This is a genomic window from Luteolibacter rhizosphaerae, assembly GCF_025950095.1.
GTDB lineage: Bacteria > Verrucomicrobiota > Verrucomicrobiia > Verrucomicrobiales > Akkermansiaceae > Haloferula > Haloferula rhizosphaerae.
Window position 1 is genome coordinate 519,044 of record NZ_JAPDDR010000003.1, and the last position, 57,421, is coordinate 576,464.

Below are 57,421 nucleotides of genomic sequence, written 5' to 3' on the forward strand. Positions count from 1 at the left end.
TCGCAGCGGCTTCCGGGAAGTCGTGGTCTGTCACCTCGACCACGGTCTGCGGGGCAAGGCCTCCGCCGGCGATGCCCGCTTCGTCCAGAAGCTTTCGGCAGAGCTCGGCTATCCCTGCGAAGTAGGAAAGGCGGCGGTGAAAGCACTGGCAGCGGACAAGGGTCACTCGATCGAAACCTCGGCCCGCGAGGCACGGCATGCCTTCTTCGCGATCTGTTCGCGCAAGCACCGCTGCCCGCGCTTGCTGCTCGCCCACCACTACGATGATCAGGCGGAGACCCTGTTGTGGAATCTCCTCCGCGGCAGCCGCGGACTCTCCGGCATGAAGGAGGTCCAGACCCTGCCGATGGGCGGGCGGCCGATGGAGTGCATCCGACCTTTTCTCGGTCACCGCCGTTCGGAGCTGCGCACCTGGCTGGAGTCGAAGGGGTTGTCATGGCGGGAAGACGCGACCAATGCCGAGCCTTTCGCGGTTCGCAATCGCTTGCGGAACGAAGCACTTCCCTTGCTCGCCGAGATCGCGAAGCGCGATCCGGCCGAGTCATTCGTCCGGGCTTCCGGGGCGTCGGAAGACTTCCGGGTCATCGAGGCATGGGCCGTGAAGCAGGCGGATGCCATCGACCCGCAAGGCCGGCTGCATCTGCCCAAGCTGCTCACCCTGCCGCGCGCGCTCCAGGCAGCCTGCATCTACGCCTATCTTCGTACTTCCGGCGTTCCCGATCTGTCCCGGGATGCGGTGAACCGCTGCCTCGGTCTGCTCGATCCCTCCGCCGCACCGGCAGTCAATCTCCCCGGGAACTTCATCCTCCGCCGCCGCGCCGGTCGTCTTCTGCTCGCGCCGCTGAGGTAGTGACTCACTTCGGCTTGCCTGCCTCGACCTGCTTCGGCACCGGCTTCACATCGGTGGTCGCGGCGAATTCGGCGACCAGCTTCTCGATTTCGAGCCAAGCTTCCTGGTCGATCGATGCCATCTTGTCGTAGAGCGGCTTCGTCCTTTCGAGAAAGGCCACGGCCTCGTCATAGGCCGCTTGGCGATCGCTGCGCGGCCGCTCGCTGCCATTGGCAGGGGAGTTGCGCGTCCACGAAATCTGCATCCAGAAGCGCATCGCGGAGACCGATACCCGGGTCGCCTCGAGGGAGTCGCTCCACACCTGCGCATAGCTGGCCAGCGCCTCGTCGATCATCCCGCGCTCTTGCAACGAGCGGGCCAGCGCCAGCCGTACTTCGGGCGTCAGCCGCTGGAAGCCGGAATCGGGAGCGAGATAAGCTTGGGCGCTTTCTGCCGCCGCGGCGAAATCGCTGTCCTTCATCCGGCTCATGATCAGCCAATACAGCGCGTCTTCTTTCTCGCTCACTTCCTTGCTTCCCGCGACCACTTCTTGGAGATCCTTGATCGCCCCGGCCCGCTCTTCCTTGCTGCCTTCCGCCAGGATAGTGGCCCGCCCGAGTAGAGCCGGGAAGCGCAGCGCTTGATCGTTCCGCGCCAGGGCTTCTGAATAGTAGGGCAGTGCTTGGCGCGGTGCGGAGGTTTGTAGCCGCAGGAAATCGCCCGTGCGCAAGAGAACGCTCGCCGGTAGATCCTTCGCTTCGAACTCGCTCTTCAATTCCTGATAGAGCGACTTGAGCTGGGCTTCCGCATCCTGTCTCGCACCCGGGTCCGGGAGCTTCGCTTCAAGCTCCCCGATCAGCGCGATCTTCAGGACGGCTCGCGTGGCCTTGTCCTCCGGCTTGATCCCGGGAAGCGCGGCGAAGTCCTGCTTCAACCTTTCGGTTCCGTGCTCTTTCGCGCAGAGTCGTGCGTAGAGGCGGATCAATGCCTCGGAGGGAGCCTCATCGCCGAAGCATTCCTTCAAACGCTCCAGCGCTTCCTTGCCGCGCCCTGCCTGCAAATAGATCTCTGCTTGGGCCACCGCCATGCGGGCCTTCATCTTCGGGAGATCGGAGTAGCTTTTCCAGAAGCGCTCGCAGTAGGGCAGGGCATCCTTCCAGCGCGATGAGTCTTTGCTGCCGATCAAAGTGACCAGGTGCAGCAGGAGATTCGCGGCGGTTTCCTTCTGCTCCTGCTTCTCCGCTTGCTGCAACGCCTCCGCCAGCGACTTCTCCGCTTCCTCATCCTTGCCTTGGCGGAGCAGCAGCTCGCTCTTCAGCGATTGCGCGTTGGCCAGAGCTTCCGAACCGGGAAATTCCTTCTCCAAGCGGGCGAGCTTCTCCAGCGCCGCGCCATCCTGCTCCAGCGAAGCATGGCACTCGGCCCGGTCGAGCAAGGCCACGGGCAGATAAGGATTGGCCGCGGCATCGGGATGCTTCGCGATGAACTCGTCGAGCTGCTTCGCGGCCTCCTCCCACTGCTTCAGTTCCACCAGATTGCTCGCGCGCAGATACTGCGTCGTCTGCGCATAGGGGCTCGCGGGGTAAAGCGTCACATGCCGCTCCAGCAGCGGCCGTGCTTCCTCGAAGCGCCCGGTCTGCTCGTAGCTGCCCGCCAGCACCCGCAGGCAGAGATCGTGCTCCGCCGAACCTTCCGCCAGTGCCGGCAGCATTTCGGCCGCGATCTTGATGCAGGGCTCAAACTGCTTCTGCTCGTATAGAGTCACCAGCAGCATCCGCTTCACCGCCGGGGCCTGCGGAGAATCGGGATGGCCTAACAGAAATTTCCCGGCCTGCTTCTCGACCTCCTGCGTGTCGCCCAGAGCGGCACTGATCCTCACCAGATGGAAAAGGTGATCGGTCCGTCGCGGTGCCTTCGGGTAGCGCTCCACCAGTTCGGAGAAGGCCGCCTTGCTCGCCGCCAAGTTACCCTGCTTCTCTTGATAAGTGGCATTCGTCTCCAGCAGCAGCACGTCGTGCGAGACCCCGTCGCGCCGCGCTTGCTCCACCGCATCCAGCCGTGCTTGCAGCGCCGTCTTGTCGCTGGCTGTCTCCAGCTTGGTGCGGAGATCCTTCGCCATCGCCTCGCTGGTCGGGATCAGGTGGAAGATCGCCACCGCGGCGCCCTCCATCCCGGCCCCCAGCGCATCGGTCGCCAGCTTCACGAAGACATCCATGTACGCCGCCATCTCCGCCGGCGGAATCGCCAGCGCCTCGCGGTTCCGCTCAAAGAATCCCCGTAGGGTGGCACCGTCGTTCTTCGCGATCGCCGTCGCCACCAGACTCTGCAGCGCGGCCACGATCCCTGTGTCGGGCGTGGCGAAGCCGCCCTTGTTTCGCACCGCGGTTTCCAAGTTCTCCGTTCCCAGCACCAGTTCACCGAGCTGGAGGTGGCACAGCGCCACCTGAATGTAGTAGTTCGCCGGATCGAACTCGTCGGTCTGGCGATCCCGCTCGCTCAGGAACTTCTTGAAAAGCGGCAGGGCCTCCTGCGGTCGTCCTGCCGCCCGCGTGGCCTCGCCCCAGCGCACCAGCGCGGTCTTGTTGAAGCGGTTGCCCTTCGTCTTCGCCTTGTTCGGGAAGTCGCGGTAGCAGATCTCGAAGGACCGCGCCGCCGCCTCCCAGCGCTGCAGCCGCATCTCGCACATTCCCTTCCGATACCAGGTGACCCCGAAGGACGGACCGAACTTGGCCAAGGCATTCTCCCCGTGCACCTCGATGCACTGGTCATAGAGCGCCAGCGCCTCCTCCCAGCGGCCCGCTTCTGCCGCAGCCACTGCCTTGGTGTTCAACGAATCCGCGCTCTCCGTTTGCGCTGTGGCACTTGCCACGATGGCGAAGGGTACGAGGAGATGACGGAATTGCTGCATGCGGAACCAAGAAGGATCAAAGCCACCCGGATAGCGTCGCGCAAGGTGGGAGAGGTCAGAAAAAAGTCCGGCTTGACTTAGTGTAAGAACGACACTTACTTCTCCCCGAGCGATGGCCCATACCTACGAGTATCCCCGCCCCGCCCTCACCGTGGACTGCGTCGTCTTCGGCTTCGACGGGGCCGGGCTGCAGGTGCTCCTGATCCGCCGCGGTCTGGAGCCCTTCCTCGGCGCGTGGGCCCTACCCGGAGGCTTCGTCCACATGGAGGAAGACCTGGAAGCCGCGGCCCGCCGCGAGCTGGAGGAAGAGACCGGCCTGAAGGGCGTCTTCCTCGAGCAGCTCGAAACCTTCGGCGCCCCCGGGCGCGATCCCCGCGGGCGGGTCGTCAGCGTCGCCTACTTCGCCCTCGTCCGGCCGGACCGGAATCCCGCCCGGGGAGATACCGACGCCAGCGAGGCGGCATGGTTCCCCGCCGACAAGCTCCCCGAACTCGCCTTCGACCATTCGGTGATCCTCACCACCGCGCTCGAACGCCTGCGGGGAAAGATCCGCTACCAGCCCGTCGGCTTCGAGCTTCTGCCGGAGAGCTTCACGCTTACCCAGCTCCAGGCACTCTACGAAGCCATCCTCGGGCGGGGCTTGGACAAGCGGAACTTCCGCAAGAAATTGGGTGCATTCGACTTCGTCGTGGAAACCCAGGGCTTCGCGGGCGGTTCACACCGTCCTGCCCGGCTCCACCGCTTCGATCACGACAAGTACGAGGCACTCCGTAGCAAAGGATTTCTTTTCGAACTATGATCACGAACAGTCCGCTTCAGACCGATCTCTATCAGCTCACCATGGCAGCCGCCTACTGGCAGGCCGCTACCGCGGAGCAGGAGAGCGTGTTCCACCTCTTTTTCCGCCGCCTGCCCTTCAAGGGCGGTTACGCCATCGCCGCCGGCCTGGAGCCCGCGCTCGAATGGTTGGAGTCCTTCCGCTTCGGCACCGCGGAGCTCGATTACCTCGCGGGCCTCAAGACCAAGGCGGCCACGCCGCTCTTCAAGGAGGAGTTCCTAGGCTACCTCGGGGACTTGAGGCTGAAGTTGGATATCGATGCCGTGCCGGAGGGAGAGCTGGTCTTCGCCCATGAGCCGGTGCTGCGGGTGCAGGGGCCCATCCTCCACGCTCAACTCGCGGAGACGGCGTTGCTGAATATCCTGAACTTCCAGACCCTTGTCGCGACCAAGGCGGCCCGCGTCTGTCATGCGGCGGCGAGATCGCCGGTGGTGGAGTTCGGCTACCGCCGCGCGCAGGGTCCGGATGGCGGCTACTCGGCCAGCCGGGCGGCATGGATCGGCGGTTGCACGGGCACCTCGAATGTTCTCGCGGGCCAGCGCTTCGGCATCCCGGTGCTGGGCACGCACGCCCACTCGTGGGTCATGTCCTTCGATGACGAGCTGGAAGCCTTCGAACGCTATGCCGAGGCGATGCCGGACAACTCGACCCTGCTGGTGGATACCTACGACACGCTGAAGGGCGTGGACCACGCGATCACCGTTGCCCGCAAGCTGCGCGAGAAAGGCCACGAACTGAATGGCATCCGCCTCGATTCGGGCGACCTCGCCTGGCTCAGCCAGCAGGCGCGGGCGAAGCTGGATGCCGCGGGCTTCCCGGACGTGAAGGTCGTGGCAAGCAACGACTTGGATGAGCACATCATCGAGAGCCTGCGCCACCAAGGAGCCAGGATCGATACCTGGGGCGTCGGCACGAATCTCGTTACTGCGGCGGATCAACCCGCACTGGGCGGCGTCTACAAACTGGCCGCACTCCGGAAGGCCGACGGTAGCTGGCAGCCGCGGATCAAGCTCAGCGAACAGACCGCGAAGAGCTCAATCCCGGGTCGCCTGCAGGTCCGCCGCTTCGAGAGCGAGGGCATGCTGGTAGGGGATGCGATCTACGATGTGGATCGTAGTATCTCGGGCGAGGTGGAGATCGTCGATCCGTCCGATCCCATCCGCCGCAAGAAGATCGCCGCGGGCACGGTCTACAAGGACGTGCTCCAACCGGCAATGAAAGCAGGGGCACGCGTCTTTGCACCGGAGCCGCTGGCTGCCGCCCGCGAGCGTTGCCAGGCGGCGCTGGCGAAGCTGCACCCGGGGATTCTGCGTCTCGCGAATCCCCACTCCTACCCTGCGGGTCTTGAGCAGGGATTGTATCAAGAGCGGGAACGCCTACTGGCGAGCTTCCGCTGATGGAAAAAAGAAACAGTGAAAACGATAGAAGTAAGCAAGTTCCTGAGCCTCGTGCTACGCCACGAGCCGGGTAAGATCGGCATCACCCTCGATGAAAACGGGTGGACGGATTGCCGTGAACTGATCGATGCGGCAGGGCGCCGCGGGAAGAGGTTCAGTTACGAAACCCTGCTGGAAGTCGTCCGGACTTCCGACAAGCAGCGCTTCGCGCTGAGCGAAGACGGCAAGCGGATCCGCGCCAACCAAGGTCACTCGGTGAAGGTGGATCTGGCCCTGCCGGTCGGCACTCCGCCGGACCGGCTCTACCACGGCACCGTGCCGAAGTTCATCGAGTCGATCCGTGAAAGCGGACTGAACAAAGGCGCCAGACATCATGTCCATCTCAGCCCGGATCTGAAGACCGCGACCAAGGTGGGCCAACGCCGGGGAGAAGCCCTGATCCTCACCATCCGTGCTGCCGAGATGTCGGCGGCGGGCTACGGGTTCTATGTCTCGGAGAACGGGGTCTGGCTCACGGATGCCGTGCCGCCGCAATTCATCGAGTTCCCATGAAGCTGGCCGATTACAATGAAGTCGTGACGACCTGGCCGGCAGAGGGTCGTCATATCCTCGCTAGTCACGATGAGGATTCGGTGGTGGTCTATCAGGCCTATCGGCCTGCGATTGGTCGCTATGCGGCTGAGAACCAGCGTTTAGGCGGGGATTTCAGCTTCAGCCGCATGAGCTGGATCAAGCCGAACTTCCTGTGGATGATGTATCGCTCGGGCTGGGGGACGAAGGAGGGCCAGGAAATCACCTTAGCGGTGACGATCCCGCGCAGCTTCTTCGACGAGATGTTGGCCGCCGCAGTGGTCTCCAGTTTCGATTCGACACGTTATCGCGATACCGACCAGTGGAAGGCTGATCTGGAGAGATCCGAGGTCAGGCTACAGTGGGACCCGGACCATGCGCCGGATGGCACATCGCAGAAGCGCCGCGCGATCCAGCTCGGGCTGCGCGGTGAAATGCTTCGCCGTTATGCAGAGAGGGAACTGATTCGGATCGAAGACATCTCGGACTTTGTCGCCGCGCAGAGGACGCGCGTGAGCGCTGGTAATCACGGGCTGAGCATCCCCTTTGAGACGGTCTATCGTCCGGGCCGGGAGGATGCGGCTGCAAATGTAGGTCTCGATCTCTTCGATTACGGCTGCCCTCCCGTATCACTGACAATACCAATATAATGACGACGACACTCTATCGCCCGGTTGGGCCGGAGGAACTCAAGCTCATCGAGGACAGCGGTTGGCTTGCTTTTCCGCCGCGTCTGCCCGATCAGCCGATATTCTATCCCGTGACAAACGAGCCGTATGCGATCCAGATCGCACGGGACTGGAATGTCCCTGCTTCAGGGTCGGGATTCGTGACTCGCTTCGAAGTGGATTCGCGGTATCTGGAAAGATTCCCGATCCAGACCGTCGAGGGTAGGGAACATGCCGAGCTCTGGGTTCCGGCTGAAGAGCTGGAAGAGTTCAATCGCTACATCGTCGGCAAGATCGAGGTGACGCGGAAGTTCCCATGAGCAAGTTTGGATGAAATCGCAGGATTGATAGAAGGATCTCCAAAACCATGAACGTTCGTCTCGCTGCTGTTGCTTTGAATCAAACCCCGCTCGATTGGGCCGGGAATGCCTTGCGCATCCGCGCCGCCATCCGCGATGCCCGTGATGCGGGCGCGACGCTGGTCTGCCTGCCGGAACTTTGCCTCACAGGCTATGGCTGCGAGGATGCCTTCTTCGCCCCGTCCACGCATGAACGCGCATGGGAGATGCTGCAGAAGCTTCTCCCGGAAACGAAGGGTCTGGTGCTTGCGCTGGGTCTTCCCGTCTTCCATCAGCGCGCCCTGTTCAACTGCTCGGCGGTGGTGGCCGACGGAGAACTGTTAGGCTTGGCCGCGAAGAAGAATCTCGCCGGTGATGGCATTCACTACGAGCCACGCTGGTTCAAGCCTTGGCTAGGCGGAGTGCGGGATGACTACTTTACCGCGGATGGTAAAAGCGTGCCGATCGGGGATCTGGTCTTCGATGTCGGCGGGGTCCGCATGGGCTTCGAGATCTGTGAGGATGCCTGGGTGGCGGACCGGCCGGGAGCGAAGCTGGCGGCACGCGGGGTGGACCTGATCCTGAATCCCAGCGCCAGCCACTTCGCTTTCGGGAAGGCGGAGATCCGCCGTCGCTTCGTCGCGGAAGGATCGCGTGCCTTCGGGGCCGCCTACGTTTACTCGAACCTGCTTGGAAATGAAGCGGGTCGCGTCATCTACGACGGCCAGCTTCTGCTGGCGCATGACGGGCGGGTGATAGCGGAGAGCCCGCGTTTCGGCTTCAAGGACCACCGGGTGCTCGCAGCCGGCGTGGATCTATCGAGCGGCAGGCTGGCCTTGTCGCGGAGTGCCAGCCATCGGCCAGCCCTGCCGGCGGATGCCGATCCGGGACTGATCCGCACAGGCTTCGGATGGCCCAAGCTCAGCCCGGCGCTTGAGAAGCATGCTCTGCCGGATGAAGCGATGGACGGAAAGATGGAGGAGTTCACCCATGCCGTGGCGCTGGGCCTCTTCGACTACCTGCGGAAGAGCCATTCGAACGGCTATGTCATCTCGCTCAGCGGCGGCGCGGATTCGGCCGCTGCAGCTTGTCTGGTCCGGCTGATGCATGATCTCGCGAAGGCCGAACTCGGCGACGATTTTGGCGGCAAGCTCCGGGCCAAGAGTTTCGGCGGACTACTGCTCACGGCGTATCAGGGGACGGAGAATAGCGGCGAGGTGACACGCAACGCCGCGGCGGTATTGGCGGAAGCGCTGGGCGCCACACATCGCGAGTTGGATATCGCGGCGATCCACAAGGCCTACGTGGCGATGATCGAAGCGGCCTACGGGGAAGCATTGAGCTGGGAGCGGCATGACATCTCCCTGCAGAACATCCAAGCGCGCGTGCGCTCGCCCGGGATCTGGATGCTGGCGAACCTGCGCAATGCCCTGCTCCTCTCGACCAGCAACCGCAGCGAGGCGGCCGTGGGCTATGCGACGATGGATGGCGATACCTCGGGCGGCCTCGCGCCGATCTCGGGGATCGACAAGGCCTTCCTGCGCGAGTGGCTGCGTTGGCTGGAGACCACGGGCCCCTTGCTTGGCGATCGGAGGCTGCCGATCCCCGCCTTGTCGGTGGTGAACTCGCAGCAGCCGACCGCGGAACTGAGGCCGGGCGATCAAGCGCAGACGGATGAGAAGGACCTCATGCCCTATCCCGTGCTGGACTTCATCGAGCGCGCTTCGATCCGTGATCGTAAGAGCCCGGCCGCGGTGCTGGAGCTTCTGGCATTGGTCTTCCCCCAATATCCGGAGGACACGCGTAAGCAGTGGGTGAAGCGCTTCTTCACGCTCTGGAGCCGGAACCAGTGGAAGCGCGAGCGTTATGCACCCGGCTTCCATCTGGATGACGAGAACCTCGATCCGAAGACTTGGTGTCGCTGGCCGATCTTGAGCGGTGGCTTTCAGGAAGAACTTGCCGAGCTATGAAAGCAGTCCGGGGCGACATCACGAAGCTGGCGGTGGATGCCATCGTCAATGCGGCGAACAGCAGCTTGCTCGGCGGCGGTGGCGTGGACGGCGCCATTCACCGGGCGGCGGGGCCGGATCTATTCTTTGAATGTCGGCTTCTCGGCGGCTGCAAGACCGGCGAGGCAAAGATTACGAAGGGCTACAAGCTCCCGGCGAAGCACGTGATCCACACCGTAGGCCCCGTGTGGAATGGCGGGACGCGTGGCGAGGCCGAGAAGCTGGCCAACTGCTACCGTCACTCGCTGGACCTGGCCGTGGAGCATTCCCTGACCTCGATTGCCTTCCCGGCGATCAGCACAGGCATCTATGGATATCCGATCGAGGAGGCGGCTGCGATCGCGGTGCGAACCGTCGTGGACTATGTGAGAGAGTACCCGCTCGATGTGACCTTTTGCTGCTTCTCGGCAAAAGATTTGGAGATCTATCAGGCCGAGTTGGCCACAGAAGAATGAACGTAATCGGAGATACAGGCGCGCTTGATCGCGCGATGGGCTGCCTCGCCGGGCTCGCGGTAGGAGATGCCTTGGGCACGACTCTTGAATTCGAAAGTCCCGGTAGCTTCAAGCCAATCGATGACATCGTTGGTGGCGGCCCCTTCCATCTGAAACCGGGCCAGTGGACCGATGACACCTCGATGGCTCTCTGCCTTGCGGAGAGCTTGCTGGAGTGCGGCGGCTTCGATCTGCGCGACCAAGCCGACCAGTATGTCCGCTGGTGGCGAGAGGGTTATTTGAGCGCTACGGGTTTGTGCTTCGACATCGGGAACACGGTGAGCGCTGCCTTGGCCTCATTTCTGAGGACGGGGAAGCCGGACAGCGGCAGTGCCAGCCCCCACGCTGCAGGAAATGGCTCGATCATGCGCCTGGCACCGGTGCCGATCTACTACAAGGTGGCTGGCGACGCGGTGAAGCAATCGGTGGAGAGTTCGCGCAGCACTCACCAAGCGCCGGCTTGCTTGGATGCCTGCCGTTATCTGGGTGGCATTCTTTGGGCGTTGATCCACGGAGCGGGAAAAGACGAGGTGTTAGGACCTCTTTATAGCCCGCTCGGAACGCTGAGGCTGGATGATCCTGCCTTGCGTGCGGTGGCCCACGGATCTTTCAAAGAGAAGCAGCCGCCTGCGATCCGCGGGACGGGCTACGTGGTGCAATCGCTGGAAGCGGCTTTGTGGGCCTTCTATCACTCGGACAACTTCAAGGAGGGTGCCTTGTTGGCGGTGAATCTGGGCGATGACGCTGACACCACCGGCGCTATCTACGGTCAGATCGCAGGAGCCTATTACGGCTTGGAGGGAATTCCTGCCGCATGGCTTGAGACGCTCCACCAGCGCGAGCTGATCCTCGACTTTGGCAAACGACTTTACGAAGCAGCATGAACGAGAACGCACTCATCCTCGTGGATATCCAGAATGACTTCCTCCCCGGCGGTGCGCTGGCGGTGCCGGAAGGAGATCAGGTCATCCCGCGCGCCAATCGTCTGATGGATGATTTCGGGATCATCGTCGCTACCCAGGACTGGCACCCCTCCGATCACGGCAGCTTCGCGGCGAATCACCCGGGCAAGCAGCTCTTTGAGGTGACCGATCTCAATGGCCTGCCTCAGGTGCTGTGGCCGACCCACTGTGAACAAGGTACGAGCGGCGCGGAGTTTGCCCCTGGGCTCCATAGCGGACGCATCACCAAAGTCTTTCAGAAAGGCACAGATCCCGCCATCGACAGCTACAGCGGCCTTTTCGATAACGGCCACCGCAAGTCGACGGGCTTGGGCGAATGGTTGAGGGATCAGGGCGTGAAGCACGTGACTGTCTGCGGCCTGGCTACCGACTATTGCGTGAAGTTCACGGCGCTGGATGCCCTCGCGGAAGGCTTCGAGGTAACGCTCGATCTCGCAGCAAGCCGAGGCGTGAACCTGACACCCGGCGATGTCGACAAGGCGGTGGAGGAGATGCGATCGAAGGGAGTGAAGATCCGCGAAGCGAATTGAGCATGGAAAGCACCGGTCTCAGTCTGGAACAGGAGAAGAAAATTTCGCCGGACACGATCTTGGTTCCGGCCTTGTCGGCTCTTCTCCTGCTCTCCGCTTGGCTGAAGTGGCTGCCGCTCGATCTCACGGAGGCATGGGGTTTCGCCACCGGGGCCCTTTGCGTCTGGCTGGTCACCAAGGGAAACATTTGGAACTGGCCGATCGGGCTGGCGAACAACATCTTCTTCGCGATCCTGTTCTGGCGCGCGCGGCTGTATGCCGATTGTGGACTGCAGGGCGTTTACCTTGCCTTCGGGATCTGGGGTTGGTGGACATGGCTCCACGGCGGGCAGAACCGCTCGAAGCTGAAGGTCTCTCACGCATCGCGTGTCGAGTGGATCGCCATTGCGGTATTCCTCATCGCCGGGACCTGGGGCCTGCGCGAGTTGCTGATCAAGGTGAACGGGGCGGCACCGTTCTGGGATGCGCTCAGCACCGTGATCTGCTTGGCCGCCCAGTATTTGCTCTGCCGGAAGAAAATCGAGAACTGGTGGCTGTGGATCACCGCAGATCTCATCTATGTTCCCTTATATGCCTCCAAGGAACTGCCACTGACTGCCGCACTCTATGCGGGTTTCATCGTCCTGTGTATCCTCGGGCTGAAGCGATGGAGGAAGGAACTTCAAACCCAGCCGGCATGAGCGGCGAGCGCTTCGGTCTCGGCGTGGTGGTTGGGAAGTTCCTGCCACCGCATCGTGGCCACCGTTATCTGATCGAGACCGCACTCAGCCGCTGCGAGCGAGTGGTGGTGATCGTCTGCGGCAAGCCGGTGGATCCGATTCCTCCCGAACTGCGAGCCGGCTGGTTGCGCGAGATGGTGCCGCAGGCGGAAGTGATGCTGATCGACGACCGCTACGACGAGAACGACTCGCGCGTGTGGGCGGAGAACACCATCGGCTGGCTCGGCCGTGCGCCGGACGTCGTTTTCACTTCTGAAGACTACGGCGAGCGCTACGCCTCCTACATGGGAAGCAAGCATGTGATGGTGGATCAGGCCCGGATCGCTGTGCCCTGCAGTGGCACGGCGGTGCGAAGTGACCCTTTCGCCATGTGGGACTTCATGGATCCACCGCTTCGGGAGTGGTATGCCAAGCGGGTCGTGATCCTGGGTGCTGAGTCCACCGGCACCACGACCCTGTCGATGGACCTCGCCGCTACAATCGGCACGAGCTGGGTAGGGGAGTATGGCCGCGAGTACAGCGCGATCAAACAGGCTGGCGGCGAATCCGAATGGCGATCGGAAGAGTTCATGGACATTGTCCGTGAGCAAACCCGTCGTGAAGACGCGGCGGCGCGGGAGGCGAACCGCATCCTGATTTGCGACACGAATTCCTTCGCAACCGTGCAGTGGCACCGCCGCTATGTTGGCAGGCCATTTCCCGAGTTGGAGACCTTCGCGGCAAATTGCCGGGCGGACCTCTATTTTCTCACCGGAGATGAGATCCCTTTCGTGCAAGATGGGCTGCGCGATGGCGAGCATCTGCGGCATGAGATGCACCAGTGGTTCGAGGGATCTCTGAAGTCGCAGCCGGCTCCATGGTTCCTCCTACGCGGCAGCCGTGAGGAGCGGGTGAAGCAAGCACTTCAGATCATCCGTGATCTATGGGGACCCGGAGCCCTTGTCCCGAGAAACGGATCATGAAAGTCGCGGTGATCGGAGTAGGTGGCAGCGGTTCGGCTGCCCTGCGTTTCCTCGCACAGGCGGGACACGAGGTCGTAGGCTACGAGCAGTTCGCGATCGGCCATGATCGCGGTAGTTCCCATGGCCACAGCCGCATCATCCGGCGGACCTATCCGGACCCCTTCCATACCCGGATGATGGCACGCGCCTACGAACTCTGGGACGATCTGGAGAGGGAAGCGCAGGAAGAGCTCTTCGTGAAATGCGGCGGCATCACCTTCGGTCCGGAGTACGATGAGAAGATCATCGCCACCCGAGCTTCCTTGGAAGAGGCGAAGCTGGATTACGAGTTGCTCACTCGAGAGGAAGCTTCGCAGCGCTATCCGGCGATCGACATTGGTATCGGCAACGTGGCGGTCTTCCAGAAAGACTCCGGCTTCCTCCGGGCCGCCAATTGCGTGCAGGCTCAAGCGAGACTGGCGACGCAAAATGGAGCGCTGATCCACGAACACACCGCCGTCAGGTCAATCGAAGAGGGTGCTCAAGGGGTAACAATCTCGACCGATGCTAACACCCAACGATTCGACACCGTCGTCGTGACCGCCGGGCCTTGGCTCGGCAAATTTCTTGCGCCGCTGAAGCTTCCCCTACGCACTGCCCTGCGACAAGTCATCTACGCCGCGATCGGAAGCAACGAAAGACACTTCGCTCCGGACCGCATGCCGGTATGGATCGAAGAACCCAGCGAATACTATGGCTTCCCGAGCGACGGCGTTATCTCCGGCATGAAGTTCGCCTCGCACGACGCAGGCCGGGACTTCGATCCCGATCATGCGGGGCGCCCCGTAATGGACGAGTGGACCTCTCGCGCAATGGAACATGCCGTGAAACGTTTCCCTGATCTAACAGGCGAGATCGTCTCCGCTCAATCCTGCCTCTACACCATCACGCCTGACGAGCGTTTCATCGTGGATCGCGCGCCCGGCTCGCAGCGGATCGTGCTTTGTTCGGCCTGCAGCGGTCACGGCTTCAAGTTCACCGTCCTCTCCGGCTGGCTCGCAGGTAAGCTCGCGACTGTGAAGCAGCAGGCTCCGCCCTCGGAGTGGAGCATTTCGAGATTCCTCTGAATGGGCTCCCCGTGCAGGGTGGGAGGGATGAGGGCTCTCTTCGTTCACGCGCATTATGACGACTACGAGTTCACCGCTGCTGGAACCTTCGAGCGCTGGCGGAGAACCCTCCCGGGCTTCCGCGGCCGCGTGCTCGTCTGCACGGATGGGAGGGCCGGCCACCACTTCCGCACCCGCGAGGAAACCGGTGCCCTGAGGCTGGCCGAGCAGGAGGAATCCGCCCGCCTCGGCGGCTACGAGTTTGTCCCCCTCCGCCTGCACGATGGCAGCATCCCCCGTGAAGCCTGCCTGCAGCCATCCGTCGAGTTCCACGCCGCCCTGTGGAAAGCCATTCGCGATTTCGAGCCCGACTACCTCTTCTGCCCGCCCCTCGCCAGCGACCCCCTCGTCGGCATCCACAACGACCACCAGACCGTGGCGGAAGCAGTACGACGCGTGGCGTACATGATCAACGTTCCCCACGCCTTCACCCCGGAATATCCCGCGGACGAAACCACTTCCGAAACCTGCACAGTGCCTGTGATCCTGAACGTCCACGACTCCTACATGAGCGGCGCGAACGCCTGCGATCTAACCGTCGACGTGGAGGAAGTGTTCGACCTGATCGCCCGTCTCTCCTGGTGCCACCAATCCCAGATCTGCGAATGGCTACCCTGGGTCGGCAGACACAACCTTGCAGCACCCGCATGGCTCGGAGAATGGACCGCCGCCCTGCGCCAACGCTTCGAGCGGAAGAACCGGGAACTGAATCTCAAGCCCGGCCGCGCGGCGGAGGTCTTCCGCGTCACCGCATGGGGCAGGGTCCCGACCGTGGTAGAGCTCACCCGGGACTTCCCCGCCGGCACCGGGATCGGGCCCGAGCTCCCCGCCCGCCTGTCCAGATGGCGCGGAGAAGCTTGAGGTATCTGCCGCCCCTCACTTAGGCTCTGCGCATGGGCGAGGCCTTCATCCGGGTGCGCGGGCTTGAGCAAAAGTTCGGCTCGCAGCATGTGCTGCGTGGCGTCGACCTGGAGGTCATGCGTGGCGAGACACTCGTCCTCCTCGGCGGATCCGGCGGCGGCAAGTCCGTCCTGCTGAAGCACCTCCCCGGCCTCCTCCGGCCATGGAAAGGCAGCGTCGAGATCGACGGCGAAGAGATCTCCCACCTCGGCGAGCGCGAGCTGGCACCCATCCGCCGCAAGGTCGGCATCATGTTCCAGAACGGCGCGCTCTTCGACTCCATGAGCGTCGAGGAAAACGTCGCCTTCTCCCTCCGCGAGGCCGGGGTGAAGAACGACAAGGAGATCGCCCAGCGCGTCGGCGAGGCGCTGGACATCGTCCGTCTCCCGGGCCAGCAGAAGAAGATGCCCTCGGACCTCTCCGGCGGCATGCGCAAGCGCGTCGCTCTCGCCCGCGCCGTCGTCGGCCGCCCCGCCTGCGTCCTCTACGATGAGCCCCACGCCGGCCTCGACCCCATTACCGCCGACTCCATTGATCACCTGATCAAGGACCTCCAGCGCGATCTGGGCATGACCAATGTCGTTATCACCCACGAAATGCGCAGCGTCTTCCACATCGCGGACCGCGTGATTTTCCTCCAGGAGGGTCGCATCCACTGGACCGGCACGCCGGAGGAATTGCGCGTGACCCGTGACCCCGTCCTCCGCCCCTTCGTCGACGGCGATTCCGGCGAAGCGTGGAATTGATCGCCCTTGCTTCGCGGCCTCCGAGTGGCGAGACTACGCGCGCATGGGTGAATCCAAGCGGAAGACCGAACTTTGGGTCGGAGTGTTCGTGTTCATCGGCCTCGCGCTGCTGGGCGCGCTCACCGTGCAGTTCGGCCGCTTCAGCGATCGCATGCGCGGGAAGTACCAGCTCATGGTCGTATTCGATGACGCCTCCGGCCTGATCAAGGGCTCGGAGATCCGCATGGGCGGCGCCCGCATCGGGAAGGTGGCGGATCATCCGGAGTTGAACGAGAACGTGAAGGTCCAGGTCCTGATGAACATCGACGAGCCGATCCGCATCCCGGAGAACTCGATGATCCAGATCGCCTCCGCCACCCTGCTCGGGGACAAGATGATCGTCATCACGCCACCTGAAGGCGGCACCAGCACCGGCCGCTTCATCGAGCCCGGCTCCGTCCTGCGCGGCGGCGGGCCCTCCGGCTTGGACGCGATCCAGAACAACGCCGAAGCGGTCAGCCGCGATGCCCGCCGGCTCATGCAGGAGGCGGAGTCCACCTTTCTCAAGCTCGACTCGGCGGTGGATGACGTCCGCATCGTCACCGGTCGCTTGGCGGACACCTTGGAGAAGATCAATGAGTCGATTCTCTCGGAGGGCAACCTCAAGCGCATCGACGGCACCCTCGCGAATCTTGAGGCCACCACTGGCGAGTGGGCCAAGGCCAGCGCCACCCTCGAGCCCACCATCGTTGACGCGCGCGAAGCCATCGACGCGATCAAGAAGGCCGCGAACTCCGCGGACGGCACCTTCGTTAGGGCCGGCGAGCGCATCGATCAGCTCGAGCCTGCCCTGCGCGACGTCCCGAAGGCAGTCGCCTCCATCTCACGCGCCGCCGACAAGGCCGGTAATGCCTTGGATCGCGTCGAGAAAGGCGACGGCCTGTTAGGCACGCTGGCCTACGATCGCGACGTGTCCAACGACGCCCGCGCCTTCATCCGCAATCTCAAGCAGCAGGGCATTCTCCGCTACCGCGACAAGGAAACCCCGGAGGAAGACCCGCGGAACCGCTTCCGGGGGCGGAGAAGGTGAACGAACCCAATCCTTACGCTCCGCCCGCAGTCCACGTCGGGGACGAGCTTCCTCCCAGCACCGGTCCCCTGTGGCGCATCACTTCAGGGCGTTTGCAGGTGCGGAATATGGCCAGCTTGCCGGATGTCTGCGTCTGCGGAGACCCGCAAACGGAACTTGGAGTTCGCAGTTCGATCGTTCTGGAGTCGCTTCCGCTATGGGTGAAGCCTGTCCTCTTTCTGGGTATTGTGATTGCCACTCAGTTGACCAAGCTTGATTGGAGCATCGGCGTCGTGCTCATCATGCTGGCAATCTTCCTGCCCGGGCTCTTCGCGAAAAGAGTGAAGCTGATGATCTTCCGTTCGAGGCGCTCGGAACGGAGCGTGATGATCCGCAAGGCGCTTTCCGGAGTTATCTTCATCGCCGTGTTCTGGGCCTCGTTGAACTATGGCATCCAGTGGAAGTGGGATCTGTTCGGGCTCCATGGCCAGATCGACGTGGGAATGCTGGCTCTCGTCTGCCTCTTCATGGACATTATCCCGGGCCGGGGCCCTTCCCGGGTGATCACGCTAGGCGACGCTTGGTTCGAGGTGAAGGGAACCCACCCTGACGCTCTGGCGAAGCTGGAGGAGATTCAGGGAAGGGTGAAGCCATCCCATCCTCCCGCGTGACAGCTCTCAGCTCCGTGCTAGCGTCTCCTTCTCATGAAGCTCCTCGCCATCCCTCTCGCCCTGCTCCTCGCTTCCTGTTCCACCCAGAGCTGTTGGAAGGGCGGCGAACCCATGCGCGTTACCGAGATGCACGCCCAATGGGGTGCGGAAGTCGACATCAAGAAGTCCGCGAATCAGGTAAAGGTCTATCGCGGCCTCGCCCACCCGCTTGGCGATAAGGCGAAGTACGAGCGCCAGGTGAAGCAAGGCGGCTGGGTCGAGTTCCAAGGCTTCAAGTTCCACTCCCAGCCCGTCGAAGTTTCGGAAGGCACCGCCATGAAAGTGCTCGAGATCTACAATCGCTCCGCCTCGCATGAAGCGCAGGCGGTCAAGACCACCTGCGACGGCTTCCATCCGGACTACGCCCTCGTGTGGACGAAGGGCGGCCAGCAGCGCGTGCTACAGATCTGCTACGGCTGCCACGAGTGGAAATACTTCGGCCCCGGCGGCAAGGTCCACACCGACATCGGGGACAAGACCTACTTCAAGGACCTGCTGCCCCTCCTGCCGCGGGAGAGAAACCGCCGGTGAGAGTTAACGGCTCGTGCCGCGAATCCGCACATTCCGGAACTCGCCGAGATCGTCGAAGGACCCAAGCCCGATTTGTCCCCACTCCAGCGTCTTGTCCTGCGCGGTCAGGACCGGCTTGTCCATGTCATCGAACCACACGCCGATGTCCCCCGTGCCGGAGTTCCGGATGATCTTCACCCGGTGCCATTCCCCTTCCTTCCATGGCGTGCCCTCCGTGCGGAAGCTGGTGATCGGCTTCCGGTCCGCGTTGTCCACGAGGTGGATCTGGTGGTGCGGCTCATCCGCATTCTCGCCCAAGTGGGCGTAGTAGAAACGGGTTTCTTCAGCCCGCGCGAAAGCGATGCAGAGATCGTTGTTCCCCGCATCGAATTTCGTCAGCCGCACCTCGGCTGTCAGCGTGAAGTCCTTCCACTCCTTGCCCCCGCACCAAGCCAGGTTGAAGGGGCTGCGATACTTCGGCTTCGCCCCGGTCTGGGCGATCAATTGCAGTACGCGCTCCGTGCCCTCGCCTGCCCACTTCCATGTGGACTCGTTCGAGAAACTCCACTTCCCGGGATCGGCGAAGAGATCGAGCTCCATCGCCGTGGATCGGCTATTCCCGCTGCAGCAGGGCGGGACGCTGATGGCAGGAGGCTCCGCCGCAGTCAGCGGCAGCACGAAAAGCGCGAAGTAGGCGGCAAGCTTCAAAACGAAGCGCAATCTGGACCCGTCCATCGGGAAATCAAGCGGCCATCTCCGCCTTGCTGCATGGCCGGAAAACAGATTGCCGCTAGAGGTCTACAGTGCTTTCCTGAGACTCCATGAGTCACCCCGAGGCACCCGGCGGATCGAACTCCGACGAAGCATCCCGCATGGTTCTGGCGCTGAAGGCGTCGAACGAAGGGATCTGGGACTGGTGGGTAGGCAGAAGCGAGATCTACTACTCGCGCCGCATCCTTGAGTTTCTCGAATGCAGCAGTTCTTCGGCGCCCAATCTCTTCCTCGCACCGCATCCCACGATCCATGAGGACGACCGCGAGAGATTCGCCTTCGCGCTGCAGAATGTGCTGAATCCCTCCGGGCCCGAACTCTTCGCGATCGACTGCCGCATCAGGACGGGTGGGGACCGCTGGCGCTGGCTCCGGATCCGCGGCTCGGTGGTCCGGGACCGGGAGGGCAAGGCGCAACGGATCGCGGGCTCGATGATCGATATCTCCCTGCGCAAGCAGGCCGAGGCGCAGATCGAGGAAGAGCGGCACCTGCTTCGCATGCTGATCGATCACGTGCCGCTGCAGGTCTACTTTAAGGACAAGCATTCCCGCTTCGTGCTCGCGAACCGGCAGATGGCCGAGTGGATGGGGCTTAAGGAACCTTCCGAACTCAACGGCAAGCACGACCGCGATTTCTTCGAGACCGAGCATGGCGAGCAAGCCGCGCAGGACGAGCAGCGCATCATGGAAACGCTCGAGCCGGTGAATGAAAAGGTCGAGAAGGAGACTTGGCGTGGCGGCGATGACACCTGGGTGCTCACCTCGAAGTTTCCCTGGGTGGATAGCAATGGCGAGGTGCTCGGGACCTTCGGTGTCTCCAGCGATGTCACCGAGCTGGTCACCGCCAAACAGGAAGCCACCGATTTGGCCGCGGAGTTGCAGGTACGCAACGAAGCCTACGAGGAGGAGCTCCAGCTCGCGCGCGAGATCCAGCAGGCACTCGCCGGATCAAGTTTCCCGGAGGTGAGCGACGGAAAATCGGCGCTGAGCTTCGGTGCACGCTATCTGCCGATTTCCGGCATGGCGGGCGACTTCTTCGAAGTACTACGGATCTCGAATGACAAGGCGGGCCTCCTGATCTGCGATGTCATGGGTCACGGGGTCCGCTCGGCCCTCGTGGTCGCCATGCTTCGTGGTCTGTTAGAGAAACAGAGGCGCAGCGCGTTGGATCCCTCCGCCTTCCTCTCCGGTCTTAACAAGGGCTTGGCGGCAATCCTCGATCGGGCGGGAGCCACCATGTTCGCCACCGCCTTCTATGCCGTGGTGGACCTCAGCGCGGGCACCCTGCGCTACGCTTGCGCCGGTCATCCCGGAGCAGTCGCCACGGGTCCCGGCGGCGTGCGGCAGTTGGCCGCCACGCGAAAGGAGAAAGGTCCTGGTCTCGGCCTGCTGGAGAAAGCAGACTACCCTTCCGGCACTGTCTCCCTGTCCGAAGTGAACCGCCTGCTGCTCTTCACCGACGGCATCCTGGAAGCCGAGAACGACGAGGGCGAACCCTTCCTCGAAAAGCGCCTGATGGAAACCGCAGAGGAGTGCCGCAGCGAATCCTTGGAGCAAATGCTCGATCTCGTTCTCGCGCGAGTGCTCCAGTATTCGGACGGCCATCATTTCGATGATGATGTGTGCCTCCTGGGCATGGAGCTGGTGCCGATGGAAGCTGCGCGACCGGGCTAACCGCGAAACCCTCACTGCCAGGCATCCCACAGCAGCTTCACCGTCATCGCGAAGACCACGGTCAAAAACACCGGCCGGATAAATCCCGCTCCCTTGCGGATCACCATGCCCGCCCCCATCCGCGCGCCCAGGAGTTGCCCGATGATCATCGCCCCCGCGGCGATGAAATGCACCGACCCGTTCGGCAGGAAGATCACCAGCGAGCCTAGGTTGCTCGCCAGGTTCACCGCCTTCGTATAGCCGGTGGCGCCCTTCAGCTCCAAGCCTAGCAGGGCCACCACGGCCAGTGTCCAGAAGGACCCCGTCCCGGGACCGAAAAAGCCGTCGTAGAACCCGATCGCGACCCCGAAGATGATCGCGAAGACCACCGGCTTCATGCGCTGCTCTCCCGTCTTCACGCCGAATTTCCGGTTCAGCGCGGTATAGACCGCCACCGCAGCCAGCAGCCAGGGGATGAGTTGCTTGAGCAGGTCCTTGCTCAGGATGCTGACCGCATAGGCCCCGCCCATGCTCGCCAGAAAGCTGATGACCACCGCGAGTTTCAGCCCCGGAGTCTTCATCAGCCCGGCCCGTGCATAGCGCCAGACCGCCATCGTCGTGCCGAAGGAAGCTTGGAGTTTGTTCGTGCCCAGGGCCACTTGCGGCGGCATCCCTGTGGCTAGCAGCGCGGGTACCGTGATCAGCCCGCCGCCACCCGCCACCGCGTCGATGAAGCCGCCGGCGAAGCCAGCCAAACCCAGCAGGAGGTAGATGTAGGGCTCCATGGCGATCAGGACTTCACGGCCACCAAGCCATACATCAGCGGGATCTTCGGCATGCCTTCGGGCATCGTCCAACGCCGCCCCGGCAGCTCGGCCATCCTGCGGTAGGGCTTCCAGCCATTGGAGAAGAGATGCTCGCGGAAGATGCGAAGTTCTAGACCGGCATCAAGCACCGCACCGATGATTCCGGAGACGGAATAAGGAAACTCGGCGCAGGGATTCGGGTTCACGAAAGGCTCGCTTACGTTCTCAGCACCCGACACGGCCAGCGCGCCCCCGGAGTCTCCGACATAGTCCGAGATGCCTGTATCCCAGTGCAGGGGTTCGGGCATCTGGTAGTCGTACTTCGGCACGCCTTCCTCATCGAAGATCATCGCCACGGGATGAAACTCCATGCACACGAAACGCCCGCCGGGCTTCAGCACCGCCGCGACATCCCGCATCCAGTGCGCCAGATCGGAGAGCCAGCACAGTGCACCGTAGGAACAGAAAACCACATCGAACTGGCGACCGGCCGCAATCGCCGCCTCCAGCCAAGGATAGACATCCGAACGCTCGAAACTGCCGACTATCCCCGAGTCACTCGAAAGCTTCCGGGCGAAATCGATCGCCTCGTCGCTGATATCCACCCCCGTAACCTTCGCCCCCAGCTTTGCGATCGAGAGCGTATCTTGACCTGAGTTGCAGAGCAGGTGCAGCACTTCTTTTCCCCGGATCTCGCCGAGCAGCTCAATCTCCTCCGGGAACAATGTGCTCCCGCCCGAGCGCAGGAAGCCCGCCTGATCCTGCTTGTGCGAATTGTGGCGGACCGTCGCGGCATTCCACGAAATGCGGTTCAGTTCATGAAGGTCGCCGCGGATCATGGGCACAGGGGAGGGGGAACGAGGGGGCAGGTCAATCGCGGATCTTCCCCGCGAGCGCGGAGCTTTACTCCGCCGGAGAAAACCTCACGAACAACTTCTGCCCGCCGCCTCCCGGCAATCCACCGATCGGAATGCTCATGCTCGTGCTTGTCGCCGGCCAGCTCGCCGCCTTCCAGGTTCCCAAGCTCGTCCACGATTGAAGGTCCACCGATCCCTCGAGCTTGTAGTAGCGCCCCGGCACCGTCTTCACGCTCGCCGTCACGCTGTTCGCATGGCGCGTCACTCCCAGCCCCATCAGCAGGCTCGCCGGATTGGTCGGATCGGTTCCCGCCGCATGCTCCTCCGCATTGCTCATCCCGTCGCCGTCGCTATCGGCGCTGCCATTCAGCGCCCCCAAGTTCGGAGCGTAGGCTAGTTCCCAACTGTCCGGCAGCCCGTCCGCATCCTCGTCCTCTTTCCCGCCGAAGCCGAGCGAGATCGAGAAGTAGTAGCTTCGTGCCAGATTAGTATGCTGATACCCCTTCGGCACCGGCGCTTGGCCGGCCGCCAGGATGCTGCCGACGTTGGTGACATCGTAGCTGTAGTAGATCTGGTCGCCGCCGTCCGTGTAGGAGATCACGCCCGGTCCCGTGCCGCCCGTGCCATCCGGGAAGGAATCGGTGAAACCTGCCGCCAGCTTCTCGCCGGGAGCAAGCGTCACCCGCGCCCCGGGTGCGAAGGGGAAGCTGTTCGCGCCGAGTACATAGCTGGTCCGCGTGCTGCCCACCGCCAGCACGGTGAAATCGTTGTCCGAATTCACCTTCACCAGGAAGGGGGTCACAGGGTCCCCCGTGCGCGCGGCATGGAAGCGGAAGTCACCCACCGTCACCGTCATCGTGGCAGCGGTCGTGTTGGTGAAGGTGTCCGTTTCGTTGATCACCAGGTTCGAGTTCGCGCCATCGGCCGCAGCTCCCGGGGCGGCCGCCGGGCCATTGCCCACCTCATAGCCGGTGATGATGTAGCTGATCGCGAACTGGTATCTCCGGAATAGCGTGGTGTAGAGCTCGGTGCCGTGATCCGGCATCTGCCCGAGGCTCACCGAACCGCCGTCCGCATCCGTTTCTCCACCGCCATACCAGATCTCGTCGCCGTCGAAGTCCCAGTCGATGATGCCGGCCACGCTTCCGCCGGAGCCATCCGGATTCGCATCCATGAAGCCGATCGCGATCGTCTGCCCGGGTGCCAGCGTAACGTTGGAGACTCCATCGGAGAATGGCAGGTCGTTCGAACCGATCGCATACTGGGTCCGCGGCGTCCCGATCGCCACCACGCTGAAGTTGTTGTCGCCATTCACCTTCACCACGAAGGGCGTCAGCGGATCGCCGGTCCGTCCCGCGTTGAAGCGGAAGCGGTCGATGCTCACCGTGATCGTGGTGCCCGTGGTGTTGGTGTAGGTGGCATCTTCATTCACCACGATGTTCGAGTGCCACAGATCCGGACCGTGCGCATCGGGCGGGGTGGGGCCGGGAATGCCGATCTCGCCGCCGTCGTAGAAGCCCTGCGTCTTCGTGCAGGAGTCTGCATCCATCCCCAGGATCCAGTCCGCGAGATGCGAGACACCCGTCGTGTCCACGATGCCCTTCGCCAGCGGCGGCATCGAGCAACACTCGTCGATGGTGTTCATCCGCAGCAGCATTACCGAGTTCTCGAAGCTGCCGGGCTTCACCACCGCCGGTGCCGGCGCACCCAGCCCGTCGATCACCGGACCACAGATGATCGATTGGCTATCGAGCGGGGTCGTCAGGCGGGCGTCGAAGAAGGCTCGCGAACTGCCGCCAGGTTGGTGGCAGTGCGAGCAGTTGCTATCGAGATAGGATCGTGCCCATGCCTCGTCGGAAACCGTGGGGCTATTCGCATCCGCTGAAGTGAGGACACCGGCCAAGCTCTCCTCCGTGATCACTTGCGGTAGGAAGCCCGCGACACTCAGGGACTCAATCTGGTTCGCCGTTCCGCCGCCGGGGTAGCTGTAGTTGCGGTTGAGCTGTCGCGTGCGGAATCCCAGCACCGGGCCCGCCACTCCCGTATGGCACAGGTTGCATTGCTGCCGGCTGGGGTAGAGATATTCGAAGGATTGCCCGTCCACCGTCAGCACCTCCTCTCCGCCGTCTTCTAACAAATCCGCCTCGCTCCCGTCGGGCCGCCACTTGTAGGTCACGCCTCCCCAGCCGTCCGTCCCGTGCACCAGCAGCCGCGTTTCCAACGGCGCGTCGTTGTCCGGCCGCGCGAAGTGTTTCACGAAGACGGAGCCCACCGGCAGTTGCCAAGCTCCATTCTCGCTGAAGCTGATTTGTTCCAGCGGCGTGTTCGCAACCCCGTCGTTCGGGATCATCACCCAACGCTTCTTGTGCATTCCCGCACTCCACAGCGGCATGTTCACGTCGAAAGGGATCAGGCTCGCCGCCGGTGTCAGCGTCGCCAGGTTCGTGAAGAGCCCCGTTTGCGATAGCAGCTGCGGATACTGCCACGTCCCTCCGCCCGGCGGTCCCGCCGGCTTGATTCGCGAGATCTGCGCCGTGCCCGGATTTGCCCCGGCCAATTGCAGCAACAGCGGCTCGCCCTGCGTATCCTCGCCGAAGGAACTGATCCCGTTGAAGAGATACCCGGCTCGCCCCTGCGCGAATTGCTGCACGGAGACCGTCTGCTTCGTCACCGGATCATACTCCAGCGCGTAGAGCAGCTGCGTTCCGTTGTCGCCGAAGAGATACTTCCCCGCCAGTTGCGGCAGCGCCGTGCCGCGATACACGTGCCCGCCGATGATGCAGGAGCCTACCGCGTGCGAGTAATCGAAGACCGGCCCGCGCGAGGTCCCGATCAGCGGGCTTGGCGCGGCCCGGAAGGCTTCCGCGATTCCCTCCTTGTAGTTCCACTCGAAGTTGAGCCCCGGCTCGTCGATCACGCTCACCTCTTCGCGGTTGTTCGCGCCCACGTCGCCAATCCAGAACAAGCCCGTCGCCGCGTCGAATGTCATTCGGTGAGGCTCGCGCAGGCCGATCGCGTAGAATTCTTCCAGAATCCCTCCGTTTACATCCTGCCACGGATTGTCACTAGGAATGTAGTAGTTCTGGGTGAAGGATCCCGGCCCCAGCGGCTGCCGGCGGATCGGGTGGCTGATCGCGCCGCCCTGCATGTCCACGTCCATCCGCCACACCCCGGAGCGCGGCCGGTCGTCGATCTTCTGCGTGTGCGGAGTGGAGTCGCCGCTCTCTGTTCCTTCGTCGCCGAAAGCCAGATACAGGAATCCATCCGCGCCGAAACACATCCCGCCGCCCTCGTGGCCTTTGGCGGTGTCGTATTGGTGGATCAGCAGCTGCTCGCTTGCCGGGGTGAAGGCCGTGCCGTTCCAGGTGTAGCGCGCCAGCCGGTCGTAGAATGGCGGATCCGCGTTCGGGGCGTCGTTCGCGTTATGGGTGTAGTAGACGTAGAGATGGTCCTTTCCCTGTCCCTTGCCGAATTGCGGGTGGAACACCGCGGACAGGATTCCCCCGTGCTTCGTGTTGTTGTCCTGATTCTCCCAATTCAGGTGCCACACCCGGTCGCGGATATCCAGCACCTCCTGCTTGGTGGTCGTCGTGTCGCTATCCGCGATTTTGTAAACGCGACCGTCCATCTCCACCACCATCAGTTGGCCTGCCTGCATCGGCCATGGCTTGGCTTCGATCGGCGCATCCCAAGCGAGGGCAGGGAAGGCCTTCACCACCTCCACGCCCGTCGGTACGATCGATAGCGTCGGCAGCGCTCCGTTGGCGAATGGTGCCACGGCCTTCGGCCCGCCGAAGCCGCTGATCCCTTCCGCATTCGCCCGCAGCGAGATCTGGGTCGGGCTCGGGAAATCGGAGGGAATGGTCGCCGCCGGATTCTCTCCCGCGCACCACTTCAGAGCCCGCACCAGAATCTCTTGGAAGGCCGCGCAGCGCATCCCTTCCGGTGCTGTCTGCCCCTCCCACACGTGGCCATAGCTGGAGGCATACACCCGACCGGCTCCGTAGGTTGTCGTCCATTCCACCGGAAACTGGAGCTGCGTAAGCGGATCCTTCGCGTAGGACAGTACCGTCAGATTGTTCGCCGGGCCGCGCGGGTAGCGCCAGACCTCCAGGTCGGTCGCCATCCAGGAACTCGGCAGACCCGCATGGATCGGGTGATTGCCCAGCCGCTTCACCTCCACGTTTACCCGGTCGCCATGACTCGTGCCCTCACCCAAGCCCGGGAGCAGTAGCTGCAGTGCATCGCCCAAGCCGATCAAGGGAGCCTTCCCGACACCCACCGGATTCCAGCGCAGTCCCAGCATCTCATCGTAGGCGGTCCATCCCGCAAAGGAGTCGCAGGCCTCGTGGAAGGCCACGAAGCCGCCGCCGCCGTTCACATAGTTTTGGAACGCCGTCTCAACCGCCGCCGGCCAGCGCGGCTGCCCGAGGGCGCCATTGCTATAACCGGACAGCACCACGTCATAGTTCGCGAAGTTAGGCGACCAAGTCGACCAAGCCGGATCCGAGGCCGCACCCGGCGTGACCGAAACCTCGACATCGAAACTCCCGTCCCGGGAAATGATCGCCGTCAGGATATCCTTCCGGTGGTTCCAGTCGTGATTGCTGGCACCTTCGATGATCAGCACTTTCATCCGCTCGGCATGAGCGGTACAGAGGCAGGCCAGAGCGGCCAGCCCGGCGAGGAGGGGGCGGGGAAGTTTCATGGAAGGACCGGTGGGGGGCCGGCCGCGCTCCTCATGAATCGAGAGCGCGGAAACAGATAAGCGCGAAGCAAAGCAAAGATGCCCGCCCGCGCCTAGCGCTTTGAATTACGCATCTGCGTAATATCACGCAGAGTGTTAACTCCGCTCGATCCCGCTGTGCAACACGAACCACGCCGGATTCAGGTGTGCCAGAGGCTCGCGGAGCTTGTCGATCTCCTCCGCCGAACCATGGAATTCCAGACGGGTCATGTCGCTGAACTGCAACATCTTCTCGATCACATGGCCCACGTTCTGCAGGTGCGCCAAGGTGCCCTCCGCACCCACATATCCCTCGCGGCAAAACACTTCATCTCCGTTGATCGTGAACTCGTAGAAGAGACACAGCGACTCGGAGCGAGTCGTCGCGACGAATTCCTTCAAGACCTCCTCAACATCCGGCCATTTACCGGCGTGGACCTTGAAATACGGATGCAGGGTAACAAGATTGGCAGGCAGACTCATGCTGCCGCATTCAAGCGGACCACATGCCGATGGGCAGGAAAAAATGCGGAGAGCCCCCCGCCGCAGCCCGGGCCTCTCCGCATCGGAAAAATCTCTCCCGGTCTACTTGCTGCCGTAGCCGCCGGGATTCTTGAAGCCATCCCCGTAGCCCCAGATGTAGTCGTTGCGATGGGCGCTCGGCAGCGTCCGGTCCGTGTTGATGTGCGGGTTATACGGCCTGCCGCTGTAGCGGTCGCCGCTGCCATCGGTGTGGCCGCGATAGTAGGCGTCTCGAGGCGAATACCCCGCGGCCTGATAGCCGACGGCGTTATGACTGCATGCAGGCGCGGATAGCGCCACGATCACGCCCAGTGGGACAAGGGTGGACAATTTCATAGCACTCTCTCCCTAACACGTTTTTCCAGCCCGTCCAATGACATTTCAAACACCCATTCAACGCCGCAGGCTCGCCCCGCGCGGACGTAATGGCGCCAGAGCCCCTAGGATCAGCCCCCCGGCGAAGCCACCGATATGGGCCCCATACGCCGTCGCGGATTCCACCTGACCCATCACCGAATAGACGTCGATCAACACCCCTGCCACACCCACCGCTGCGAGACGGGCCGGGCTGATTGGTCGCGAGATTGGCCAGATATGCGGATCCGGCAGATGCCACCGCATCGCCATCGAGAGATAGAACCCCTCGAAGCCCATCAGCGCCCCGGATGCCCCGAGCATGGGGATCGGCTTGTCCGGCGCCAGCGCCACATGAAAGGCCGCTGCGGTGAATGCCGTGACGAAAAAGATCCCGAACATCCAACGCTGTCCGATCAAGTCCGCCACCAGCGCCGCGAAGATCCACAGGAAGAGCATGTTATAGATCACATGATCCGGGCTCCCGTGCAGGAACGCGTAGCTGATCATCGTCCCGAAAGCCTTCGCATCCTCCGCCCCGAAGCTCCCGGCTACCAAGTGCTGCCATGCCCCCGTCACCTCGGTCGGCATGCACATGAAAGGCACATACCACTCCCTCCCTTCCAGAGCTTGGAACACGTAGATCCCGAAAATCACCGCGATCAACCCCAGCAGCGGCCCCTGCGCCTCGAACAATCCCCGCGTGGCATCATAACGCACTCCTCTCATCCTGCGGCACCATGGCGGCAGTCGGGCGCGGATGGCAAGCGGGGCCTCAGCACTCCACCACGTTCACCGCCAGACCCCCGCGCGACGTCTCCTTGTACTTCGACTTCATGTCCCGCCCCGTGTCCCGCATCGTCTTGATCACTTTGTCCAGCGACACGAAGTGCGAGCCGTCACCCGCCATCGCCAGTCGCGCTGCATTGATCGCCTTCACGGAAGCCATCGCATTCCGCTCGATGCACGGGATCTGCACCAGCCCGCCGACCGGATCGCAGGTCAGCCCCAAGTTGTGTTCCATCCCGATCTCCGCCGCATTCTCGACCTGCTTCGGCGTCCCGCCCAGATACTCCACCAGCCCCGCCGCCGCCATCGAGCAAGCCACACCCACTTCCCCCTGACAACCGGCCTCCGCCCCGGAGATCGAGGCATTCCGCTTGTAGAGCATCCCGATCGCCGCCGCTGTCAGCAGGAAGCGGTGCACGCCATCGGGGTGCGGCGAGTGCCGGAAACGATACGCATAGTGCAGAACGGCCGGGATGATCCCCGCGGCCCCGTTCGTCGGCGCCGTCACCACCCGCCCGCCCGCCGCATTCTCTTCGTTCACGGCCAGCGCGTAGAGATTGACCCAATCGAGGATTGTCAGCGGATCGGTCAGCGAAGCTTCAGGATGACTGCACAGGCTCTCGAAAATAGCCTTCGCGCGGCGCTTTACTTTCAGCCCCCCGGGCAGCGTGCCTTCCTGCGAGCACCCGCGCTTCACGCACAGCTGCATCGCCTGCCACACGGCATTCAACCGCGCGCGCGTCTCCGCCTCCGGCCGGAAGGCCGCCTCGTTCTCTAACAATAGCGTCGCGATCGAGCACGCCTTGTTCTCGCAGTGCGCCATTAGCTCCGCCGCATTCGTGAAAGGATGCGCCACCGAAATCTCCGTAGCCACCGGTGCCTGCATCTCCGCCTCGCTCGCGATGAATCCACCGCCCAGCGAGTAGATCACCGCATCCGCCAGCGGGCTCCCCGCCGCATCCAGCGCCGTGAAATGCATGCCGTTCGGGTGCAGCGGCAGCGGCTTCAGCCGCTTGAAGTCCAGATCGGCCCGCTCGTCGAATTCGATCTCCTCCCCCCACGGCAGCAGCAGTCTCCCCGCGCGGATTCCCGCCAGCTTCGCCGGGATGCTGTCGATCTCCACCGTCTCCGGCTCCTCGCCTAGGAAGCCCAGCAGGATGGCCGAGTCCGTCCCGTGCCCCTTGCCCGTCGCCGCCAGCGATCCATACAGGTCGCAGCGCACCCGGCTCACCCGCTCGGCCAATCCCTGCTCCACCAGTCCGCGGACGAAGCGGCTGGCCGCCCGCATCGGACCCACCGTGTGGGATGAGGAGGGGCCTACGCCGATCGTGAAAAGGTCTAGTGCGGAAAGGGTCATGACCGCCGCGTATCCTTTCCGGAAGCGGTTTCCGGCGCAAGAACGCGGGGAAAAATTGACCGAATCCGCATAAGCCCCCGCCTCTTCGTGTCAAAGCCCGCACGCCCGGCCATTGACTCCGCCCGCCCGCAAGCGCATGACGGCCCGGCCCGCATGCTGAAGGACTTCTCCATTTCCGCACTCGTCGCGGGTTTCGTCTCCGTGCTGGTCGGCTTTTCCAGCTCCGTCGCCATCATCTTCCAGGCCACGCAGAATCTCCACGCCACCCCCGAGCAGACCGCCTCGTGGATCTGGGCCATCGGCATCGGCATGGGGATTCCCTCCATCCTCTTCTCCATCGCCACGCGGAAGCCCATCCTCATCGCCTGGTCCACCCCCGGCGTCGTCGTCATCGGCGCTGCCGCCGCGGCCGGGCACCTCACCATGCCGCAGGCCATCGGCTGCTTTCTCTTCAGCGCCGTGCTCATCATTGTCACCGGCTTCAGCGGCGGCTTTGAGAAGGTGATGAACTGCCTGCCCCTACCGCTCGCTTCCGCGCTGCTCGCCGGCGTGCTCTCCCGCTTCGCACTCGATGCCTTCGTCGCCGTGCCGCGGAATCCCGCCCTCGTCCTGCCCATGGTCGGCGCTTACGTCCTCGGTCGCCGCTTCTGGCCCCGGGCAAATGTCCCTGTCATCCTCCTGCTCGGCATCGCCATCGTCGCGATCCAGGGGCTGTTCCATATGGAGCGCGTCCCGTGGGGCATCACCCTGCCGGTCTGGATCGCGCCGGAGTTCTCCGCCGCCGCCCTCATCGGCGTTGGCATCCCCTTGTTCATCGTCACCATGGCCTCGCAGAATCTGCCGGGCATCGCCGCCATCCGCGTCGGCGGCTACGAGGCCCCGGTGTCGAAGATCATCGGCTGGACCGGCGTCTCCACCTTCCTCCTCGCCCCCTTCGGGGCCTTCGGCATCAATCTTGCCGCCATCACCGCCGCCTTCGTCGTCGGCCCGGAGGCCCATCCGGATCCCGCCCGCCGCTACTGGGCCCCAGTCTGTGCCGGTCTCTTTTACCTCCTCATCGGCGTCTTCGGCGCCACGGTCGCGGGACTCTTCTCGGCCTTCCCCCGGGAGCTCGTGCTCGCCGTAGGCGGCCTCGCCCTGCTCGCCACCATCGGGAATGCTTTGGCCGCCGCTCTCGGGGAGGACCGCTATCGGGAGGCCTCGGCCCTCACCTTCTTCGTCACCCTTTCCGGCATCACCCTGCTAGGCATCGGCTCCGCCTTCTGGGGCATCGTCGCCGGGGCCATCGTGCTGCTCCTGCACCGCCGTCCGGCACACGCGGTTTGACAGCGCCCCTCGGCTCGCTTTGCTGGCCATGATGAAATCCCTGATCCTTTCCCTCCTCGCCATCGCCTCAGCCTCCGCCGCCATCGTGGAAAAGCCCGTCGAATACAAACAAGGCGACCTCACCCTCGAAGGCTTCCACGTCTACGACGACAAAGTCGAGGGCAAGCGCCCCGCCGTCCTGGTCATTCACCAGTGGACCGGCCTCTCCGACTACGAGAAGATGCGCAGCCGCAAGCTCGCGGAACTCGGCTACAACGTTTTCGCCGCCGATATCTACGGCAAGGGTATCCGCCCCGTTCCGCCCGAAGCGTCGAAGGAAGCGGGCAAATACAAAGGCGACCGCGACCTCTACCGCGCTCGCCTGAATGCCGCGCTCGACGTGCTCAAGGCCGATGAACACACCGATACCTCCCGCATCGCCGCCATCGGCTACTGCTTCGGTGGTGGCGGTGTCCTCGAGCTCGCCCGCAGCGGCGCGGACATTGCCGGGGTCGTCTCCTTCCACGGCGCCATCGATGCCGCCCCCGGCAAGGAAGCTCCCGCCGGTGGCGTGAAGGCGAAGGTCCTCGTCCTCCACGGTGCCATCGATCCCCATGTCCCCAGCGAGCACGTCCTCGCCTTCGGCAAGGAAATGGAGAACGCCGGTGCCGACTGGCAATTCGTCGCCTATGGCGACGCCGTTCACTCCTTCACCCAAGAGAAAGCCGGCAACGATCCCTCCAAAGGCTCTGCCTACAACGAGAAAGCCGACAAGCGCTCATGGGAAGCCATGAAGACCTTCTTCGCCGAGATCTTCGCCAAGTAATCCCCGCGCACTCCTTTCGAGGGCAGGATGCTTATCCCGCATCCTGCCTCCTCATCCTCCCCGTCATCCGCCCAGACCCGTGGAGCCCATCAGGACCGGCTCCACCTCCTGTCCTCAATCTTTTCGCGCCTTTTGCGCCTCTTCGCGGCTAAAAGACCCTAGGCTCCTCCATCCCCACTCCTCCACCTTGCTCGGCCGCGCCCGCTCCAGCGTCATATTCGGCTTACCGTCATCACCGATCAGCATATTCCCCTCGTCCGCCAGGATCAGCACCGTCCCCCAATCGAACCTCACCCGGTTCGGCCCATGCGCTGCCCAGCCCGATCCCTCCCACTTCTTATCGAGCGTGAAGACATGCACCACCTTGTTGTTCTCCACCCTTCGCCAGAGCGTCCCCGCCAAGTCGGTCTCGAGGTTGGCCACCACCCCCACGCCTAACAGCAGCCGCTTCTTCTCCGCCACGATCTGCTTGGCCAGCTCGGGATTGTCCGTCGTCCCGGGGATCGAGTTCAGCGCCGCCGTGTAAACCGAGTTCGGCCGCCGCGCCGCGGCGATCGCCCCTTCGTGGATCTTGTTCAGCTCCTTGATCAGCGTGCGCTGCGGCCCTTGCGCCTTCTTCGGCAGGTTACCGTTCTCCTTGGTCGCGGGTGTGATCCCCGCCGCTCCCTTGCGCTCGGCCACGATCGCGGCGGCGCTGTTCGCATCCCCCTTGGCGATCAGGTCGGCCTCCACCCGGTCGAGTTGCACCAGATAGGCATCACGCGCCAGTCTCTCTGCCGACTCCGCCTTAACTAGAATCTTGTCGATCTCCGCGCGATGCCGTGCCGCATGCGGCGCGATCAGCGGATCAAGCTCCTTTGATTCAAGCACCTTTAGGGGCAGGAGGATCGCAAAATCAGCGGGAGGGAGCGGAGGGCCGCGTGCATCGGGTCAGGCTTCCCGAGTCATGTCATCCGTCAAGATGAAAGGACTCCACGCTTATTCGTCCAGCTTTGCTTCGATAACTTTCTTCTGCTCCTCCGCCGTGAGTTCGCCGGTCCAGAGATAGGTCCCGCCGAAGTAGGCCCGCATCCCGTGGAAGGGAGAGGTGTTCTCCCCTTCCACCATGATCTTGCCCGGCTTGTCGTAGCCCTCGCGGAAGGTCAGCCAGGTCGGGCGCTCCTCGCCGTCCGCCTTCGTCTCGTAAAATCCCATCATCCCGTTGCGCCGGAATTCCCCGCCGATCCCGCCGACATGGAAGGTCGGCCCGCGCACCACATGCAGGGCGAACCATGCCTTGCCGTCCTTCTCGACGATCTCCAGCTCGCCATTGTAGCCGTCGGAGTAGCGTCCGCCCCAGCCCTCCTTTCGCTCGTCCAGCTTCAGCCATGCCTTCAGCCAGTCGATCCGTCCCTCGGTGAGCCCCGCCGCCAGCTCCCAGCGATCCACTGCGGTTTCAGGCTGGCCCTCCTTCTCCTGCCATTCGGCCATGAATTCACGGTGCTCCACCCACTCGCGTTGATCCTTCTGCAGCTCGGCGAATCGTTCCGCCGGCAGCTTTGTCTTCAGCTGCGCATACACCTCGTTCAGTGCCTTGTCCTGCTTGGCATACTCGGCCTTGGCCGCCTCCAGTTCATTGCCGCAGGCGATGCCGAGGATGAGAAAGAATCCGATGATCGCGAATTTCATGGCGGCACTCTTGTATCTGCCGCGTGATCCGGCAATCCGGATGCGTATTCCGGTTTGTGCATTCCGCGAAGTCCATGTAGCGGAAGAGGCTTTCCGGGGGATGAAGGATTCACTTTGCTTCCCCACTCGCTTAACTGTCTGAACCCCATGTCCCAACCCGTCTCCACGCTGCTCGCGTGTACGCTCTTGCTCGCGCCCGGCTTCCTGCTCGCGCAGGGCAAAGGCCCCGCCGCCGCGGTGGCAGCGGAAACTTACGCGGTGAAGACGACCCCCATGGCTTCTACGGTCACCACCGTCGGCACCTTGCGCGCGAATGAATCGGTGGACATTGTCCCCGAACTCACCAAGCGACTCGTCAAGGTCGAGGTGCAAGAGGGCGCTCAAGTGTCCAAGGACGAGGTGCTCTTCATCCTCGATGATGCCGATCTGACCGCGGAAATCTCCGAGATCGATGCACGGCTCAAACTCGCCGAGGCGAATGAAACCCGCACCGGATCCCTCCTGCCGGAGCGCGCGATCAGCAAGCAGGCCTACGATCTGGCGAAGGCGGAGCTCGATATCTTCAAGGCCCAGAAGGTCACCCGCGAAGTGGAGTTGGCCAAGACCCGCATCCGCGCCCCCTTCGCCGGGAAGACCGGCGTGCGGCGCGTGAGTGAGGGCGCCTTGGTGACACCCACTACCGTGCTCATGAGCCTGCAGGACCTCTCTCGGATCAAGGTCGACTTCCCCTTGCCTGAGCGCTACGCCGCAGAGGTGAAGCCGGGTCAGAAGTTCAGCTTCACCGTCGCCGGGAATGCCACCCGGTTTGAGGGGAAGGTGCAGGTCATCGAACCCGCCGTGGAGGCCGCCACCCGCAGCCTTCACGTACGCGGCGTCTGCGAGCAGCCGAAGGGCCTGCTTCCCGGCGGCTTCGCGGACGTAACCTTGGACCTCGATACCGTGGAGAACGGCTTCGCCATCCCCAGCCAGGCGGTTGTTCCCTCCGCGAAAGGGCAGGGGGTTTACGTCCTGAAGGACGGCAAGGCGGAGTTCCGCGATGTCGAGATCGGTCTCCGCACCGCCGGTCAGGTCCAAGTCCTGCACGGACTGGCCGAAGGAGACCAGGTGCTTACCACCAATCTCCTCCGCCTCCGCCCCGGCGTCGAAGTCACCCCCCTTACCCCCTGACTCTTCTAAGCATTCTGGTTTAGAGAATTAGTGCTTAGTAACTAGTCATTTCGATATTCTGTGAGTCTAGCGGAAACCAGCATCAAGCGCCCCGTCCTTGCGACGGTCATGTCGCTTGCGATCATTCTCTTCGGCATCACCGGCTTCTACTTCCTCGGAGTCCGTGAGTACCCCGCGGTCGATCCGCCGATCGTCACGGTGCAAACCCAGTATCCCGGCGCGAATCCTCAGGTGATCGCCTCGCAGATCACCGAGCCGCTGGAGCAGGTGATCAATGGCATCGCGGGCATCCGCACCATGACCTCGGAGTCGCGGGAAGAGCGCTCGCAGATCACCGTGGAATTCACGCTCGATACCGACCTCGACACGGCGGCGAACGACGTCCGCGACCGGGTTTCGCGCGCGATCCGGAATCTGCCTGTGGATTCCAATCCGCCCGTGGTCGAGAAGGCGGATGCGGACTCGCAGCCCATCCTCTTCCTCTCGATGTACAGCGATCAGCGCAGCATCCTCGAGGTGAGCGATCTGGCGGACCGCTTGGTCCGCGAGCGCATGGAGACGATCCCGGGCGTTTCTTCCGTGCGAATCTTCGGTGAGAAGCGTTACGCCATGCGCCTCTGGATGGACCCCGTGAAACTCGCGGTCCACGGCCTCACACCCATCGATGTCCAGAACGCGCTCGATGGTCAGAATGTCGATCTTCCCAGCGGCCGACTCGAAGGCACCTCCACCGAACTCTCCCTGCGCGTGCTCGGCCGCCTGAACACGCCAGAGGATTTCGAGAATCTCATCATCAAGCAGGAAGCCGGCCGCCAGATCCACTTCCGCGATATTGGCTATGCCGAGCTCGGCGCGGAGAATCAGCGCACCGGCACCAAGCGCGAGCTCGTGTACTCGATCGGTGTGGCGATCATCCCGCAGCCGAACACGAATGCCATCGCCATCGCGGACGAGTTCTACAAGCGGCTGGAGCAGGTGAAGAAGGAGATCCCCTCCGACGTGACCATGGAAGTCGGCTATGACTTCACCCGCTTCGTTCGTCGCTCGGTGGCGGAGGTGGAGGAAACCCTGCTGATCGCCTTCGGCCTGGTGGCCCTCATCATCTTCCTTTTCCTGCGCGATTGGCGCTCCACGATCATTCCGGTCATCGCGATCCCGGTCAGCATCATCGCCGGCTTCTTCATCATGTATGTGGCGGGCTTCTCGATCAACGTGCTCACGCTCGTTGCCATCGTGCTCGCCATCGGTCTGGTCTGTGACGACGCCATCGTCGTTCTGGAGAATATCTACACCAAGATCGAGGAAGGCATGTCGCCCATGCAGGCCGCCATCACGGGCTCGAAGGAGATCTACTTCGCGGTGATCTCGACCACCGTGGCTCTTGCCGCGGTCTTCCTGCCCATCATCTTCCTCTCCGGGTTGACCGGTCGCTTGTTCCGCGAGTTCGGCATCACCTTGGCGGGTTGCGTGCTGGTCTCCGCCTTCGTTGCGCTCACCCTTTCGCCGATGATGTGCCGCTTCCTCTTGAAGGGGCATGGCGAGAAGAAGAACTGGTTCTATCGCGTCACCGAACCTTTCTTCGACCTGATGACCCGCACCTATCGCGGGACCTTGGGCGGCTTCCTGAAGGTGCGCTGGCTGGCCTTCCTCATCCTCGCGGGGAACGCCTTCCTGATCGCCTGGCTTGGCAAGGCGGTGCCACGCGAACTCGCGCCCTTGGAGGATCGCGAGAACATCCGCATCAACGTGACCGCTCCGGAAGGTTCCAGCTTCGAGTTCACCGAGAGCTGGATGGATAAGATCGACACCTACGTGCACGACGAGATCCCGGAAACCTTCCGGACTTTCACCATCATGGGCGGCTTCGGCCGCACCGAGGCGAATGTGGCCTCGCAGAATATCTACCTCACGCCGCCGGAGGAGCGCGGTCGCAGTCAGGCGGAAGTCCACAAGCAGATCATGGAAGACATGAACGCCTTCACCGGCGTCCGCGCCTTCGCTACCCAGCCGCCGACCATCGGGGATCGCCGCGGCGGCCAGCCGCTCGCCTACGTGCTGCAGGCGAACAATCTGGAAACGCTCATCGAGGTGCTGCCCAAATTCATGGAGGCAGCGAACAAGAGCCCGGTCCTGCGCCAGATCGATGCCGACCTGAAAGTGAATCGACCGGAAGGCATCATCTCGATCAATCGCAACAAGGCGGCGGAGATGGGCGTGTCCGTGGAGCAGATCGCCCGTACCGTGGAGTTCGCGTACTCCGGTCGACGCTTCGCCTACTTCTTGAAGGACGGGAAGCAATATCAGGTCATCGGACAGATGCAGCGCCAGGACCGCAATGAGCCCGGCGATCTGAAAAAACTCTTCGTTCCCACCAAGAGCGGCGGGATGGTCTCGCTGGATAATCTCGTCAGCTTCGACGAGTCCGCCAGCCCGGCGGCGATCTTCCGCTTCAACCGCGCCGTCTCCGCCACGATCCAAGGCTCACCCGCTCCGGGGAAGACCTTGGGCGATGGCATTGCCGAACTCGACCGCATCGCGGACGAAGTGCTGCCGGATGGCGTCCGCACCGCCTTGGCCGGCCAGTCGCGCGACTTTGCGGAAAGCTCCTCCAGCCTGCTCTTCGCCTTCCTCCTCGCGCTGGTGATCATCTACCTCGTGCTCGCCGCGCAGTTCGAAAGCTTCATCGATCCTTTCATCATTATCCTCACCGTGCCGCTCTCGCTGGCCGGTGCCTTGCTCACCCTGCACCTTACCGGGCAGACCCTGAATGTCTTCAGCCAGATCGGCATCATTATGCTCGTTGGTCTCGTGACCAAGAATGGCATCCTCATCGTCGAGTTCGCCAACCAGCGCAAGGAACAGGGCCTGCCCAAGCTGCAAGCCGCACTCGAGGCCTCGGTCGCGCGTCTCCGCCCGATCCTCATGACCAGCCTCGCGACGATCCTCGGAATCCTGCCGATCGCCCTCTCGCTCGGAGCCTCTGCCGGTTCGCGGCAGTCCCTCGGTATCGCCGTCGTCGGCGGCCTCCTCTTCTCCGGCTTCCTCACCCTCTTCGTCGTCCCCGCCGTCTACGCTGTCTTCTCTCGCGAACACAAGCCCGCCGCCAGCGAAGACCCGGATCCCCAACTCGGTTGAGTGAACCATCCCTCATTCCCATCGGATCCATCTCGAACCCAATCCCCTCCATCTTCGGTTGAACGGCGGTCCAGCAGCTCCACTACCACGGCCATAGTAGCAAAATCGCCACGCCTCCCGCTGCTGCCGCGCCGAACCCGGCCGAAGTCCACTTCACGAACCGGCCCGCCCCCAGCACCACGGCCATCCCCGCCTTGAACACCGTGTTGGCCAGCCCCCCGATCAAGATCACCCGCCAGCCGGTTCGCGGTTCCACCTCGCCGGACGCCACCAACCCGGAGGTCGAGAGCGTGATCGCATCCACATCGGTCAGCCCGGAGATCGCCGCCACCACATACAGGCCGGAGTCGCCGAAGTGCTCCTTCCCCAGCGCGACCGCATACAGCACTCCTACGTAGAGCAGGCCGAACATCACCGCCCCCTTGAGCTCGGAGGGCGCTTCTTCCTCCCCCGGCTTCTCTCCCGCCCGCTTCGCCAGCCAGAGCACCACCCCGGCCACGACCGCCGTCCAAGCCAGCATCAGTCCCAGCGGTGGCAGCATCGCTCCCATGTGCGCGGGCGCGGTCAACATCACTTCCACCATCACCCGCGCGAAGACCACGCAGGATGCTGTTAGGATAATCGCCGCCAGCACCGTGCCCGCCGATCCTTCCGCCCGGCTGCGTCGCGACACGCTCGCGGTCACCGCCGTGCTCGAAACCATCCCGCCCAGAATCCCGGAGATCGCCGCGCTCTTCGCACCCCCGATGAACTTGCCGACCAGATAAGCCACCAAGCTCATGCCGACGATCAGCACTACCATCAGCCAGACCTTGAAGGGATTGAGCACCTCCAGCGGCCCCATCTTCTCGTTCGGCAGCAGCGGCAGGATCACCAGCCCGATCAGCACCAGTCGCGCGATCTCCTTGAGTTCCTTCGCATCCACCTTCCGCACCGCTCCGTGCAGCGGATCCTTGTAGTGCAGCAGCACCATCACCGTCCCCGCACAGGCCACGGCCGGCGCGAGCTGCCCCGTTCCGGCCAAACAGCCGATCGCGAAAATCGCCAGCATCGCGAACTCCGTGGTGAGCCCGATGTCCGGCTCGTTCTGCCGCATGGCCGCGAGATTCGCCATGATCGCCATCGCCGTGCAGGCGATTAGCCCGCCCGCGATGATCCAACCGCCAAAGGCTACGCTCATCGCCCCGGCCAAGCCGCCGAAAAGCCCGATTAACCCGAAGGTCCGCAGCCCCGCCATCGGGTTCTTCTTCCACTCCCGCTCCAGCCCCACCAGCAGCCCAAGCCCCAGCGCCGTGCCTAGCGATTGTAGCAGGATCAGGGTCTGGGGGTAGTGCGCTTCGTTCATGCCAGGAGACGGATTGTCTACCCTAGCTGCGGATGCGCTCTCTAGCAAGTTGCCGCCTACTACTTCGGAATGATCGATTTCAACAGCTCCACTTCCTCCGTCGCTTGGCGCTTCAGTTCGGGATCGCGATCGAGATCCACGAAGTAGAGCCCGAAGTCCGTATTCGGATCGAAGGCATGACCCCACTCCCGGTTCGAGGTGATCGACCAGTAGTTGTAGGCCTTCACCGGGACTCCCTTGGCAATCGCCCGTTCGACCTGCGCGAGGTGCGCCTTGATGTACTGACCCCGCGTCATCGCGTCCGCGGAGGGCACGCAGCCGTTCTCCACGATCAGGATCTCCTGTTCCGGAAACCAGCGGTGGAAACGCTGCAGCGCATGGAAGAGTCCCTGCGGCCACACCGGTGCGCGCAGGAACCGGCCGTGTGCCGCTTCTTCTAACAGCCGGAAGCGGTGCAGCCGCCAGGTCGGCAGACCCCAGTAGTAGTCCAGCCCCACGAAGTCCTGCGCGCCCACCGCTTCCTCGGGGCAAAGCTCTTCCGGCAGCCGTCCTGAAGTCCCCAGATACCACCAGTTCGCGTTCGCGATGATGCTGGTGGTGCCCCAGAAGCGCCACGCCCAGTTCAGCCAGCTCGATTTCGATTCCAGCACCTCGAGCCGTTCGCAAGGCTCCAGCGGCACCAGGTCGAGCTTCGCCTCGTCGCCTAACACTTCCTTCGCGATCAGGCGTGCCAGCCTCACCTCCAGACCCTCCTCCTCGCATGAGGATGACACCCCGGGCGCATCCGTGCGCACCCCGATCCGGATCTTCCCGCGCCGTTTGATCCGCCGCATCCCCCGCGTGCCCGACATGCTCTCCGGCAGGCTGTCACCACCCGCAAAAAGCTCGTGCAAGGACAGCGGCCGGTGGATCTCTTTCGCCACCACCTCGGGCCGCGATACCCAAGGAACCTCGCAGATCCCTGCCAGCTCGTGCTGGAAAGCCGCCACCGCTTTGTTGACGCTCTCGACCAATCGCGCATGCCCGTGCGGGGCTACCACCACATAGTGCTCGTCGCTCAGGCCGGTCGCCAGAAAACGGAAGCGCTCGCCCCCTTTCAGCTCGGAGGGCAGCAGGAAAAACGCATCGCCATACACCGCCGCCACCTTCCCCTCCGCCAGTGCCCGGCGCGCCTCGTCGTAGTTAGGGAAAATCTTCTTCCGCGCTCCTTCCGGCAGATCCCGCCGCCACGAATCCGGCTGGTTGCCCACTCCGATCACTCCCACGTCTTTGCTCACCAAGGAAGCGATGCCTTCCCCCTGATACCCCTCCAATACCAGCACCGCCTTCCCGGTGCGCAGGTAGGGGTCGCTGAATTCATAACGCGTCTGGTCGCCCTCCGTCACCCCGCCGATCACGATATCCACCTCGCCCCGCTCGCTCACCAGCGCTCCGCTCGTCGTGAATTTGAAGACCGCTTCCTGTAGGCCCCGGTGACATGCACCCCAGTCCATCAGCATCTGCAGCCAAGTCGGGAATCCCGTCACCAGCGGGTTCACCCCTACCTTCGCATCCGCTCTCCGCGCCCGGATCGCCATCCGCGCCCACGCATGCGCCCGGAACAGATTCGGGATCAATTTTCCCACCGCCTCGGCCTCGGCCTCCACCACCGTCCCGCGCGGCAGTCCCGGCGGCATGTAGTATCGATTCTGCCACCACGGCATGATGTAACCGAAGGTCAACTGGCTCGGCTCGTTGAAGCTGATCCACCAGTCCACCAGATCGCCGAGCGATTCCGCAACCCGCGCTGCGTAGCGCGCGAAGAGGTCCGGAAACTCCTCCCCAATCATTCCGCCGTGATCCCGCTCCAGCCACACCGGCCATACGAAATGGTGCAGGGTGACCATCACCTTCATTCCATGGCTGCGGATGCACTCCGCCACCCGCCGATAATGCGCCAGTGCTTGGGGATCGAAGACCCCCACGGAGCTTTCCACGCGGGCCCATGCGATGGAGAAGCGGAACAGCTTGCAGCCCATCCCCGCCGCCGCGGCGATGTCTTCCTCGTAGCGATTCCAGAAATCCGTCCCGCGGCCGCGCGGTGTCAGTCCTTGGCAGCGCTCCCAGAGATCCCACACATCCTCATGCTCGGGATCATGCGCCTCCACCTGATGGTCGGCATTCGCCGTACCGAAGAGGAAACCGGGTGGGAAAGGCATGCGCCGCGACCATGATGCGATCCGCCCCCGAGGCAAAGCCCGCGTTTCAACGCGACATCCTCGTCACCAAGGCAGCTTCACCGGTTTCACATCGGCCGCCACGATCTCCTCAGGCGGTAGCAAGGTTCGCGTCGCGACATCGAATCGATAGGCTTTCCCGCTCACGGGATCCGGGCTGAGTCTCGAGATCGATTGCGACGTCAGCGTCTCGCCATTCTGCTCGAGGATCAGCAGGTCCAGCGCGGCTTGATGAATTGCCACCACGGAGGCAGCTCGCAAGTAGCCTTTGTGCCAAGCCGGTGTGCCGATGTAAAAGGCTTCGGCGATCTCCAAGCTCTTCCCGCTGAATTCATCCATGCCGTCTTGGAGCGAGTGGCAGCCATTGCTCGCGAAATCCTGCCAGTTTGTTCCCGGCAGCTCGGCCACCAGTTTGTCGAAGTTGGCCGCGTGAAAACGTGCAACCTTTTCCCCATCGGCTGGCTTCTGTCTCAAGATGGCGGGGTAGAGGAAGTATTCGGACATGATATTCCACTCACCCTTCATCGCCTCCGCGAAGTCCGCGGGAGTGTAAGCTTGGGTCGCGAAGTTCTCCTTCCAGCGCGCAAGGTCCACCCCGGGCCCTAGACTGGGAAGAAGGTGCTCGAAGCTGGAGTTCATCCGGTTCAAGTCGGTCAGGATGGCGACGGTCTCGGAGAGCAGGGTCCTCTCTTCGATTCCGCGGAAATGGGCACTCATGTTTCCGGTTGCCGTGATCAGTCGGAGCGCTTCGGCCTCGTCTCCTTCTTCTGCCGCGATCCGACCTTTCAGCAACAGGAGGTCGAACAATTCCTTAGCCGGGCGCGCGGAAACGAAGCCGTTGTAGTCCTCCGGCATGCCGGTGCTGGATCGTTCAGGCATCGCGGCGATCTTCTCCGCGAGTGCCAGCAGTTCCCCACTCTCCGCCAGACCGGCCTTGGCCTTCTCGAGATCCCAAGGCTCCTTCCCTTCGATCAAGGCTCGCAGGGAATCGCTGATCTTCGGTCGGCTCTCCTCCGGCATCTTCCCGAGTTGATGGAGAAGGAGAAAAGCATTCGCCTCATCCGGCACCGGCTTCTTCTCGATCCGCAGCCCGGGGAACTCGCCGAGCATCTTCTCCTTCATTGCGGCACATCCTTCCCGGAAGGCCTTCCGGGCGGCCGGCGTGTCCTCTGCGGCAGGCTCGCGCGGCGTCCTCTTCGCCAGCGCGAGAAAGTCTCCTTGGGCCCGCTCGCTCAGGGGTTCATGGTTTGCCTTGTTCCATGCCCAAGCTCCGGTCCCGCCGATGGCGAGGAGCGGGACGAGGCAGAAAATCAGTCCGCGGGAAGGCCGGTAGTTCATCGGGTGGGAAGCTCGCATATCTGGAATTTCAGATAATTCAAATCAAATGGGCCTTCCCCCCCGCCTGCTGCCCCACCGCGGGCTTGCCATCCCCGGGGCGCTCCCCTTCACTCCCGGCCCGCACTGGCCATGGCCCTTATCGTCCAAAAATACGGCGGCACTTCCGTCGGCTCCATCGATCGCATGCGCAACGTCGCCGCACGCGTGAAACGCACCCGTGACGAGGGCAACCAGGTCGTCGCCGTGGTGTCCGCCATGTCCGGCATTACCGATGGCCTGATCAAGATGGCCAAGGAGTTCAACGAGACTCCCGCCGAGCGCGAGATGGACGTGCTGCTGGCCACCGGCGAGCAGCAATCGATCGCCCTCGTGACGATGGCGCTCCACGAAGCCGGAGTGGAAGCAGTCTCCGTCACCGGTCGCCAAGCTGGCATCTATACCACCGGCTCGCACACCCGCGGCCGCATCCAGGACATCACGCCGGATTTCATGCGCCGTTCGCTGGACGAGGGGAAGACCCTCGTCGTGGCCGGTTTCCAGGGTGTCACGCCGGAGGGCATGATCCACACGCTCGGCCGCGGTGGTTCGGACCTCACCGCCATCGCCGTCGCCGCAGCGCTGAAGGCGGATGTCTGCCAGATCCTCACGGATGTGGATGGCGTTTACACCTGCGATCCGCGGATCGTGAAGAACGCCCGCAAGCTGCCGGAGATCTCCTATGACGAAATGCTTGAAATGGCCTCGTCCGGATCGAAGGTGATGCAGTCCCGCTCGGTCGAGTTCGCCAAGAAGTACGGCGTCGTCTTTGAAGTCCGCTCCTCTCTCAATGATAACCCGGGCACCTTGGTGCGCGAAGAACATCCTGCCATGGAAAACGTCGTCATCCGCGGAGTCTCGATCGAGCGCTCCCAAGCCCGCGTCACCATCACCGGTATCCCGGATGTCCCCGGCATGTCCGGCAAGATCCTCGGTGCCCTCGGCGAGGCGGAGATCAATCTCGACATGATCGTGTCGAACATCGCTCACGACGATCGCGCCCGCCACTCGTTCACGATGCACTCGAACGACCTCGGCAAGGCCCAGGCCGCGCTCAAGCTCGTGCTCGCGGAGATCAGCCCGGATGCGAAGATCGAGACCGAGGCAGGCATCGCGAAACTTTCTGCCGTGGGCATCGGCATGCGCTCCCACTCGGGTGTCGCCGCCACCATGTTCAAGGCGCTCGGTGAAGCCGGCATCAACATCGGCATGATCTCCACCTCCGAGATCAAGATCGCCGTGACGGTGGAAGAGACCCGGATCGAGGACGCTGCCCGTGCCGTCCACGATGCCTTCCAGCTCGATAAGGAGCCGGTGAAGTGAGGCCTTGACTCCACGAGCCCTGCCGGGCGGCATGGGCTCGCGTGGAGAATCCTTATCAAGTTCCGAAGTCCGCCCCGCCGCCCTTGCCCCTGCCCACCACGCAGGGTCTTCTGCCGGTGAGGTTTCTGGCACTCGCGGCGCTTTGGATGTTCGTGGGCTCCACCGCCCTAGCGGTGGCCGATCATCTCCTCAGGGCATTCATGATGCCTCAGGCGTTGAGTTTGCACGACACTTACTATCTTGAAGGCCCGCCCCTCCTTGAGGGGGCAATGATCCTTTTGGGGCTTGGTAGTGTGATCCCTTACCTGATCTGGAAATACCGTGCGGCGTGGAATGCCGCCCGCATGTCGCCAGCCGGGATGACCGTTTCACCGGCCATGGCGGTCGGCTCCTACTTCATCCCGGTGGTAAACTTCTTCCTCCCTTGCAAGGCGATGGCGCAGATCACCCGCGTGTCCACCGGTAGCGGAGGCGTAGCCCTATGGTGGGCCACACAGCTGGGAGGAACACTTTTCGGATTGGTCATCGGTGTGATTCAGGGAGCCAACTCACCTGCGGCGCCGGGTCTGCTGGATCATCTCTATATTTCCCTAAGTGTGTTTTCGGTCTTTGCAGCTTGGAGGCTGATCATGGACATTACGCGGGCTCAAACCGCAGCAAGGCAGGGAGTTGATTGAGGCCTGCGCCCTTCAGATCTCGCGGGAGTCCAAGAGCTTCTTCAGCACGTCCGCGAAGCGATTGTAGAAGAAGCCAAGCACCACCAGCGCCACGCCGAGCGAAAGGAAGGCGGTCACGCGGAAGAAGGTTGCGAAGTCCCATACGTCCACCACGAAGAGCTTGAGCACCGCGAAGCCTAACAGGGCGAAGCCGACGTGACGCAGAGCCGCCACCTTCTGCCAGAGTCCGGCGGACACCATCGTGAATCCGAGGACGGTCCATGCAATGGCCACCGGCTTCCACCCAAGGTGCCAGACCATGGTTTGCGTGCACCAAGCCGCCAGCAACGCGGCACCGGCCATGATCACCAGCGGGCGGATGTTGCGCCAATCCGGCTGCGGGAGCCTCGCCACGAAGGGGATGGTCAGCAAGGTGATCGCCACCATCCAGCCCTCTGCGGAAGGAGGTGTGTCCATGGCATGCCATGGTGCGGTCGCCATCCTTGCGGCCAGCCAAGCCATGGCCACGCCAACCAAGGCCCAAGCTTCCGGAAGCCTGCCGCGTCCCAGAGATCCGGGGGCCAGCAGGAGGAGAAGGGAGCTCGCCGCGATCACATCGGCCCATGCATCCGGAGCCAGGCTCACCCATGCCGCGATCCAAGAGAGCACGGCGAGAGTGCGCGCGGCCGCGGCGGCCAGATCACTGATGTCATATCGTTGAGGGCGGTAGGCGATCCACGTGATCCCGCCTGCGATCAAAAGAGGGAGGAACTCCGCCGGCCACGGGATAGGAGACGAGCTGACTTGGAGGAATACGATCTCCCCGAGGAAGAACACGGAGGCCGCGATCAAGAGCGGACTAACAAGAAGGAAGCGGCCACCCGCGGCCAAGGCGATCGCGATCAGACCGGACACCAGCATGCGCCCGCCGGTAGTTAGATCCAGCGGGATGACCAGCGTGTGAAGTGCGACGACGATGATCGAGGCGGTGACAATGGCGGAGAAGTCGGCGATAGGGAACTTATCGTCTTCCCTCCGTGCCGGTGCCCGGTGGACCCAGAGCCAGTGGCCCGCGACGCCCATGAGCAAGGCCGTCGCGGGCCACCATCCGGCGAGCATCGTCTTCTCGCGGATCCAGGAAAAGGGATGGGCCTGCACGATCAACAGCAGGGCGGCAGCGTGGAAGACCAGCGACCATGTTCCGAGTTCCCGCAGCCGGCCTTGTCGATCGAGAAGCAGCGCTGCCGCGCTCATCGCGGTGCCGATGCCGAGCACGCAGAGATAGCGGGTGCCGTCTTCCAAGTACAGGCACCAGCCCAGCAGGAGAGCCAAGCTTCCCGCGGCAAGAGAGAGCGAGGTTGCGGCCCTTGCAGGTTGGCCCGCCTCCCATGCCGGTCCGTGGCGTTGCCACCCCAGATAGAGCGGAGCCACGGAACTCATGATCAGAAACGCGGCGAGCGCCCGGTTCCAATCCGCGATCTCCCGGCCGAGTCCCGACCATAGGATCAGATAAAGTGCTCCCGCGAGCGCGGCGAGGGACGATGCGACGAGCTCGACTCGGCCACCGTAGCGGGCATAGGCGATTGCGGTCAGCAGCGCTTGGACCGCGAGGCCGATCGCAAGCGTGTCTCCCTCCAACTTGAGAACCATCGCCAGAGTCAGGGCTACCAGACCTTGGGCGAGCTGCGACTCACCGCTCGCTCGGTCGCTACGGCGGGCAAGGACCCCCATCGTCGCGAGCAGGAATCCGAAGACCGCCGGCACCATCCAGTAGTCGGCACTTCCTTTTTGCTCGATCCAGACCGCGCTGAAGAGGGCGAAGAAAGCACCGTTGTTGATCGTCAGGAACCAGCCGCGAGCTTGTGCCGATAGGCCCGGGAAATACCGGGTGATGCCGGTGATTCCAGGCAGGGCGAACACTGCCCAAACCGGCGGCAGAAAGTAGAGAGCCGCTGCATCATGCTGCGGGCCGCCCGCTGCCCCCGCCGTCTGCCACCAGAGGAAGGAGAGGTAGGTTCCCGCCATCGCCACGATTCCGGGCGCGCCCCATTCGCGGCGGGTCATCAGGCCAATACCCGCGATGGCGAGTACGAGGTTGGATGCCGTCGAGAGCCATCCCAAAGGTTGCAGCACGGTCGCATAAGAGGCGAAGAGCAGGCCCATCACCGCCACCGCGCGGGAATCGCGGCGCAAGGCGATCGCGACGATCCCGCCTGCCACGGCCAGCAGCATGGCTCCGGCGATCACGGGCGAATCCACCACCTGCAGGCGTGCTACATGGTGGGAGGCGAAGGTGCACCAGTAGAAGAAAGCGAGTCCTCCCGCGAGCAGCACCTCGCCGAAGCGCCTCAAGTTCTCGCGTTTCGCGTAGTGAACTCCTGCACCGGAGAGGGCTAGCGATCCGAGATAGAGAGCCGCGAGACGGATGCCCGGCGGCAAGTCGCGGATCCAATTCTGATAGGCGAAGTTGCCAAGCAGCACGAAGCCGGTGAGGAGCAGGGCGATACCGATCCGTACCAACCAAACCCGACCGAAGCGTAGCTCCAGCGGCGCGCGTTCGGCGGGCTTCCGCTCCGCAGCGGGGGCGGGGTACGGCGGCGGACTCGCGGGTTGCACCGTTTCCATGGGACGGTATGCCGGCTTGGCGATCGTCACGGGCACCGGCGCGACCTCCTCCGCCACGACAGAAGCGGATTCAAGCGCGGGGGAAAGAAGCGATTCCAGCTCGGAGAGACGCAACCTCAGCGTGGCCAGCTCGGCGGCATGATGCTGCTCGAGCGAGGCGAGCCGCTGCCTCATGAGATGCAGCTCGGCCCAAGCCTTGGCATTGGTCTCTTCGTTCACAGCGATAGCATACCCGGCCCCGGGTGAACTCATTCCATCGATTCACCTGCTGCGATCATCGAGGAAAGCGATGATCGGCGGGTCGATCACTTCTTCTTTTTCGGCAGCGCGCTGATCCAGCGCTCCACGTCCGTGATCACCTGCTCCTTCTTCTTATCGTACATCAGCAGATGGTAGGAGTCCGGATAGAGTTTCATCTGCCGGGTCTTCTTGTCCGGGATATTGCCGAAGAAGTCCTTCACATCCTCCGTGCGGCTGAAGAAGTCCTTGTCACCGTGGAGGACCAAGGTGGGCACGGCAAAGGTCTTGGCGCAGTCCGGCATGCCGTCGATCAGCTCGCCGAGCGTCACCAGCAGGCGCAGCGTGTGCTTGTCGATGTGCCAGGAGTTCGTCTCCGCCTGTTCCGAGTGGATTGTGTCGTGGGTCATCTGGACCTCTTGGCCGCCGGCCAGAGTCTCGAGGGAAAGCCGGGCCATCGGAGCCACATTGGCCATCTGGCGGACCAGATCCTTTTTCCACTGCGGGAAGTCGTCCCGGAACTTCACGACCGGAGAGGACAGCACCAGCGCATCGCAGGGCGGCCGCTTTCCTTCGGCGGCGTTCAGGCGGTAGGTGTGGGAAGCGATCAGGGCGCCCATGCTCTCGCCGAACCAGATAACCTTCGCCTTCGGGTGCTTCTCGCGCACCATCTCGGTGAAGCGGGTCAGATCCTTGTACCACTCCTGAGGGTCATCGATATCACCGCGGCGCTCTTTCAGCGGGTCCTTGCCTTGGCCTCGGACCTCGTAGGCGTAGACAGCCGTCTTGGGCTGCTCCTTGAGCATCCGCTTGCCGAGATTCTCGTAATCGATCGCGGCTCCGCAGAAGCCATGGATGCCGATCACCACCACGTTCGGCTCGCTCTCCGGCTTCACCCATTTCCGGTAGCCGAAGGTTTCCCGGCGCAGCGACTCCTCGGGCTTGTCAGTGACGAGGGTGTAGTCGGTAGCGCACTGACTCAGAGCCAGTGCCGACGCCGCGAGGCAGCAAAACCGTAGTGCAAGATGCAGCGGCCGACCAAGCCGGGAGCTCCCTGAAATGTCCTTCATCCGTTGAAATTGTGCCACTTCTTACGGATGCCCGCAACGCTGCTTTCCACGAAGTTTCCCCGGAGAAATCACGCACCTGCGGGCTGTTTCTCCACCAGACCGGACCGGATAGCGGGCAGGATCTCATCCAGCGTCTCGGCGATCGCGAAGTCGCCCGGGTCGCAGAAGGTCTTGAGGAGTCCGATCAGGGGATCCCAGAAGCGAACTCCAGCCGGGTTGAGCCGATTGAACAGAACCACCGGTTTGCCGGTCATCAGCGGGTTCTTCTGGCGCTTGAAGATCATCAGTGCCAGCAGCTCCTGCACGGTGCCCGCGCCACCGGGGAAAATAACGAAAGCGTCCGAGTTCTCGATCATCACCTCCATGCGGGTGTAAATGTCGGGGCGGAGCCAGAAGCTGGAGAGCCCGTCGGGAAGGCCTTCGAGCTCGATGATGTGCGGCACGTTGGAGCCGGCGGTCCAGCCGCCCGCACCCACGGATCCCTCGACCACCGCACCCATGATCCCGGAGCGCCCGGCACCGGATACGCAGCCCATCTTGTTCTCCGCCAGCTGGCGGCCGAGCGACTCGCCATCCGCCAGATAGAAAGGTTCTTCCAAGGTAGCGGAGCAAAAGACGCAGACATTCGCGATATAGTCGTCGGGCACCGGCTCTTCGAATGAGGTGGCCTTGCTCTCTCCGATCTTCTCGCGTCCGGCATCCGGCAGGCCCTTCATGCGGACCATTTCCAAGGTATCGAGAACCCCCTCCGGGTGCTCGGCGGCCAGCAGGAAATCCCGGTGGTCCTGCTTGATCGTTCCCATCCGGTTGAGGTGGTCCAGCACCGCGAAGAAGGGGTTCCAGGATCCATCGGTATTCAGGATCACGGTCGGCTTGCCGGCCAGATTCCGGTCGATCGTCTGGTAGCCCACGAAGATCGAGATCGCCTTGAACATGTCTTCCAGCGTCGCGCCGGGAGTGAACACGAAGGCCTCGGACTCGATGATCTTGCGCTCGATGTTTGAAAGCGTGATGCGCTGGTCGCCGTTGGAATTGTAGATATCCCAACCTTTGCTAAACAGCAGGTAGAGCAGGCGTGCACGCACTTCCCGTCCCGGATCGTCGGTTCCGCGGACGGTTCCAGAAAGTCTTACTTTAGGCATGAGATTCGCTGAGGGCAGGGTGATCCAGCAGACGCCGTGCCGGGGGCAACCGGAGGCGTGTAGGGCAGGCCGAACTATAACGCACATGGACCCGTTTCTTCAAGCCGCCATCGCGGAAGCCTCGGCAGGACTCGCCGAAGGAGGAATCCCCATCGGCAGCGTCCTCGTCCGTCAGGGGATCATCCTCGGTCGCGGTCACAACCGCCGCATGCAGCAGGGTAACCCCGTGCTACATGGCGAGATGGATGCCCTCCAGAACGCCGGCCGTCTGCCCGCGCACATCTACCGCGAGTGCACGCTCTACACCACGCTCTCGCCCTGTCCGATGTGCTCGGGCGCGATCCTGCTCTACGGCATTCCGAAGGTGGTGATCGGCGAGAACCAGACCTTCATGGGCGAGGAGGAACTTCTGAAGAGCCGCGGCGTGGAGATCGAGGTCGTGCAGAGCGAGAAGTGCATCCAGCTCATGCGCACCTTCATCGAGGCCAATCCGACCGTGTGGAACGAGGATATCGGCGAAACCTGAACCGTGATTGCTCAAGCGCCGGCCTTCGGATCCGGCAGGATCTCCGCTAGCTCGAAATCGATGATACAGAAGCGGCCCGCGCGGGTGTCGTAGGTGATGTTGCGCGGTTCGGCATCGAGGTGCCGCACGCCGTAGTCTCTTTCGAGGTCCGCGAAAAGCTGGTCCGAGCGCTCCCTGCTGATCGTGTCCGCCGGTTTGCCGCAGCCGGTGGAGACGAAGTAGAGCTCCTCCGGATACTCCTCCAGTACCTTCGGTACGTAGTCGCAGCCGCGTTCTTCCAGCACCTTTAGTACCGCCACCTCGTTCGCATAGCGCTTGTCGGCATCGGTGCCGCGGAACCGCTTGTGCACGCGGTTCATCCAGTCGAGCCGCACGTGGGCGCGGATGCCATCCTTGAGGTCTTTCATAATCCGAGAATGGCCCGGGCCACGCTAAAGTAGATCACCATCCCGGAGACGTCCACGATCGCCGCGATGGCGGGCGCGGAAACGACGGCGGGGTCGAGTTTTGCGGCTCGTGCCCCCAGTGGCAGCAGCGAGCCGAGGAAGGTGGCGGAAGTGACCTGGGTGGTGAGCGCGATCGCCACCGCAAGCGCCACCTTCGCCAAGCTCATCCCGCCCGGCAAGTTGAAGTGGAAGAAGGGCAGCAGCAGCACCGTGAAGAGCGCCATGCAGGTGCCCAGCAAGGTCCCCAGGAAGAAGCCCGTCCGCAGTTCCTTCCACGCCACGCGCCACGCCGATCCCGGGTCGATCTCGCCCAGAGACATCGCCCGGATCACCATCGTGGAGGCCTGCCCGCCGGTGTTGCCGCCCGCGGCCACCACCATCGGCAGGAACAGCGAGAGGATGAAAACCTGGCTCAGTACCGTGCCGAAGCGCATCATCACATAGCCCGACAGGATCGAAACGAATGCCAGCCCGGTGAGCCATCCCGCCCGGCGGCGGAACTGCGTGAGGATCGTGGTATTGAGATAGGTTTCCTCCGATTGCTCGCCACCGATACCCGCGATCTTTTCGATGTCCTCGGTGCTTTCCTCCTGCATGATCTCCATCGCGTCATCGTGGGTGATGATGCCGAGGAGGTGGTCGAATTCATCCACGACCGGCAGCGCGATCAGGTCATACTTGAGCAGCATGTTCGCCGCTTCTTCCTGGTCCGCGGTCGCCAGCACGCGCTCCGGTCCGATCTCGCGCATGATATCGCGCACCGGAGTATCCCAGGTGTTGAAGGCCAGATCGCGGAAGCGCAGCTTGCCCATCAGACGGCCTTTGTCATCCACCACGAAGATCCGGCTGAGCGTCTCCGTGGATTCCTGGCCCCGGCGCAGCATCTCGATCGCCTGCTTCACGGTCTGGTTCAGGAAGATCCGGCCGATCCGGGTAGTCATGCGCCCGCCCGCCGTGTCGTGGTCGTACTTCAGCAGCGAGCGGGTCAGCTCTTCATCCTCCGGACCCAGCAGGCCCAGGAAGCGCAGCCGCGCCTCGTCGCCCACGTCCTGCAGGACGTCCACGCGGTCGTCATCCGAGAGTTCGCGGAAGAGCACCTTCAACTCCGAGGGGCTGAAGGCATCCAGCGCCTCCTCGATCAGGGAGTCAGGCAGCTCCACGATCATGTCCGCCGCCAGCGCGGGGCCGATCGTCTTCAGGAAGACCGGGTGCTTCTCTTCATCGAGCTCCTGATAAGCCTTCGCGAGGTCCGCGTAGTGGGTCTCCTCGGCCAGCGCCCGGACCGCGCTCAGATCCTCCGCCTCCACCGCCCGGAGCAACTCGTCGTGGGGCGTGGTGGCTTCGTCGTCCGGCATGCGGGAAGTTTACGGAGGGAGAGGCGCTCGCCAAGAGCGGATCGGTGACAGAGGCCTGTTTGGAGCGGATTCTCCCCTCGTCCCACCGGGTCGGCCGGAGCACTGAACATCCTTCGCAGAGGGCATTCGTGCTGCTAGAGCTTCCGCGTCCCATGTCACTTGATCCCGCCGAGCTCGACGACTTCCTCGATCTGCTAAGGAACCTCGTCCGCGAACCCTCGGTCACAGGGGCGGAGGACTCCTTCTTTCGCGTCCTCACGCGGGAGCTTCAGGAGCTGGGGGTAAAGCTCACCTACTATCAGGGTCTTCTGGTCGCCCAAGGAAGAGATCCGGATAGCCTGATCCTCTCCGCACATGCCGATCGCCACGGCCTGGTTTGCACCGGCCCGAACGAGTTCCAGTACTCCGCCTTCCTCGCAGCGAACCGCAGCGAACAAACCGGCGACTCGGTCTCCGAGCAAATGCTCGGCCTGATCCAGAATCGCTTTGCCGGCCAGCGGGTGCAGGCGCACATGCCCTACAGCGGCACCTACCTGGGCCAGGGGGTCATCACCCGCTCCTATGTCTGCCCCTATCGGAACAACCTGATCTTCGAGATCGACGGTTTGGGCTTCCTGCAGCCGGGCACACCGGTGTCCTTCCTCGACCGGCTAACACGACAGAACGGGTGCATCTCCGCGCAGCTCGACAATGTGGTATCGGTGGCGCTGCTGGTCTTCCTCTTCCGCCGCGGCTTCCGTGGCACCGCGCTTTTCACTGCCCAGGAGGAAGCCGGTCGCAGTTGGCGCTATGCCCACGCCTGGTTTCTCCGCGAACAGATCCGCACCCAACGGCTCATCGTCCTCGATACCAGCCCCTATCCCACGCGGGAATCGGCCGAGGCGCAGCACTTGGTCCTGCGCCGGAAGGATGCCAGTGCTTCCTTTGCGCCCGGCATCACCGCGGAGATCGGCGAGCGTTGTGCCGCACTCGGCATCACCTGCACTTATAAAGATGCCTACGTCGACGCGCTCAATGAAACCCGGGTAAGGAAGCTCTCGCTCGGGCGCACCGAACTCGGGCGTTTGATCGCCGCGAGCAACGGCGAAGTAAGCGGCACCACCGTCCAGATTCCCACTACCGGCTACCACACGGCCAGCGAGACGGCCTCCCTCGATTCGGTCCGGGCCGCGCTGCTACTATTGAGCTCGTACATCGATGCCGCAGCCTGAAACCGGCAGCAAGGGATGGACCTTCACTTTCGTTCGCCCCACTTCAAGGTCAGTGACAGGCTGGCACCTTGCGCGCCCGCTCTGAGGCTGGGAGTCGCTAGATAGAAGGTGATGGCAGGCTCCTGATCCTTGTAGGTGGCGGTGAATTCGGGAGCGTTTTGCCAGAGTCCGCTGGAGATCCACGTATCCAGCTTCGCATCGGAAACGCCCAGAACCTTCAGCGTCGCCACCGCCTGGCGCATCAGGGTCGCCGGGTCCCCGTTGGTCCGCAGCTCGAGGAGTGAGATGCGGGATTCGTCCGTGATCGGGAGCTTCGGCGGATAGTGTTCGCCGGGTTCGGTCCACTCGGAGCGGGGGAAATGGCAGCGCATCAGCTTCCACGCGATCGCTTCATTCTGGCGGTCGGCTTGGCGGAGGGAGAAGCTGGAAGGTTCAGCCTCCATGCTCAGCATGGTGAAGGGCACTTGAACCGGGGCCCGCTGCCCGCCCGGGCCTCCTGCGTTTGGACTCAAGCGGGCCAGGTCATCCAGCCAAGGCGGGATGGGAAACTTCAGGCCGGTCTTCGTCATCTCCCTGAAGCTCGGCGGCTGCGTGAGGTCCAGCGTGGCAGGCGCGTCTTCCGCTATGGCCGGAGCGAGCAGGAACAACCCGAGGCAGAGAGAGGAGATCGTTTTCATGCGGATGGTGGAACGCGGAGGGGCTATCTTTATTCAGGGCTTTGGTGTTCCCCTCCCATCTTGCATACCCCTTATGCCAAAACCGTTTCGTACTTTTCTGTTGGCCTCCCGGGAGTCTCTCCGGTGCCAGGATCAAGACCCCGCCGGATCGGTCGGGCGGCTCGGCGGAGCGTAGATCGGCTTCGGCAGGGCCCCAGTACCGGCATCCCCGTTCGCCTGTTGGTCCAGGATCGCCTTCGCCAGTGCGGCAGCCATCTTCTCGCGGTAGACAGGGTCGGCACAGAGACGGGCCTCCGAGGCGTTGCTCAGGTAGCCGATCTCCGCGAGCACGCAGGGCACATCCGGATTGCGCGTCAGGCGCAGGCGACGGCGGACCATGCCGCGGTTGCCGGACTCGGAGGGCGATACGGCCACCATCCCGCGCTGGATCCGCGTTGCCAAGCCATGGCTATCCACGCGCCAGTAGTAAGTCTCCGGTCCGCGGATACCCGCGCCGCTGGAGTTGTAGTGGAGGCTCACGAGGATCGCGCCGCTTTTGCCACTGGCGCGTGAGGCGCGGACATCCAGATCGATGAACTCATCTCCGCTGCGCATCAGCACCGTTCGCACCTTGCCGGAGAGGTAGCGCTGCAGACGCTTCGCCGTATCCAGCGCCAGGTCCTTCTCCCGCACGCCGTGGGAGACCGCGCCCGGGTCCTTGCCGCCGTGCCCGGCATCGATGATCACCGTGCCGAAGCCCTTCGGCCCCGGGCGATGGCCCCATTCGTCCGGGCTCAGGCTATTGCCCGGACCCGTGGCGGGGCCGGAGCAGGAAGCGAAGCAAGCAGCGAGCCCGGCAAGGGCGAGGAGACGGAACGTCATGGCGGAGATCATGCGCGAGGGATCGGCCTTGCCAAGGATTCGCGGCATTCAACGGCCGATTGCCCCACCTGAATTCATGAAGGTCGTCACCTCGGCACGTTCGCTGGCGCTCAGGCTGCCGATCCAGCGTTGGACAGCAGCCGGTTCATATTCCGCCCAGCGTGCGGCCAGATTTTTCGCGGCCCAGAGTCGCTCCGTGCCCTCGGGGAGTTTGGTGACCCACGCGGCGGCGGCAGTGGGATCTTGGTCGGCCCAACGGGCGGCCAGGTCGCAGGCGGAGTTGGCCAGGGATCTGTCCCGTATCGATTGCGAATCCTGCTGCGCGGGGCGGGCGTCCGGATTCTCCAGCAGGTAGGCGAGGGCCTTGCCTTGGAATTCCACAGGCATCTGCCGATCCCTCCGCGTGATGAACCTGGCTGCCACCGCTCCCTTCTGTTCGGCAGTCAGCGCGTCGAACCCGTCGTTCAGCGCCTGAATTTGCTCGCGATCCCATTTGCCGATCAGACGGGTCTCCGCCCAGCTGATTTCGCGACCGTTTGCTGCGATATCACCAAGCAGGCTTGAGGGTGTCACTTCCTCGGCATCGCTGCTACCGGCTTTGGAAGCGAGCGCCTCCTTGGCGGCTTGGAGCTCGGCTTCGTCGGTGAGCCCGGCGATCCAGTCCGCAGCCGCTTGGGCGTCCAAACCGAAGACCAAACCTTGGACGGCAATCCGGTTCTCATCCTCGTTCAGAGTTCCGCCTGAGATCAGGGCCTTCAACTTCTCGGGGTTCTTCCCGCCGAGCCGGCTCAGAGCTTGGTTTCGGATGCTCTCCACTTCGTTCTCATTTAGTCCGAGTCCTGCCAGATCGGTCTCGAGCCATTGGGCCGGATTCTCATGGACCATGTAGTAACTGCCGGGACCGGATGTGACCGCACCAAGCCAGCCGGGTGGCAATGATCCCGGATCGCCTGCCACTTTCTTCATCAGGTCTTGGTCGGATCCCACCACCTCGGCGAAGGTCTGCATGCCATCTTTCTGATCCAGAAGTCCGGCGAGTCCTCCCGCGAAGTCCTTCCGCAGTGAGGATCTCGCGAGACCGCGTCGCGCGAGATCCTGTGCGTTCCGTGGCAGTGTCGCGAGCTGTGCTTCGAGCAAAGCGGGAGCAGACTCCGCCAGTTGATGCAAGATCCCTTGGATCTCATATTGATTGTCAGCGCCGGATAGCTTGGCGAGGCCTGTGATCCGTGAGAGCACGAGTTGGGGATCGGCCTTTGCCAGTGCTGCTCCCATCTGGCTGAGCATGCTGCTGCGCATCTGCGGATTCGTCTGGCCTTCGATCAGCGCGAGAGCCGCGGCCGGCTCGCGGCTAGCCCAGTCTTGGGAAAACTCGTAGGTGATGCGGATATCCCTGCGGAGACAGTATTCCAGCATTCCGCCGGGATCCGCCTCCTGCCAGCGGGACAGCAGGCTGCGCTGGAAGAGATTGGCCTGCATGTCTTCGCCGCCCTTGAACCAACCGGAAGATAGCCACCTCTCGATATCGGCCAGCGGGATGTTGTCCGCGAGTTGGATGGTGGCGCGCAATCGTTCTTCCGTGTTCCCTGCTGCACGCAGCGGGGCGAGCATGGCCGTCACCTCCGATGGTTCGCCACCTTTAGCAGGGGATCGATCGGTCTTGCTCGCCATCGTCCCGGTCTTGCTCGCCTCCACGTCTGAAGGTGCCCAGTCGCGGCCCGCTATCCAGCCCGCCGCGGCGCAGAACCCGAATACCAGAACGGGAAGAATCTTATGACCTTGCGCTTTCACGGTTCGGTTCGGGGGAGATAGCGTTGCAGCGATTGGCGCATCTGCTCGGGAAGCTCCGCTTGATCCAACCACTGCCGGGCTGATTCGCGATCATTGCCCGCCCAGTTGGCAAAGGTGTTCATCAGCGAGCTATGCCGCTGGTTCTCTTGTGAAAGGCGGGTGGCCCATTCTGCTGCTCCTTCATAGTCGCGCTCTTGCTGGAGTTGGTAAGATACTGCCGCCACGCCCATGTCGCGGAGGTCCGGATTATTCTGAGCTTCGGTCCACGTGGTGAGGCCATTCATATCCTGGCGGGCCCACTGTCGTGCCACCTGTTCGGGTCCCGTGTTCCGCCCGTGATAGAAAGGCCCT

50 protein-coding genes (2 of these 50 cut by a window edge) are annotated in these 57,421 nt (G+C 63.2%); 27 read left to right on the forward strand and 23 right to left on the reverse strand.

Going from position 1 to position 57,421, the window contains the following annotated elements; all coding sequences use genetic code 11:
- A protein-coding gene (gene tilS, locus OJ996_RS07875; protein ID WP_264512991.1) for a tRNA lysidine(34) synthetase TilS crosses the window boundary here: on the forward strand, nt 1–850 show its 3' portion. 107 nt of this gene lie to the left of the window's left edge; the window shows 850 of its 957 coding nt (coding positions 108–957); the start codon falls outside the window, past its left edge; its stop codon occupies nt 848–850.
- A gap of 4 nt (nt 851–854) precedes the next feature.
- On the opposite strand, the gene OJ996_RS07880 is transcribed toward tilS, so the two are convergent.
- Nucleotides 855–3,737, reverse strand: a complete 2,883-nt coding sequence (locus OJ996_RS07880; RefSeq protein WP_264512992.1) for a tetratricopeptide repeat protein — start codon at nt 3,735–3,737, stop codon at nt 855–857.
- Nucleotides 3,738–3,849: 112 nt separating this feature from the next.
- Here OJ996_RS07880 and OJ996_RS07885 point away from each other — a divergent pair, with 112 nt between their 5' ends.
- The 17 genes from OJ996_RS07885 to OJ996_RS07965 are packed head-to-tail and all read left to right on the forward strand — an operon-like array spanning nt 3,850 to nt 18,304.
- Nucleotides 3,850–4,536 (forward strand): NUDIX hydrolase, encoded by a 687-nt coding sequence (locus tag OJ996_RS07885; protein WP_264512993.1) that lies wholly within the window; start codon nt 3,850–3,852, stop codon nt 4,534–4,536.
- On the forward strand, nt 4,533–5,972 hold the full coding sequence (locus OJ996_RS07890; RefSeq protein WP_264512994.1) for a nicotinate phosphoribosyltransferase: 1,440 nt from the start codon (nt 4,533–4,535) through the stop codon (nt 5,970–5,972). The genes OJ996_RS07885 and OJ996_RS07890 overlap by 4 nt, the downstream gene beginning before the upstream one ends.
- 15 nt (nt 5,973–5,987) lie before the next feature.
- The gene (locus OJ996_RS07895; protein WP_264512995.1) at nt 5,988–6,524 is read left to right on the forward strand and encodes an RNA 2'-phosphotransferase; all 537 of its coding nucleotides are present in this window, start codon (nt 5,988–5,990) and stop codon (nt 6,522–6,524) included.
- Nucleotides 6,521–7,192 (forward strand): DUF4291 domain-containing protein, encoded by a 672-nt coding sequence (locus tag OJ996_RS07900; RefSeq protein ID WP_264512996.1) that lies wholly within the window; start codon nt 6,521–6,523, stop codon nt 7,190–7,192. Before OJ996_RS07895 ends, OJ996_RS07900 begins: the two co-directional genes overlap by 4 nt.
- Nucleotides 7,192–7,530 (forward strand): hypothetical protein, encoded by a 339-nt coding sequence (locus OJ996_RS07905; RefSeq protein ID WP_264512997.1) that lies wholly within the window; start codon nt 7,192–7,194, stop codon nt 7,528–7,530. Before OJ996_RS07900 ends, OJ996_RS07905 begins: the two co-directional genes overlap by 1 nt.
- A gap of 47 nt (nt 7,531–7,577) precedes the next feature.
- Complete coding sequence (gene nadE / locus OJ996_RS07910; RefSeq protein WP_264512998.1) at nt 7,578–9,518, forward strand: NAD(+) synthase; 1,941 nt, start codon at nt 7,578–7,580, stop codon at nt 9,516–9,518.
- Entirely contained in the window at nt 9,515–10,012 is a 498-nt protein-coding gene (locus OJ996_RS07915) for an O-acetyl-ADP-ribose deacetylase (RefSeq protein WP_264512999.1), read from the forward strand. Before nadE ends, OJ996_RS07915 begins: the two co-directional genes overlap by 4 nt.
- On the forward strand, nt 10,009–10,935 hold the full coding sequence (locus OJ996_RS07920; protein ID WP_264513000.1) for an ADP-ribosylglycohydrolase family protein: 927 nt from the start codon (nt 10,009–10,011) through the stop codon (nt 10,933–10,935). The genes OJ996_RS07915 and OJ996_RS07920 overlap by 4 nt, the downstream gene beginning before the upstream one ends.
- On the forward strand, nt 10,932–11,543 hold the full coding sequence (gene pncA, locus OJ996_RS07925) for a bifunctional nicotinamidase/pyrazinamidase (RefSeq protein WP_264513001.1): 612 nt from the start codon (nt 10,932–10,934) through the stop codon (nt 11,541–11,543). The genes OJ996_RS07920 and pncA overlap by 4 nt, the downstream gene beginning before the upstream one ends.
- 2 nt (nt 11,544–11,545) lie before the next feature.
- Entirely contained in the window at nt 11,546–12,223 is a 678-nt protein-coding gene (gene pnuC / locus OJ996_RS07930; RefSeq protein WP_264513002.1) for a nicotinamide riboside transporter PnuC, read from the forward strand.
- Nucleotides 12,220–13,224, forward strand: a complete 1,005-nt coding sequence (locus tag OJ996_RS07935) for an AAA family ATPase (protein ID WP_264513003.1) — start codon at nt 12,220–12,222, stop codon at nt 13,222–13,224. Before pnuC ends, OJ996_RS07935 begins: the two co-directional genes overlap by 4 nt.
- Nucleotides 13,221–14,330, forward strand: a complete 1,110-nt coding sequence (solA, locus tag OJ996_RS07940; protein WP_264513004.1) for an N-methyl-L-tryptophan oxidase — start codon at nt 13,221–13,223, stop codon at nt 14,328–14,330. Before OJ996_RS07935 ends, solA begins: the two co-directional genes overlap by 4 nt.
- Before the next feature lie 27 nt (nt 14,331–14,357).
- Complete coding sequence (locus OJ996_RS07945) at nt 14,358–15,230, forward strand: PIG-L deacetylase family protein (RefSeq protein WP_264513005.1); 873 nt, start codon at nt 14,358–14,360, stop codon at nt 15,228–15,230.
- A gap of 32 nt (nt 15,231–15,262) precedes the next feature.
- On the forward strand, nt 15,263–16,015 hold the full coding sequence (locus OJ996_RS07950; RefSeq protein WP_264513006.1) for an ABC transporter ATP-binding protein: 753 nt from the start codon (nt 15,263–15,265) through the stop codon (nt 16,013–16,015).
- Nucleotides 16,016–16,058: 43 nt separating this feature from the next.
- The gene (locus OJ996_RS07955) at nt 16,059–17,084 is read left to right on the forward strand and encodes an MlaD family protein (protein ID WP_264513007.1); all 1,026 of its coding nucleotides are present in this window, start codon (nt 16,059–16,061) and stop codon (nt 17,082–17,084) included.
- Nucleotides 17,081–17,734 carry a hypothetical protein gene (locus OJ996_RS07960; RefSeq protein ID WP_264513008.1) on the forward strand — a complete coding sequence of 218 codons (654 nt, stop codon included), beginning with the start codon at nt 17,081–17,083 and terminating at the stop codon, nt 17,732–17,734. The genes OJ996_RS07955 and OJ996_RS07960 overlap by 4 nt, the downstream gene beginning before the upstream one ends.
- 33 nt (nt 17,735–17,767) lie before the next feature.
- The gene (locus OJ996_RS07965) at nt 17,768–18,304 is read left to right on the forward strand and encodes a hypothetical protein (RefSeq protein ID WP_264513009.1); all 537 of its coding nucleotides are present in this window, start codon (nt 17,768–17,770) and stop codon (nt 18,302–18,304) included.
- A gap of 3 nt (nt 18,305–18,307) precedes the next feature.
- Here the strand turns inward: OJ996_RS07965 and OJ996_RS07970 are convergent, their stop codons facing one another.
- The gene (locus OJ996_RS07970; protein ID WP_264513010.1) at nt 18,308–19,018 is read right to left on the reverse strand and encodes a 3-keto-alpha-glucoside-1,2-lyase-like domain-containing protein; all 711 of its coding nucleotides are present in this window, start codon (nt 19,016–19,018) and stop codon (nt 18,308–18,310) included.
- Nucleotides 19,019–19,104: 86 nt separating this feature from the next.
- Here OJ996_RS07970 and OJ996_RS07975 point away from each other — a divergent pair, with 86 nt between their 5' ends.
- Nucleotides 19,105–20,727 carry a SpoIIE family protein phosphatase gene (locus OJ996_RS07975; protein WP_264513011.1) on the forward strand — a complete coding sequence of 541 codons (1,623 nt, stop codon included), beginning with the start codon at nt 19,105–19,107 and terminating at the stop codon, nt 20,725–20,727.
- Nucleotides 20,728–20,738: 11 nt separating this feature from the next.
- On the opposite strand, the gene OJ996_RS07980 is transcribed toward OJ996_RS07975, so the two are convergent.
- From OJ996_RS07980 to OJ996_RS08010, 7 genes are all read right to left on the reverse strand, one after another.
- A complete protein-coding gene (locus OJ996_RS07980; RefSeq protein ID WP_264513012.1) occupies nt 20,739–21,491 on the reverse strand; it encodes a TSUP family transporter in 753 nt (250 codons plus the stop codon).
- 5 nt (nt 21,492–21,496) lie between these two features.
- Nucleotides 21,497–22,348 (reverse strand): class I SAM-dependent methyltransferase, encoded by an 852-nt coding sequence (locus OJ996_RS07985; RefSeq protein WP_345783774.1) that lies wholly within the window; start codon nt 22,346–22,348, stop codon nt 21,497–21,499.
- A 67-nt stretch (nt 22,349–22,415) separates the two neighbouring features.
- On the reverse strand, nt 22,416–27,077 hold the full coding sequence (locus OJ996_RS07990) for a ThuA domain-containing protein (protein WP_264513014.1): 4,662 nt from the start codon (nt 27,075–27,077) through the stop codon (nt 22,416–22,418).
- 135 nt (nt 27,078–27,212) lie between these two features.
- A complete protein-coding gene (locus OJ996_RS07995; protein WP_264513015.1) occupies nt 27,213–27,578 on the reverse strand; it encodes a putative quinol monooxygenase in 366 nt (121 codons plus the stop codon).
- Nucleotides 27,579–27,680: 102 nt separating this feature from the next.
- Entirely contained in the window at nt 27,681–27,953 is a 273-nt protein-coding gene (locus OJ996_RS08000) for a hypothetical protein (protein WP_264513016.1), read from the reverse strand.
- Nucleotides 27,954–28,010: 57 nt separating this feature from the next.
- The gene (locus tag OJ996_RS08005; RefSeq protein ID WP_264513017.1) at nt 28,011–28,700 is read right to left on the reverse strand and encodes a rhomboid family intramembrane serine protease; all 690 of its coding nucleotides are present in this window, start codon (nt 28,698–28,700) and stop codon (nt 28,011–28,013) included.
- 46 nt (nt 28,701–28,746) lie between these two features.
- Complete coding sequence (locus tag OJ996_RS08010; protein WP_264513018.1) at nt 28,747–30,117, reverse strand: L-serine ammonia-lyase; 1,371 nt, start codon at nt 30,115–30,117, stop codon at nt 28,747–28,749.
- Between the two features lie 87 nt (nt 30,118–30,204).
- Here OJ996_RS08010 and OJ996_RS08015 point away from each other — a divergent pair, with 87 nt between their 5' ends.
- Both OJ996_RS08015 and OJ996_RS08020 read left to right on the forward strand, forming a co-directional pair.
- Entirely contained in the window at nt 30,205–31,443 is a 1,239-nt protein-coding gene (locus tag OJ996_RS08015) for a benzoate/H(+) symporter BenE family transporter (RefSeq protein WP_264513019.1), read from the forward strand.
- A gap of 31 nt (nt 31,444–31,474) precedes the next feature.
- Nucleotides 31,475–32,248 carry a dienelactone hydrolase family protein gene (locus OJ996_RS08020; RefSeq protein WP_264513020.1) on the forward strand — a complete coding sequence of 258 codons (774 nt, stop codon included), beginning with the start codon at nt 31,475–31,477 and terminating at the stop codon, nt 32,246–32,248.
- A 114-nt stretch (nt 32,249–32,362) separates the two neighbouring features.
- Here OJ996_RS08020 and OJ996_RS08025 read toward each other — a convergent pair whose 3' ends face one another.
- Nucleotides 32,363–33,118: a hypothetical protein gene (locus OJ996_RS08025; RefSeq protein ID WP_264513021.1), complete on the reverse strand. Its 756-nt coding sequence runs from the start codon at nt 33,116–33,118 to the stop codon at nt 32,363–32,365.
- 108 nt (nt 33,119–33,226) lie between these two features.
- On the reverse strand, nt 33,227–33,916 hold the full coding sequence (locus tag OJ996_RS08030; protein ID WP_264513022.1) for a lysozyme inhibitor LprI family protein: 690 nt from the start codon (nt 33,914–33,916) through the stop codon (nt 33,227–33,229).
- A 147-nt stretch (nt 33,917–34,063) separates the two neighbouring features.
- Here OJ996_RS08030 and OJ996_RS08035 point away from each other — a divergent pair, with 147 nt between their 5' ends.
- On the forward strand, nt 34,064–35,083 hold the full coding sequence (locus tag OJ996_RS08035; RefSeq protein WP_264513023.1) for an efflux RND transporter periplasmic adaptor subunit: 1,020 nt from the start codon (nt 34,064–34,066) through the stop codon (nt 35,081–35,083).
- A 60-nt stretch (nt 35,084–35,143) separates the two neighbouring features.
- Complete coding sequence (locus OJ996_RS08040; RefSeq protein WP_264513024.1) at nt 35,144–38,218, forward strand: efflux RND transporter permease subunit; 3,075 nt, start codon at nt 35,144–35,146, stop codon at nt 38,216–38,218.
- An 82-nt stretch (nt 38,219–38,300) separates the two neighbouring features.
- Here the strand turns inward: OJ996_RS08040 and OJ996_RS08045 are convergent, their stop codons facing one another.
- From OJ996_RS08045 to OJ996_RS08055, 3 genes are all read right to left on the reverse strand, one after another.
- Entirely contained in the window at nt 38,301–39,563 is a 1,263-nt protein-coding gene (locus OJ996_RS08045) for an MgtC/SapB family protein (protein ID WP_264513025.1), read from the reverse strand.
- Nucleotides 39,564–39,622: 59 nt separating this feature from the next.
- Nucleotides 39,623–41,761 (reverse strand): family 1 glycosylhydrolase, encoded by a 2,139-nt coding sequence (locus OJ996_RS08050; RefSeq protein ID WP_264513026.1) that lies wholly within the window; start codon nt 41,759–41,761, stop codon nt 39,623–39,625.
- Nucleotides 41,762–41,824: 63 nt separating this feature from the next.
- The gene (locus tag OJ996_RS08055) at nt 41,825–43,117 is read right to left on the reverse strand and encodes a hypothetical protein (RefSeq protein WP_264513027.1); all 1,293 of its coding nucleotides are present in this window, start codon (nt 43,115–43,117) and stop codon (nt 41,825–41,827) included.
- A gap of 129 nt (nt 43,118–43,246) precedes the next feature.
- Between OJ996_RS08055 and OJ996_RS08060 the strand changes: the two genes are divergently transcribed.
- The gene (locus OJ996_RS08060) at nt 43,247–44,476 is read left to right on the forward strand and encodes an aspartate kinase (protein WP_264513028.1); all 1,230 of its coding nucleotides are present in this window, start codon (nt 43,247–43,249) and stop codon (nt 44,474–44,476) included.
- Between the two features lie 83 nt (nt 44,477–44,559).
- On the forward strand, nt 44,560–45,153 hold the full coding sequence (locus OJ996_RS08065; RefSeq protein WP_264513029.1) for a DUF4328 domain-containing protein: 594 nt from the start codon (nt 44,560–44,562) through the stop codon (nt 45,151–45,153).
- Nucleotides 45,154–45,165: 12 nt separating this feature from the next.
- Here OJ996_RS08065 and OJ996_RS08070 read toward each other — a convergent pair whose 3' ends face one another.
- The 3 genes from OJ996_RS08070 to OJ996_RS08080 form a co-directional block, all read right to left on the reverse strand.
- Nucleotides 45,166–47,976 carry a DUF2339 domain-containing protein gene (locus OJ996_RS08070; protein ID WP_264513030.1) on the reverse strand — a complete coding sequence of 937 codons (2,811 nt, stop codon included), beginning with the start codon at nt 47,974–47,976 and terminating at the stop codon, nt 45,166–45,168.
- Nucleotides 47,977–48,062: 86 nt separating this feature from the next.
- Nucleotides 48,063–49,064: an alpha/beta fold hydrolase gene (locus OJ996_RS08075; protein ID WP_264513031.1), complete on the reverse strand. Its 1,002-nt coding sequence runs from the start codon at nt 49,062–49,064 to the stop codon at nt 48,063–48,065.
- A 68-nt stretch (nt 49,065–49,132) separates the two neighbouring features.
- Nucleotides 49,133–50,206, reverse strand: coding sequence for an LOG family protein (locus OJ996_RS08080; protein ID WP_264513032.1), 1,074 nt, complete (start codon nt 50,204–50,206; stop codon nt 49,133–49,135).
- An 85-nt stretch (nt 50,207–50,291) separates the two neighbouring features.
- Here OJ996_RS08080 and OJ996_RS08085 point away from each other — a divergent pair, with 85 nt between their 5' ends.
- Nucleotides 50,292–50,732 carry a nucleoside deaminase gene (locus OJ996_RS08085; RefSeq protein ID WP_264513033.1) on the forward strand — a complete coding sequence of 147 codons (441 nt, stop codon included), beginning with the start codon at nt 50,292–50,294 and terminating at the stop codon, nt 50,730–50,732.
- A gap of 11 nt (nt 50,733–50,743) precedes the next feature.
- Here the strand turns inward: OJ996_RS08085 and OJ996_RS08090 are convergent, their stop codons facing one another.
- Both OJ996_RS08090 and mgtE read right to left on the reverse strand, forming a co-directional pair.
- Complete coding sequence (locus OJ996_RS08090; RefSeq protein ID WP_264513034.1) at nt 50,744–51,139, reverse strand: protein kinase family protein; 396 nt, start codon at nt 51,137–51,139, stop codon at nt 50,744–50,746.
- Nucleotides 51,136–52,533, reverse strand: coding sequence for a magnesium transporter (gene mgtE / locus OJ996_RS08095; RefSeq protein ID WP_264513035.1), 1,398 nt, complete (start codon nt 52,531–52,533; stop codon nt 51,136–51,138). The genes OJ996_RS08090 and mgtE overlap by 4 nt, the downstream gene beginning before the upstream one ends.
- A gap of 152 nt (nt 52,534–52,685) precedes the next feature.
- On the opposite strand from mgtE, the gene OJ996_RS08100 reads away from it, so the two are divergent.
- Nucleotides 52,686–53,744 (forward strand): hypothetical protein, encoded by a 1,059-nt coding sequence (locus OJ996_RS08100; RefSeq protein ID WP_264513036.1) that lies wholly within the window; start codon nt 52,686–52,688, stop codon nt 53,742–53,744.
- Between the two features lie 23 nt (nt 53,745–53,767).
- Here the strand turns inward: OJ996_RS08100 and OJ996_RS08105 are convergent, their stop codons facing one another.
- From OJ996_RS08105 to OJ996_RS08120, 4 genes are all read right to left on the reverse strand, one after another.
- The gene (locus OJ996_RS08105; protein WP_264513037.1) at nt 53,768–54,421 is read right to left on the reverse strand and encodes a hypothetical protein; all 654 of its coding nucleotides are present in this window, start codon (nt 54,419–54,421) and stop codon (nt 53,768–53,770) included.
- Between the two features lie 132 nt (nt 54,422–54,553).
- The gene (locus OJ996_RS08110) at nt 54,554–55,282 is read right to left on the reverse strand and encodes an N-acetylmuramoyl-L-alanine amidase family protein (RefSeq protein WP_264513038.1); all 729 of its coding nucleotides are present in this window, start codon (nt 55,280–55,282) and stop codon (nt 54,554–54,556) included.
- A 48-nt stretch (nt 55,283–55,330) separates the two neighbouring features.
- Nucleotides 55,331–57,070 carry a hypothetical protein gene (locus tag OJ996_RS08115; RefSeq protein ID WP_264513039.1) on the reverse strand — a complete coding sequence of 580 codons (1,740 nt, stop codon included), beginning with the start codon at nt 57,068–57,070 and terminating at the stop codon, nt 55,331–55,333.
- Nucleotides 57,067–57,421 carry the final stretch of a hypothetical protein gene (locus tag OJ996_RS08120; protein WP_264513040.1) on the reverse strand. The gene runs 1,238 nt beyond the window's last position, so only the last 355 of its 1,593 coding nucleotides appear in the window; the start codon falls outside the window, past its right edge; the stop codon is at nt 57,067–57,069. Before OJ996_RS08120 ends, OJ996_RS08115 begins: the two co-directional genes overlap by 4 nt.

Bases quoted from the DNA above. Each gene is read 5' to 3' on its own strand.
- OJ996_RS07880 (WP_264512992.1), bottom strand. From the start codon at position 3,737: ATGCAGCAATTCCGTCATCTCCTCGTACCCTTCGCCATCGTGGCAAGT.
- OJ996_RS07885 (WP_264512993.1), top strand. From the start codon at position 3,850: ATGGCCCATACCTACGAGTATCCCCGCCCCGCCCTCACCGTGGACTGC.
- OJ996_RS07890 (WP_264512994.1), top strand. From the start codon at position 4,533: ATGATCACGAACAGTCCGCTTCAGACCGATCTCTATCAGCTCACCATG.
- OJ996_RS07900 (WP_264512996.1), top strand. From the start codon at position 6,521: ATGAAGCTGGCCGATTACAATGAAGTCGTGACGACCTGGCCGGCAGAG.
- OJ996_RS07905 (WP_264512997.1), top strand. From the start codon at position 7,192: ATGACGACGACACTCTATCGCCCGGTTGGGCCGGAGGAACTCAAGCTC.
- nadE (WP_264512998.1), top strand. From the start codon at position 7,578: ATGAACGTTCGTCTCGCTGCTGTTGCTTTGAATCAAACCCCGCTCGAT.
- OJ996_RS07915 (WP_264512999.1), top strand. From the start codon at position 9,515: ATGAAAGCAGTCCGGGGCGACATCACGAAGCTGGCGGTGGATGCCATC.
- OJ996_RS07920 (WP_264513000.1), top strand. From the start codon at position 10,009: ATGAACGTAATCGGAGATACAGGCGCGCTTGATCGCGCGATGGGCTGC.
- pncA (WP_264513001.1), top strand. From the start codon at position 10,932: ATGAACGAGAACGCACTCATCCTCGTGGATATCCAGAATGACTTCCTC.
- pnuC (WP_264513002.1), top strand. From the start codon at position 11,546: ATGGAAAGCACCGGTCTCAGTCTGGAACAGGAGAAGAAAATTTCGCCG.
- OJ996_RS07935 (WP_264513003.1), top strand. From the start codon at position 12,220: ATGAGCGGCGAGCGCTTCGGTCTCGGCGTGGTGGTTGGGAAGTTCCTG.
- solA (WP_264513004.1), top strand. From the start codon at position 13,221: ATGAAAGTCGCGGTGATCGGAGTAGGTGGCAGCGGTTCGGCTGCCCTG.
- OJ996_RS07945 (WP_264513005.1), top strand. From the start codon at position 14,358: ATGAGGGCTCTCTTCGTTCACGCGCATTATGACGACTACGAGTTCACC.
- OJ996_RS07950 (WP_264513006.1), top strand. From the start codon at position 15,263: ATGGGCGAGGCCTTCATCCGGGTGCGCGGGCTTGAGCAAAAGTTCGGC.
- OJ996_RS07955 (WP_264513007.1), top strand. From the start codon at position 16,059: ATGGGTGAATCCAAGCGGAAGACCGAACTTTGGGTCGGAGTGTTCGTG.
- OJ996_RS07965 (WP_264513009.1), top strand. From the start codon at position 17,768: ATGAAGCTCCTCGCCATCCCTCTCGCCCTGCTCCTCGCTTCCTGTTCC.
- OJ996_RS07970 (WP_264513010.1), bottom strand. From the start codon at position 19,018: ATGGACGGGTCCAGATTGCGCTTCGTTTTGAAGCTTGCCGCCTACTTC.
- OJ996_RS07975 (WP_264513011.1), top strand. From the start codon at position 19,105: ATGAGTCACCCCGAGGCACCCGGCGGATCGAACTCCGACGAAGCATCC.
- OJ996_RS07980 (WP_264513012.1), bottom strand. From the start codon at position 21,491: ATGGAGCCCTACATCTACCTCCTGCTGGGTTTGGCTGGCTTCGCCGGC.
- OJ996_RS07990 (WP_264513014.1), bottom strand. From the start codon at position 27,077: ATGAAACTTCCCCGCCCCCTCCTCGCCGGGCTGGCCGCTCTGGCCTGC.
- OJ996_RS07995 (WP_264513015.1), bottom strand. From the start codon at position 27,578: ATGAGTCTGCCTGCCAATCTTGTTACCCTGCATCCGTATTTCAAGGTC.
- OJ996_RS08000 (WP_264513016.1), bottom strand. From the start codon at position 27,953: ATGAAATTGTCCACCCTTGTCCCACTGGGCGTGATCGTGGCGCTATCC.
- OJ996_RS08005 (WP_264513017.1), bottom strand. From the start codon at position 28,700: ATGAGAGGAGTGCGTTATGATGCCACGCGGGGATTGTTCGAGGCGCAG.
- OJ996_RS08010 (WP_264513018.1), bottom strand. From the start codon at position 30,117: ATGACCCTTTCCGCACTAGACCTTTTCACGATCGGCGTAGGCCCCTCC.
- OJ996_RS08020 (WP_264513020.1), top strand. From the start codon at position 31,475: ATGAAATCCCTGATCCTTTCCCTCCTCGCCATCGCCTCAGCCTCCGCC.
- OJ996_RS08030 (WP_264513022.1), bottom strand. From the start codon at position 33,916: ATGAAATTCGCGATCATCGGATTCTTTCTCATCCTCGGCATCGCCTGC.
- OJ996_RS08035 (WP_264513023.1), top strand. From the start codon at position 34,064: ATGTCCCAACCCGTCTCCACGCTGCTCGCGTGTACGCTCTTGCTCGCG.
- OJ996_RS08045 (WP_264513025.1), bottom strand. From the start codon at position 39,563: ATGAACGAAGCGCACTACCCCCAGACCCTGATCCTGCTACAATCGCTA.
- OJ996_RS08050 (WP_264513026.1), bottom strand. From the start codon at position 41,761: ATGCCTTTCCCACCCGGTTTCCTCTTCGGTACGGCGAATGCCGACCAT.
- OJ996_RS08055 (WP_264513027.1), bottom strand. From the start codon at position 43,117: ATGAACTACCGGCCTTCCCGCGGACTGATTTTCTGCCTCGTCCCGCTC.
- OJ996_RS08060 (WP_264513028.1), top strand. From the start codon at position 43,247: ATGGCCCTTATCGTCCAAAAATACGGCGGCACTTCCGTCGGCTCCATC.
- OJ996_RS08075 (WP_264513031.1), bottom strand. From the start codon at position 49,064: ATGAAGGACATTTCAGGGAGCTCCCGGCTTGGTCGGCCGCTGCATCTT.
- OJ996_RS08080 (WP_264513032.1), bottom strand. From the start codon at position 50,206: ATGCCTAAAGTAAGACTTTCTGGAACCGTCCGCGGAACCGACGATCCG.
- OJ996_RS08085 (WP_264513033.1), top strand. From the start codon at position 50,292: ATGGACCCGTTTCTTCAAGCCGCCATCGCGGAAGCCTCGGCAGGACTC.
- OJ996_RS08090 (WP_264513034.1), bottom strand. From the start codon at position 51,139: ATGAAAGACCTCAAGGATGGCATCCGCGCCCACGTGCGGCTCGACTGG.
- mgtE (WP_264513035.1), bottom strand. From the start codon at position 52,533: ATGCCGGACGACGAAGCCACCACGCCCCACGACGAGTTGCTCCGGGCG.
- OJ996_RS08100 (WP_264513036.1), top strand. From the start codon at position 52,686: ATGTCACTTGATCCCGCCGAGCTCGACGACTTCCTCGATCTGCTAAGG.
- OJ996_RS08105 (WP_264513037.1), bottom strand. From the start codon at position 54,421: ATGAAAACGATCTCCTCTCTCTGCCTCGGGTTGTTCCTGCTCGCTCCG.
- OJ996_RS08110 (WP_264513038.1), bottom strand. From the start codon at position 55,282: ATGACGTTCCGTCTCCTCGCCCTTGCCGGGCTCGCTGCTTGCTTCGCT.